Source organism: Xenorhabdus sp. IM139775 (assembly GCF_028598745.1).
GTDB lineage: Bacteria > Pseudomonadota > Gammaproteobacteria > Enterobacterales > Enterobacteriaceae > Xenorhabdus.
Window position 1 is genome coordinate 1 of the sequence record NZ_JAQRFK010000023.1, and the last position, 47609, is coordinate 47609.

The 47609-nt window shown below is 43.8% G+C and carries 38 protein-coding genes and 4 tRNA genes; 11 read left to right on the forward strand and 31 right to left on the reverse strand.

What is annotated here, in order from left to right:
* Positions 1–193 precede the first annotated feature (193 nt).
* From clpB to rluD, 3 genes are all read right to left on the reverse strand, one after another.
* Complete coding sequence (gene clpB, locus PSI17_RS07175) at positions 194–2767, reverse strand: ATP-dependent chaperone ClpB (RefSeq protein ID WP_273551323.1); 2574 nt, start codon at positions 2765–2767, stop codon at positions 194–196.
* A gap of 129 nt (positions 2768–2896) precedes the next feature.
* Positions 2897–3628, reverse strand: a complete 732-nt coding sequence (gene yfiH / locus PSI17_RS07180) for a purine nucleoside phosphorylase YfiH (protein ID WP_273551324.1) — start codon at positions 3626–3628, stop codon at positions 2897–2899.
* Positions 3629–3632: 4 nt separating this feature from the next.
* On the reverse strand, positions 3633–4610 hold the full coding sequence (gene rluD / locus PSI17_RS07185; protein ID WP_273551325.1) for a 23S rRNA pseudouridine(1911/1915/1917) synthase RluD: 978 nt from the start codon (positions 4608–4610) through the stop codon (positions 3633–3635).
* 147 nt (positions 4611–4757) lie between these two features.
* On the opposite strand from rluD, the gene bamD reads away from it, so the two are divergent.
* The 3 genes from bamD (at position 4758) to pheA (ending at position 7756) form a co-directional block, all read left to right on the forward strand.
* Positions 4758–5480: an outer membrane protein assembly factor BamD gene (gene bamD, locus PSI17_RS07190; RefSeq protein WP_273551357.1), complete on the forward strand. Its 723-nt coding sequence runs from the start codon at positions 4758–4760 to the stop codon at positions 5478–5480.
* A 437-nt stretch (positions 5481–5917) separates the two neighbouring features.
* Positions 5918–6250, forward strand: coding sequence for a ribosome-associated translation inhibitor RaiA (gene raiA, locus PSI17_RS07195; protein WP_273551326.1), 333 nt, complete (start codon positions 5918–5920; stop codon positions 6248–6250).
* 351 nt (positions 6251–6601) lie between these two features.
* Positions 6602–7756: a bifunctional chorismate mutase/prephenate dehydratase gene (gene pheA / locus PSI17_RS07200; RefSeq protein ID WP_273551327.1), complete on the forward strand. Its 1155-nt coding sequence runs from the start codon at positions 6602–6604 to the stop codon at positions 7754–7756.
* A 61-nt stretch (positions 7757–7817) separates the two neighbouring features.
* On the opposite strand, the gene tyrA is transcribed toward pheA, so the two are convergent.
* Complete coding sequence (gene tyrA, locus PSI17_RS07205) at positions 7818–8939, reverse strand: bifunctional chorismate mutase/prephenate dehydrogenase (protein ID WP_273551328.1); 1122 nt, start codon at positions 8937–8939, stop codon at positions 7818–7820.
* A 5-nt stretch (positions 8940–8944) separates the two neighbouring features.
* Complete coding sequence (locus tag PSI17_RS07210) at positions 8945–10039, reverse strand: 3-deoxy-7-phosphoheptulonate synthase (RefSeq protein ID WP_273551329.1); 1095 nt, start codon at positions 10037–10039, stop codon at positions 8945–8947.
* A gap of 546 nt (positions 10040–10585) precedes the next feature.
* Here PSI17_RS07210 and PSI17_RS07215 point away from each other — a divergent pair.
* The gene (locus PSI17_RS07215; RefSeq protein WP_273551358.1) at positions 10586–11929 is read left to right on the forward strand and encodes an anaerobic C4-dicarboxylate transporter; all 1344 of its coding nucleotides are present in this window, start codon (positions 10586–10588) and stop codon (positions 11927–11929) included.
* An 81-nt stretch (positions 11930–12010) separates the two neighbouring features.
* Here the strand turns inward: PSI17_RS07215 and rplS are convergent, their stop codons facing one another.
* The 5 genes from rplS to ffh form a co-directional block, all read right to left on the reverse strand.
* Complete coding sequence (rplS, locus tag PSI17_RS07220) at positions 12011–12364, reverse strand: 50S ribosomal protein L19 (RefSeq protein WP_273551330.1); 354 nt, start codon at positions 12362–12364, stop codon at positions 12011–12013.
* Between the two features lie 64 nt (positions 12365–12428).
* Positions 12429–13181, reverse strand: coding sequence for a tRNA (guanosine(37)-N1)-methyltransferase TrmD (trmD, locus tag PSI17_RS07225; RefSeq protein WP_273551331.1), 753 nt, complete (start codon positions 13179–13181; stop codon positions 12429–12431).
* 37 nt (positions 13182–13218) lie between these two features.
* On the reverse strand, positions 13219–13767 hold the full coding sequence (gene rimM / locus PSI17_RS07230; RefSeq protein WP_273551332.1) for a ribosome maturation factor RimM: 549 nt from the start codon (positions 13765–13767) through the stop codon (positions 13219–13221).
* An 18-nt stretch (positions 13768–13785) separates the two neighbouring features.
* The gene (gene rpsP / locus PSI17_RS07235) at positions 13786–14034 is read right to left on the reverse strand and encodes a 30S ribosomal protein S16 (protein WP_273551333.1); all 249 of its coding nucleotides are present in this window, start codon (positions 14032–14034) and stop codon (positions 13786–13788) included.
* 137 nt (positions 14035–14171) lie between these two features.
* Entirely contained in the window at positions 14172–15533 is a 1362-nt protein-coding gene (gene ffh / locus PSI17_RS07240; protein ID WP_273551334.1) for a signal recognition particle protein, read from the reverse strand.
* 199 nt (positions 15534–15732) lie between these two features.
* Here ffh and PSI17_RS07245 point away from each other — a divergent pair, with 199 nt between their 5' ends.
* Both PSI17_RS07245 and PSI17_RS07250 read left to right on the forward strand, forming a co-directional pair.
* Positions 15733–16524 carry a cytochrome C assembly family protein gene (locus PSI17_RS07245; protein WP_273551335.1) on the forward strand — a complete coding sequence of 264 codons (792 nt, stop codon included), beginning with the start codon at positions 15733–15735 and terminating at the stop codon, positions 16522–16524.
* A gap of 52 nt (positions 16525–16576) precedes the next feature.
* Entirely contained in the window at positions 16577–17851 is a 1275-nt protein-coding gene (locus PSI17_RS07250; RefSeq protein WP_273551336.1) for an HlyC/CorC family transporter, read from the forward strand.
* 302 nt (positions 17852–18153) lie between these two features.
* On the opposite strand, the gene luxS is transcribed toward PSI17_RS07250, so the two are convergent.
* The 18 genes from luxS to gpt all read right to left on the reverse strand — a co-directional run bounded on the left by luxS (position 18154) and on the right by gpt (position 35701).
* Positions 18154–18669 carry an S-ribosylhomocysteine lyase gene (luxS, locus tag PSI17_RS07255; protein WP_273551337.1) on the reverse strand — a complete coding sequence of 172 codons (516 nt, stop codon included), beginning with the start codon at positions 18667–18669 and terminating at the stop codon, positions 18154–18156.
* Positions 18670–18832: 163 nt separating this feature from the next.
* The gene (gene gshA / locus PSI17_RS07260) at positions 18833–20392 is read right to left on the reverse strand and encodes a glutamate--cysteine ligase (RefSeq protein ID WP_273551338.1); all 1560 of its coding nucleotides are present in this window, start codon (positions 20390–20392) and stop codon (positions 18833–18835) included.
* Between the two features lie 188 nt (positions 20393–20580).
* Positions 20581–20657 (reverse strand) — tRNA-Arg (locus tag PSI17_RS07265).
* Positions 20658–20743: 86 nt separating this feature from the next.
* Positions 20744–20820 (reverse strand) — tRNA-Arg (locus PSI17_RS07270).
* 86 nt (positions 20821–20906) lie between these two features.
* Positions 20907–20983 (reverse strand) — tRNA-Arg (locus PSI17_RS07275).
* An 8-nt stretch (positions 20984–20991) separates the two neighbouring features.
* Positions 20992–21084 (reverse strand) — tRNA-Ser (locus PSI17_RS07280).
* A 489-nt stretch (positions 21085–21573) separates the two neighbouring features.
* The gene (gene csrA, locus PSI17_RS07285) at positions 21574–21759 is read right to left on the reverse strand and encodes a carbon storage regulator CsrA (protein WP_010845367.1); all 186 of its coding nucleotides are present in this window, start codon (positions 21757–21759) and stop codon (positions 21574–21576) included.
* Positions 21760–22006: 247 nt separating this feature from the next.
* The gene (gene alaS, locus PSI17_RS07290; RefSeq protein ID WP_273551339.1) at positions 22007–24634 is read right to left on the reverse strand and encodes an alanine--tRNA ligase; all 2628 of its coding nucleotides are present in this window, start codon (positions 24632–24634) and stop codon (positions 22007–22009) included.
* 336 nt (positions 24635–24970) lie between these two features.
* Positions 24971–26047: a recombinase RecA gene (gene recA / locus PSI17_RS07295; RefSeq protein WP_273551340.1), complete on the reverse strand. Its 1077-nt coding sequence runs from the start codon at positions 26045–26047 to the stop codon at positions 24971–24973.
* A gap of 103 nt (positions 26048–26150) precedes the next feature.
* Positions 26151–26654 carry a nicotinamide-nucleotide amidase gene (gene pncC / locus PSI17_RS07300; RefSeq protein ID WP_273551341.1) on the reverse strand — a complete coding sequence of 168 codons (504 nt, stop codon included), beginning with the start codon at positions 26652–26654 and terminating at the stop codon, positions 26151–26153.
* 25 nt (positions 26655–26679) lie between these two features.
* Positions 26680–27876 (reverse strand): lysophospholipid transporter LplT, encoded by a 1197-nt coding sequence (lplT, locus tag PSI17_RS07305; protein WP_273551342.1) that lies wholly within the window; start codon positions 27874–27876, stop codon positions 26680–26682.
* Positions 27877–27880: 4 nt separating this feature from the next.
* A complete protein-coding gene (gene aas / locus PSI17_RS07310; protein WP_273551343.1) occupies positions 27881–30031 on the reverse strand; it encodes a bifunctional acyl-ACP--phospholipid O-acyltransferase/long-chain-fatty-acid--ACP ligase in 2151 nt (716 codons plus the stop codon).
* Positions 30032–30160: 129 nt separating this feature from the next.
* Positions 30161–30691 (reverse strand): shikimate kinase AroL, encoded by a 531-nt coding sequence (gene aroL, locus PSI17_RS07315; RefSeq protein WP_273551344.1) that lies wholly within the window; start codon positions 30689–30691, stop codon positions 30161–30163.
* A 302-nt stretch (positions 30692–30993) separates the two neighbouring features.
* Positions 30994–32247, reverse strand: a complete 1254-nt coding sequence (gene proA / locus PSI17_RS07320; RefSeq protein ID WP_273551345.1) for a glutamate-5-semialdehyde dehydrogenase — start codon at positions 32245–32247, stop codon at positions 30994–30996.
* Between the two features lie 29 nt (positions 32248–32276).
* Complete coding sequence (gene proB / locus PSI17_RS07325) at positions 32277–33380, reverse strand: glutamate 5-kinase (RefSeq protein WP_273551359.1); 1104 nt, start codon at positions 33378–33380, stop codon at positions 32277–32279.
* A gap of 123 nt (positions 33381–33503) precedes the next feature.
* On the reverse strand, positions 33504–33905 hold the full coding sequence (gene crl, locus PSI17_RS07330; RefSeq protein ID WP_273551346.1) for a sigma factor-binding protein Crl: 402 nt from the start codon (positions 33903–33905) through the stop codon (positions 33504–33506).
* Positions 33906–33976: 71 nt separating this feature from the next.
* Positions 33977–35224, reverse strand: a complete 1248-nt coding sequence (frsA, locus tag PSI17_RS07335; RefSeq protein WP_273551347.1) for an esterase FrsA — start codon at positions 35222–35224, stop codon at positions 33977–33979.
* A gap of 15 nt (positions 35225–35239) precedes the next feature.
* Positions 35240–35701, reverse strand: coding sequence for a xanthine phosphoribosyltransferase (gene gpt, locus PSI17_RS07340; protein ID WP_273551348.1), 462 nt, complete (start codon positions 35699–35701; stop codon positions 35240–35242).
* A gap of 266 nt (positions 35702–35967) precedes the next feature.
* Here gpt and pepD point away from each other — a divergent pair, with 266 nt between their 5' ends.
* A complete protein-coding gene (gene pepD / locus PSI17_RS07345) occupies positions 35968–37428 on the forward strand; it encodes a beta-Ala-His dipeptidase (RefSeq protein ID WP_273551349.1) in 1461 nt (486 codons plus the stop codon).
* Positions 37429–37506: 78 nt separating this feature from the next.
* On the opposite strand, the gene dinB is transcribed toward pepD, so the two are convergent.
* On the reverse strand, positions 37507–38562 hold the full coding sequence (gene dinB / locus PSI17_RS07350; RefSeq protein ID WP_273551350.1) for a DNA polymerase IV: 1056 nt from the start codon (positions 38560–38562) through the stop codon (positions 37507–37509).
* Positions 38563–38720: 158 nt separating this feature from the next.
* Between dinB and PSI17_RS07355 the strand changes: the two genes are divergently transcribed.
* Positions 38721–39968: an MFS transporter gene (locus tag PSI17_RS07355; protein WP_273551351.1), complete on the forward strand. Its 1248-nt coding sequence runs from the start codon at positions 38721–38723 to the stop codon at positions 39966–39968.
* A gap of 350 nt (positions 39969–40318) precedes the next feature.
* Here the strand turns inward: PSI17_RS07355 and PSI17_RS07360 are convergent, their stop codons facing one another.
* Complete coding sequence (locus PSI17_RS07360) at positions 40319–42355, reverse strand: choline transporter (RefSeq protein ID WP_273551352.1); 2037 nt, start codon at positions 42353–42355, stop codon at positions 40319–40321.
* Positions 42356–42564: 209 nt separating this feature from the next.
* Between PSI17_RS07360 and betI the strand changes: the two genes are divergently transcribed.
* Genes betI through betA form a run of 3 tightly spaced genes read left to right on the forward strand, consistent with a single transcriptional unit; the run spans position 42565 to position 46389 of the window.
* The gene (gene betI, locus PSI17_RS07365; protein ID WP_273551353.1) at positions 42565–43155 is read left to right on the forward strand and encodes a transcriptional regulator BetI; all 591 of its coding nucleotides are present in this window, start codon (positions 42565–42567) and stop codon (positions 43153–43155) included.
* A 48-nt stretch (positions 43156–43203) separates the two neighbouring features.
* Entirely contained in the window at positions 43204–44682 is a 1479-nt protein-coding gene (gene betB / locus PSI17_RS07370) for a betaine-aldehyde dehydrogenase (RefSeq protein WP_273551354.1), read from the forward strand.
* A 27-nt stretch (positions 44683–44709) separates the two neighbouring features.
* Complete coding sequence (gene betA / locus PSI17_RS07375) at positions 44710–46389, forward strand: choline dehydrogenase (protein WP_273551355.1); 1680 nt, start codon at positions 44710–44712, stop codon at positions 46387–46389.
* Positions 46390–46572: 183 nt separating this feature from the next.
* Here betA and PSI17_RS07380 read toward each other — a convergent pair.
* A partial coding sequence (locus PSI17_RS07380) for a hypothetical protein (RefSeq protein WP_273551356.1) occupies positions 46573–47609 on the reverse strand: 1037 nt, incomplete at its 5' end.

The following is a 47609-nucleotide window of genomic DNA, read 5'->3' on the forward strand; positions in this document are numbered from 1 at the left end:
GTTTTACGGCGCTGACAATAGTTTTTTTGAAAAAAAAGACTCAAGCGCCTATTTATCACTCAAAACACTCTGATTTGATGTTTTCCTAATCGATAAAAACAAAAAAGAGGCGCAAAAAACACCTCTTTTTATATTCACGTGACTCTGGTTTCTTATGCGTCTTTATATTTAAAAACTTCCCAAGCAATCAATATCATTGTTTTGCAACAATACGATTATCTTCTAGCGCCAATGTGACTAATTTACCCGGAATCAACTGACCAGAAAGAATTTGCTGGGCCAGCGGATTTTCAATCTCTTGCTGGATAGCCCGTTTCAATGGGCGCGCCCCATATACAGGATCAAAACCAGTTTCACTTAGTTTTTCCAATGCGGGAGATGTTATCTCCACCTGATAACCACGCTCTTCCAAACGCTGATATAAACGCTGCAATTGAATATTCGTAATCGATTTCAGATGTTCTTTTCCTAATGGATGGAACACAACCACTTCATCTACACGGTTGATAAACTCAGGTCTGAAATGATGACCAACCACCTCCATCACCATATCTTTCATCCCCATATAATCCAATGTACCAAAACGTTCTTGGATCATATCGGAGCCTAAGTTAGAGGTCATAATCACAACCGTGTTGCGAAAATCAACGGTTCTGCCCTGACCATCAGTTAAACGACCATCATCCAATACCTGTAGCAAGATATTGAAAACATCTGGGTGGGCTTTTTCAACTTCATCCAGCAAAATGACAGAATAAGGACGACGACGCACTGCTTCTGTCAGATATCCGCCTTCTTCGTATCCAACATATCCCGGAGGAGCACCCACCAGCCTTGAAACTGCATGTTTTTCCATAAACTCCGACATATCAATGCGCACCATAGCATCGTCACTGTCGAACAAGAAATTAGCCAGCGCCTTGCATAATTCTGTTTTACCCACCCCTGTCGGCCCCAAGAACATAAAAGAACCGATTGGGCGATTGGGATCAGATAACCCCGCTCTGCTACGACGAATTGCATTCGATACGGCACCAACGGCTTCATTCTGCCCTATCACGCGTTTATGTAATTCTTGCTCCATGCGCAGTAACTTATCTTTTTCACTTTCCAACATTCTGGAGACGGGAATTCCTGTCCAACGCGCAAGTATTTCAGCAATTTCAGCATCTGTGACTTTGTTACGCAGCAACTTCATATGACGATTTTCTGTTGTGGTTGCTGCTGCCAGACGTTTTTCCAACTCTGGGATTTTTCCGTACTGAATTTCAGACATTTTAGCTAAGTCACCGCTACGGCGAGCTCTTTCTAATTCAATACGGGTATTTTCTAATTCAGCCTTGATATTCTGAGTACCGCTAAGTTCAGCTTTCTCTGCTTTCCACTCTTCTTCCAATTCAGAATATTCACGTTCTTTTTCTGCCAATTCTTCGTTCAGCATCTCTAAACGTTTTTTACTGGCATCATCAGACTCTTTTTTCAATGCCTGTTGTTCAAGCTTTAATTGAATAACACGGCGCTCAAGGCGATCCAATGCTTCTGGTTTAGAGTCCATCTGCATACGCAGACTTGCCCCTGCTTCATCAATCAGGTCAATTGCCTTGTCAGGCAGCATACGATCTGAAATATAGCGATGAGATAAGGTTGCTGCCGCCACGATTGCCGGATCTGTAATTTGGACGTGATGATGCAATTCATATCGCTCTTTCAGTCCACGTAAAATAGCAATTGTGTCCTCAACAGTCGGTTCCGCCACATAAACTTTCTGGAAACGACGCTCCAGAGCTGCATCTTTTTCTATATACTGGCGATACTCATCAAGTGTTGTAGCCCCAACGCAATGCAATTCTCCACGAGCCAGAGCGGGTTTCAGCATATTGCCGGCATCCATTGCGCCTTCGGCTTTACCTGCCCCTACCATGGTATGCAATTCATCAATAAACAGAATGATAGAGCCTTCCTGTTTGGCAAGGTCGTTCAAAACACCTTTCAAACGCTCTTCAAATTCTCCACGATATTTAGCACCCGCTAATAACGACCCCATATCGAGAGACAGAACACGTTTGTTTTTCAGTCCTTCTGGAACTTCACCATTAACAATGCGTTGTGCCAAACCTTCAACAATAGCCGTTTTCCCAACCCCAGGTTCACCAATGAGGACCGGGTTATTTTTGGTTCTACGTTGCAATACCTGAATAGTTCGACGAATTTCTTCATCGCGCCCAATAACAGGGTCCAATTTACCTTGTTCAGCTCGTTCAGTCAGATCAACGGTATATTTTTTTAATGCTTGACGCTGGTCTTCTGCACCTTGATCATTCACTTTTTCACCACCACGCATTTGTTCTATTGCCTTAGTGATTTTATCTTTAGTTGCCCCCGCCGCTTTCAGCATGTCACTTAATGTTCCACGCTCTTCTATCGCTGCCAACACAAAGAGTTCAGAAGAGATAAAATTATCACCTGTTTTTTGCGCAAGTTTGTCACACAGGTTTAAATAACGTCCCAGTTCGTTGGATACCTGCACATCTCCCCCATTGCCCTCTATTTTCGGCAATCGGTTCAGAGCCTGATTCAGTTGATTATTGAAATTTCCCGTATCTACCCCTGCCGAGGCCAATAAAGGACGTATTGAACCACCTTCTTGATTAATTAATGCACACATTAAGTGAAGAGGTTCGATGAATTGATTATCACGCCCTAATGCGAGGGATTGGGCATCAGCGAGAGCAAGCTGGAATTTATTGGTAAGACGATCCAGACGCATAACACCTCCAATACTGGTCAGAATTTGCTACTGGAGACTAGATAAGGTCATTCCTTAAATATTCAAGGCCTTCTGAAAAGTTAATTGGAAACTTACCGCCATACGCCAAAGATCGTCCTGTGAAGTAGGTTATCGCAACCAGATTAAAGTTGCCATTCGCCCTGTATTCCCATCACGACGATAGGAGAAAAAGTTTTTTTCTTCCGTGACAGTACATGCGGTTCCACCAAAAATTCCTGTTATTCCTATTGACTGCAACTTTAATTTCGCCAGTAAATAAATATTTGCCAGAAACTTATCACCATAAGGTGTGAACGCTTGTGCCAGATCAGAATTGGAAGTGATGAAGGCGTCCCTAACCTCACTTCCCACCTCAAATTTCTCAGGGCCAATAGCAGGCCCCAACCACGCACGGATCGTGTCAGGTTTTGCACTAAATCGGGACACGGTATTTTCCAATACCCCTGCACATAACCCGCGCCATCCTGCATGAGCCGCTGCGACTTCATCACCAGAAATACTGCAAAAAAGCACTGGCAGGCAATCTGCTGTCATCACAGCACAAACCTGCCCTTGCTTATTCGTGTAAACGGCATCGGCCTGATTATTTACCCATGACTGGTCATCAAGTGTAATGACTCGCGTTCCGTGTACTTGTTCCAACCATGTAGGTTGCTGTGGCAATTGGGCATATTCAACCAACAACGCTCTATTTCGCTCCACGTATTCCGGAACGTCCCCAACATGACGACCTAGATTTAAACTGTCATATGGGGGCAGACTTACCCCACCCAAGCGGGTGGTACTGCAAGCACCAACATTATCAGGCTGCGGCCAATCAGGAAAAATCAGTGGTGTCATTTACCTACCAATCCATCTCATCTTTGAAAGTTTCAGCATCCGCTTTCATCACTGCAATCAATTTAACCATATCATCCGGTAATGGGGCATGCCATTCCATCTCAATTCCAGTGATAGGATGGTAAAGACGTAACATGGTTGCATGCAATGCCTGACGGTCAAAGTTGCGCATCACTTCGCGAAATTCCTCAGAAGCACCTTTTAAGGGACGAGGCCGGCCGCCATACAAAGGATCTCCCGCCAGCGGGTGTTTTATATGAGCCATATGCACACGAATTTGGTGTGTTCTGCCTGTCTCCAAACGCAGACGCAGACGAGTATGCGCCCGGAAATGCTCCATAACGCGATAATGGGTAACAGCAGGTTTTCCCATAGGATGCACGGCCATGTGGGTCCGTTTTGTCGGGTGGCGGGAAATAGGTTCTTCTACCATTCCCCCAGCCGTCATACATCCCAGCGCAACAGCCTCATATTCACGGGTTATTTCACGTAATTGCAAAGATTCTACCAGACGAGTCTGTGCCGGAACGCTTTTTGCCACAACCATTAGCCCTGTCGTATCTTTGTCAAGGCGATGAACAATGCCGGCGCGGGGAACATCTGCAATTTCAGGATAACGATATAACAAGGCGTTCAATATCGTACCGTCAGGATTGCCTGCTCCCGGATGAACGACCAAATCACGTGGTTTATTGATTACCAAAATATCGTCATCTTCATAGACAATATTCAGCTCGATATCCTGAGGCTCCCAACGTGCATCTTCTTCAATGATAGCATCAATGAAAATTTCTTCACCGCCCAGGACTTTTTCTTTTGGCTTGCTAATTAATTTGCCGTTAACTTGAACTTTATTATCCAAGATCCACTCTTTTATACGTGACCTCGAGTAATCAGGGAACAATTCAGCCAAAGCCTGATCTAAACGTTGACCAAGCTGAGATTCAGCGACTATTGCATTCAGTCGGATTTTTTGTGCCATATATAACTTCTATATTTTACGTTGAGTTTTGACGGCGAGGCCGTTTCATTTAAAATAATGTGCTATTGTAACCCCATATTTTGCCGGGAGCTTCACGGACAGTCTCCCAGAAAACACTCAGAGGATAATCAACACGTGATGATTCGCATGAAATATCTGGTGGCAGTGACCACATTGAGCCTGGTTCTATCTGGATGCTCCAGCAATAAGGATGCTGTTCCTGATATCCCGCCATCTCAAATTTATGCAATTGGGCAGGAAAAACTGCAAGAAGGTAACTATAAAATGGCTATCAAGCAATTGGAATCTCTTGATAACCGATATCCTTTTGGGCCGTATTCCCAACAAGTCCAGCTTGATTTGATCTATGCCTATTACAAATCAGCGGAATACCCTCTGGCTCTTGCATCCATTGATCGTTTCATGCGCCTGAACCCAACCCACCCTAATATTGACTATGTGCTATATATGCGTGGATTGATCTCGCAGGCTCTGGATGACAGTCCATTACAAGGCTTTTTCGGCGTTGACCGATCAAATCGTGATCCTGAACATGCCCGTGCCGCATTCCGTGATTTCAGCCAACTGGTACGTTACTATCCAAACAGTCAGTATTCGATCGATGCGACTAAGCGGTTAATATTTCTTAAAGAGCGTTTATCTAAATATGAACTTGCCGTTGTGCAATATTACACTAAACGCAGTGCTTACGTAGCGGTTGTTAATCGCGTAGAACAGATGCTACGAGACTATCCTGATACTAATGCCACTCAGGAAGCGCTCCCTTATATGAAGTTAGCTTATAAAGAACTAGGACTGACCGCTGAAGCCAATAAAGTGGTACAGTTGATTACTGCCAACCCCGCATGAATCTAATCTCATTAGATTTGAACAGGTGATCAAAAACAGTAGCTAAACGGCTACTGTTTTTTTATCTCTTGTTCTCTGTCTTGCAATCAACGAGTGAGCAATGAGTTATTGGGGGAGTTGTCAGGAATATCACTGCTGGGGGGTGATGGTACATTTCAGTGATGTTTGGTTACATCTATACTATTTTCACCCTGATTTCACCCTGAAAATAATTCACATTCCAGAACTATAACGTAATTTATAATTCCATAACTGACCGATAATGACGCATAATACTCTTCTTCGCAACAAATATTCTCCATATCTTCCTTGACCATCACAATTCTGTCACTCACTTCCGAAATCGCTCAATAAAAGTGACTTAGATCATTCTTTTTACACAAAATGACGCTATGCTGGATACATCAAAGACGGAGTAACATTAAAGAGGTAACTATATGTTAGTAAACATAACCAGCAAACAAATGGAAATTACCCCCGCAATTCGTAGCCATGTGGAAGACCGTCTAAATAAGTTGAGCAAATGGCAAGTCAATCTAATCAGTCCACATATCGTACTCTCAAAAGAACCGCAAGGATTCTTGGTTGATGCCACAATTGGCACACCAAATGGCACATTGGTGGCTAGTGCTAAGCATGAAGATATGTACGCTGCGATCAATGAACTGCTGACAAAATTAGAGCGCCAACTTAATAAAGTTCAGCACAAGGCAGAAGCCCGTCGTGCAGACAATAGTGTTAAAGAGTCTAATTTCAACTTAGAAGTATAAATATCATTTATCCTTTCCTGACGCGCTCAATGAGCGCGTTTCACTATCATTCACTATCATTTAACCCTCCAGCCTTCAAAAGCCTTTTGTTGACACTTCATGCTAAATAGGTTAATTAAAATAGAGTATTGAAACCATAAAGCAACGTGCTAACAGGCTAAATGATTATTAAACCGTCTTTCCTATTTTTCTTTTTTTTCGCCTTCTCATAAGGAGGTTGATTCGTTTCAAAGAAAATTTATGAAGACGAATAAAAACCTCCCATCAACAGGGAGGTTTTTTGTTTTACTGATCATCAACATATCCACAATGCACAGACTATGCTCAGAATAAAAATGTCAGGAACATATTATGGAACGAGATTTAGTTAGTTTACGAGAAGAAATTAGTCATATTGATGCAAATTTGCTAGATCTGCTTGCTAAGCGCCGACAATTAGCCAGTAACATCGCCCAGACAAAACTGCTCGATCATCGCCCTATCCGAGATAAAAATCGTGAACGAGAGTTATTAAACGTATTGATTGATAAAGGTAAAACTCGTGGATTAGATGGATTTTACATTACACGATTGTTTCAGATGATCATTGAGGATTCGGTTCTCACCCAACAGGCTTTATTACAGCAGCATCTGAATCAGACGCCTTACGATTCTGCCCGCATTACTTTTCTAGGGCCAAGAGGTTCATATTCTCATATTGCCGCTCGACAATTTGCTGCCCGCCACTTTAATCAGTTGGTTGAGTGCAGTTGTCATAAATTCTCAGATATTTTTTCATTGGTTGAGATTGGTCAGGCTGATTATGGCATCCTGCCACTGGAGAATACCAGCTCAGGAGCAATCAATGAGGTTTATGATTTATTGCAGCATACTCCCTTATCCCTTGTTGGGGAGATAACGCTGCCAATCAACCACTGTTTATTGATTGCCGGACAAACTGATATCTCAAGGATAAAAACTGTTTATAGCCATTCCCAGCCTTTTCAACAATGTAGCCAATATCTCAATAAATATCCTGATTGGAATATTATCTACTGTGAAAGCACGGCTGCTGCCATGCAAAAAGTGGCTGAACTCAACTCACCAGAAATAGCTGCATTAGGAAGTGAAGCCGGCGGCGCACTCTATGGATTGCATGTTTTGGAAAACCATCTGGCAAATCAGCATGAGAACAGTACTCGCTTCATTGTTGTTTCCCGCAAACCGATTGAAGTCTCCGATCAGGTTCCGGCCAAAACCACTTTTATCATGTCAACCGGACAACAAGCAGGATCGCTGGTTGATGCACTCATTATCTTAAAGAAACATGATATCCCCATGAGTAAATTAGAATCTCGCCCAATAAACGGCAAACCGTGGGAGGAGATGTTTTATATTGATGTGCAAGCCAATCTGCGTTCGATGAAAATGCAACTAGCATTAAAGGAACTAACGGAAATAACTCACTTTCTAAAAGTGTTAGGATCTTATCCCTCAGAAAATATCATTCCTATCGATCCTGTCTAACGTAAAAAACAAAACCGGATGTTCCCGTCCGGTTTTAATATTTTTTAATTACTTCAAAGTATTACACTCGGTTATCACTCGCCTGCTGCAACAGCACTCGGCTTTCTTTCATAAATCGAGAGGCTTCATCACCAAACCAATCACTCACTTGGTTAAAGCTTTCAATAAAAGCTGACTTATCTTGATGTTCCAATATTTCCAGAGCCTGCCCGAAACTCTGGTAATACCGGCGGATAAGTTCAATATTTTCAGGGCCTGACATAATAATATCAGCGTATAGTTGAGGATCTTGTGCGAACAATCGCCCTACCATCGCCAATTCTAACCGATATATCGGTGAAGATAGTGCAAGCAATTGCTGTAAATCGATACCTTCGTTTGCAAGATGCCGTCCGTAAGAAAAAGCCGTGAAATGACGCAACACCTGAATGAAGCCCATATTTTTATCATGATCCTCCGCGTTGATTTGATGCAATCTTGCTCCCCATACCGATATCTGTTCCAAAAGCCATTGATATGCTTCTGGATAACGCCCATCGCAATATACAACGACTTGTTTAGCAAAGCTGCCTACATCTGGCCCAAACATGGGGTGTAACCCTAAAACAGGCCCCTGATGTACATCAAGCATTGCATTTAACGGCCTTTGTTTAATTGAAGCTAAATCAACCAAAATGCATTGTTCTGGCAAAGGAGGTAACCGACGGATAATCTTCTCTGTCAAATGAATGGGAACACTGACGATCACCATTCCTGCTCCAGCTAATATTTGTTCGGCGTTCACCCAGTCATCAGCTTCGAGTACCCTGACTTCATAGCCAGACAGCGTTAACAATTGACCGAATAATCGCCCCATTTTGCCTGCCCCACCTACGATGACCACCGGCCCCAAGTGAGTACCGAGCTTTTTAAAGCCTTTGTTATTTTCACTGACATAAGACTCTCGCATAATTCGGCGCAAGATATCCTCAATCAAATCAGGCGAAACTCCCATCTCTTCCGCCTCCTGACGGCGGGAAGCCAGCATTGCCGCCTCCCTATCAGGCGCATAAATCGGTAAACCAAGCTGGCTTTTAACTTCACCAACTTGTGCGACCAGACTCATTCTTTTTACCAGCAAAGATAATAAGGTCTTATCCACCTCATCAATTTGCGCCCTCAACGGTGACAATTCTGTTGTCATATTGATTATCCTGCTTTTTCCATCGTCATATTTCGATTAGCCAAATGTGGAGCGATTTGTTGATGCAGTCTTCTCAATATTTGCGCCGTCGTTGGCCAATTAATACAGGCGTCGGTTACCGAAACACCATATTTCATCTGAGCATGGGGCTGTTCGGAGGATTGATTGCCCTCATTGATATGGCTTTCCAACATAATACCTGTGATAGATTGATTTCCGGACATTACCTGTTCAGCAACAGAATCCACCACGATACTCTGACGACGAAAATCTTTATTGGAATTACCATGGCTACAATCAATCATCAGTGATGGTATCAGCCCTGCTTTCGTCATTTGGCGTTCACAATCGGCGACATGTTCTGCACTGTAATTTGGCTCAGCGCCGCCACGCAATATCACATGCCCATTTGGATTGCCCTGAGTTTGTAGCAAACAAACTTGACCTGACTGATTTATTCCCATAAATCGATGAGGCATTGCGGCTGCTTTCATGGCATTAATTGCGGTATTCAGGTTACCATCAGTGCCATTTTTAAAACCGACTGGCACAGATAATCCCGATGCCATTTCGCGGTGAGTTTGAGATTCGGTCGTTCTGGCACCAATAGCTGACCAGCTAAAGAGATCCCCCAAATATTGGGGATTATTAGGATCAAGGGCTTCATTAGCCAAAGGCAATCCCATTTCCACCAAGTTCAACAACAGCCGACGGGCAATATGCAATCCCGCATCCATATCAAATGAACCATCCATATAGGGATCACTAATTAAACCTTTCCAGCCCACTGTTGTACGGGGTTTTTCAAAATAGACACGCATAACAATATACAGACAATCACTCAGTTCAGCAGAGAGTGCTTTCAAACGGCGGGCATAATCCAAGGCAGCATCCACATCATGAATTGAACATGGACCACATACCACTAATAAACGAGGGTCACGATGCTGAATAATATCAGCAATCGTATTACGCGCGTTTGTGATGGCATGCAGATCATTGCTACTCAGCGGATATTTCTGTTTCAATTCTTCGGGAGTGATGAGTACCTGTTCACCAAGGATATGAATGTTATTAAGAGCGTCTTTTTGCATGATCATTTCTACCTGCCTTGCTTTGTTTTGTCTGTTTAATGCTTTTTTAAGTGTCTGATGAATAACATACCATGAGTCGTAAAGAATACAATCCAAAAATGTAAATACCACCCATTAATCGTAAATATTACTTTACACTTAACGGCTATTGATACTATAAATACGCCAATAAATCATTGAGTATTAATTTCACTATAAAATATATAAAATTTTCTTAAAGTTAAATATATGTAAAAGGATATTTCACAACCATACAGAAATTGAAATATTTTATTAAATTATTGAAAATAATTTATTACATAAAAAATATCTTTAAAATCAAATAATAAAAATAAGATCTCAATCCCATTTTTATATAAACATTCTAATAATATTAATGTGTACTTTTAGTGTTGTTATAAAACCATAAAACAATATTTATAAAGGATAGCTGTATTCAATAGATTTCAAACTACAGCTAACCGCTTGGATGATGAAGAAATAATTTATGCAGATACAAGAGCCTGTATTACCAATTTTTATTTATTTTTTAATCACTTATTAAGGACAGATATGATAACGCTGCAATTCGCCATAATAATCATATGCTTATTGATCGGTACGCGTTATGCAGGAATGGGATTGGGACTGATCAGTGGTATTGGGCTTTTCATACTGACATTTGTTTTTGGCCTGGAACCAGGTAAGCCCCCTGTTGACGTGATGCTCACCATTCTTGCCGTGATCGGTTGTGCATCGGTATTACAAACAGCCGGAGGGTTAAATGTGATGATGCAATTTGCAGAACGCCTGCTGCGCCGTCACCCGAAACACATCACCATTTTGGCACCATTGACCACTTGGATGCTCACTTTTCTTTGCGGCACTGGTCATGTGGTTTATACCATGTTTCCAATCATTGGGGATATTGCCTTAAAAAAAGGTATTCGCCCTGAGCGGCCAATGGCTGTTGCTTCTGTGGCTTCCCAAATGGCGATAACAGCTTCTCCTGTATCTGTTGCCGTTGTTTCTTTGGTGTCAATTATTGCTGCCAGTCATGGTATCGGCCAAGTGTACGGGATCTTAGAAATTTTAGCTGTTTCAATACCGGCATCACTCACTGGCGTCATACTTGCTGCATTATGGAGTTTACATCGAGGAAAAGATCTTGATCAGGACGAAGAATTTCAAACGAAAATCAAAGATCCAAAGCAACGTGAGTTTATTTATGGCGGTGATGACACACTATTGGATCAAGTCTTTCCTAAACAGGCTTATTGGGCAATGTGGATTTTCTTTGCCGCAATTGCAGCCGTCGTTTTATTCGGTGTATTCACAGAATTACGCCCTTCTTTTGAAATAAGAGGCACATTAAAACCACTGTCCATGAATCTGGTGATCCAGATGGTGATGTTAATTGCAGGCGCCATCATATTGATGACCTGTAAGGTCAAAACCAATGAAATCGCCAATGGTGCCGTGTTCAAAGCGGGCATGGTTGCGATTTTTTCAGTCTTTGGTGTGGCATGGATGAGCGATACCTTCTTCCACTCACATTTAGGTGAATTAAAGTTAGTCTTAGAGGATATTGTCCAAGCACAGCCATGGACTTATGCGCTAGTGCTATTTTTGGTTTCAAAACTGGTTAACAGTCAGGCCGCTGCCTTAACAGCTATCGCACCAATGGGATTGCAGCTTGGGGTTGATCCTAAGCTTTTGGTTGCTTTCTTCCCTGCTGCCTATGGATATTTTGTTTTGCCCACTTATCCAAGCGATCTGGCTTGTATTGGTTTTGACCGCTCAGGTACAACAAAAATCGGAAAATTCATTATTAACCATAGCTTTCTCTTACCAGGATTAATTGGCGTTAGCTGTGCTTGTACAGTAGGCTATATTTCAGTCAGAATTTTTATGTAACTTACTGGTGTAACCCTAACTAAATAAAAAGGCCAGCAAATGCTGGCCTTCAACGATAACTTTCGGATGTAGCAAAGCGTATTATCTTGCGTTCAGACGCTCTTTAATACGAGCAGCCTTACCAGAACGCTCACGCAGGTAGTACAGTTTAGCTCTGCGAACAGCACCACGACGTTTAACGTTGATGCTGTCTACGACTGGGGAGTGAGTCTGGAATACACGCTCAACGCCTTCGCCGTTAGAAATTTTGCGAACAGTGAATGCAGAGTGCAGACCGCGGTTACGAATCGCAATAACCACGCCCTCGAATGTCTGCAGACGCTTTTTAGAACCTTCAACGACCCATACCTTAACTTCCACGGTGTCACCCGGACGGAATGAAGGTACGTCTTGCTTCATCTGCTCTTGTTCAAGTTGTTTAATAATGTTGCTCATAATAACTCTCTTACCCTAGGTAAACTGATATATCAAAGACATTCCTTCATGGGACATGTCTGGATTAATTCGTTGCCTGATCTTGATATTCCCGTTGGAATTCAGACAGCAACATCCTTTGCTCGTCAGTCAGAGCTAGGCTTTCTAGAAGTTCGGGCCTTCTTAACCAAGTTCGGCCAAGCGACTGTTTCATTCGCCAGCGATTAATTTCAGCATGGTTTCCCGACAGCAAAACCGGGGGAACTTCCATGCTATCCAACACTTCAGGGCGGGTATAATGCGGACAATCCAACAAGCCATCAGCGAATGAGTCTTCTTCTGCCGATGCTTGACGTCCCAATACTCCCGGAATAAACCGTGATATCGAGTCAATCATCGTCATTGCAGGAAGCTCCCCTCCGCTAAGAACGTAATCACCGATAGACCATTCTTCGTCAATTTCGGTTTGGATGACACGCTCATCAATACCTTCATAACGACCGCAAACCAGAATTAATTTCTCATTTGCTGCCAGCTCACAAACTCCTTGTTGATCGAGTTTGCGTCCCTGAGGTGAAAGATAAATCACCTTTGCACCATCACCCGCCGAAACTTTAGCTGCATGAATGGCTTCCCGTAATGGTTGCACCATCATCAGCATGCCTGGACCACCGCCATAAGGACGGTCATCTACAGTACGATGCCGGTCATAGGTAAAATCCCGTGGATTCCAGCATTCGATACTTAACAGGCCATTTTTTACAGCCCGACCAGTTACCCCGTAATCGGTTATTGCGCGGAACATTTCAGGAAACAGGCTAACAACCCCAATCCACATATTGTGTCCCACTCATTTAAACCGTCTTTATCGGAGATTAAAAACTAGGATCCCAATCTACCTCAATAGTTTTGGTAGCGAGATCGACTTTCTTGATAACCTGCCCATCAAGAAACGGAACCAACCGCTCCTTGATACCGAATGCATCTTTCAGGTTTGCTTTTATTACCATCACATCGTTAGAACCCGTTTCCATCATGTCATGGATGGTGCCAAAGTTATAACCTGTTGTGTTTATTACCTGACAACCAATAAGGTCTTTCCAGTAATAATCACCCTTTTCCAGATCTGGTAATAGGCCGGAATCCACCACAACTTCGCAGTTAGTCAGTAAATTCGCCGCATCCCGATCGTCAATATCTTTGATTTTGACGATAATATCCTGATTGTGGTGTTTCCACGCTTCCAGTTCAACGTGTTGCCACTGGCCTGCGCGTTGAATAAACCACGGTTGATATTCAAAAATGTCTTCGCTGTGTTCGGTGGAAGAAAAAACTTTGAGCCAACCACGAATGCCATACGCAGACCCCAATTTCCCCAACACGATTGGCTCAACCGGGTGCTTAAGGCCAGATTGTTTGCTCATTGTTGTCACCGTGACAGATTAAGCTGCTTTCTTAGCGTCTTTGATCAGTGCAGCAACACGATCAGACACAGTTGCACCCAGACCAACCCAGTGTTCGATACGGTCTAGATCTAAACGCAGAGCTTCTGCATTTCCTGAAGCGATTGGGTTGAAGAAACCAACACGCTCAATAAAACGACCGTCACGCGCATTGCGGCTATCGGTCACGACTACTTGATAGAACGGACGCTTTTTTGCGCCGCCACGAGCTAAACGAATTGTTACCATAACATCCTCATTAGTTAGCAAAACAACCAGACTCCATCGAGGAACGGAGTCCGGCTGTCCATTAAAAAGCCCGAAAATTTTACTCACTTTGGCGCAAAAAGCAATCCAAAGAACGTTTTCTTTCGCAACTTTGTTGATTATCGACCCATAAATCCTGGTGGCAGCATGCCTTTCATGCCCCGCATCATTTTTGCCAAACCACCTTTTTTCATCTTTTTCATCATTCGCTGCATTTCATCAAACTGTTTCAGCAAGCGATTGACATCCTGTACCTGTGTGCCCGATCCCGTCGCAATACGGCGCTTACGGGAACCTTTGATGATTTCTGGCTTTTCACGCTCTCTGCGGGTCATGGAATTAATGATGGCTTCCATTTTAACCAGAACTTTGTCATCCATTTGGGATTTGACCGCGTCAGGCATCTGCGACATTCCCGGCATTTTGCTCAACATGCTGGTCATTCCACCCATGTTACGCATTTGTTTAAGCTGTTCAAGAAAATCGCTTAAATCAAAGCCGTCACCTTTTTTCAGTTTAGATGCCAACTTTTCCGCTTGGGTACGGTCAACTTTGCTTTCAATTTCTTCGATCAATGAAAGCATGTCTCCCATGCCCAAAATGCGGGATGCAATGCGATCAGGGTAGAAAGGCTCCAACGCATCCGTTTTTTCACCAACACCGAGGAATTTGATGGGCTTACCCGTGATATGGCGGATGGAAAGTGCCGCACCACCACGCGCATCACCATCGACTTTGGTCAGAACAACGCCGGTTAATGGCAACGCTTCGTTGAAGGCTTTTGCGGTATTTGCCGCATCTTGCCCGGTCATCGCATCAACAACAAACAGGGTTTCAACAGGATTGATAGCTGCATGAACCGCTTTGATTTCATCCATCATCGCTTCATCAACATGCAGACGACCTGCGGTATCGACTAACAGCACATCATAGAATTTTAATTTAGCATGTTGGATCGCTTTATTGACAATATCAACGGGCTTTTCCTGTGGATCTGAAGGGAAGAAGTCAATTCCAACCGTTTCAGACAAAGTTTCAAGCTGTTTGATTGCCGCAGGTCGGTATACGTCAGCAGAAACAACCAAGACTTTTTTCTTATTTTTCTCTTTTAGCAACTTACCTAATTTAGCAACGCTGGTCGTTTTGCCGGCACCTTGCAAACCCGCCATGAGAACCACTGCGGGAGGCTGTGCGGAGAGGTTCAGTTCACTATTGACCTCTCCCATCGCCTTAACCAATTCATTCTGAACGATTTTGACGAATTCCTGACCGGGTGTCAGGCTTTTGTTAACCTCATGCCCCACTGCGCTCTCTTTGACTCGTGCAATAAAATCACGCACGACAGGCAATGCAACATCCGCTTCGAGCAAAGCCATACGAACTTCGCGCAGCGTATCTTTAATATTATCTTCAGTCAGCCGTCCGCGACCACTGATATTGCGCAATGTGCGCGATAGTCTGTCAGTTAAATTATCAAACATTGTCTCAGCTCAGATATCTACAAGTGGGTCTACCTGTAAGGCAAATTTCGCGAATTATAGCACGATGATGATGTGATCTCTGCAAAGAGATTCCCAAGTATAATTAACAACGGTTGGAGGCTACTCCTGCTAGCGGTATACTTAATTTTCAGGTTTAATTCATACCCAACGGATTTCAATTGCGAAAACGATAAACGTTATGCTGATATTCTCAATTATTGCCTTACTTGCCTATCTCATTAGCCTGATGCTCATCGTGCCAGGTTTACTGCGCCAACAAAACAGTTACCAGAGACTGGCTCTTTCTTTTGCAATTATAGCGTTAGTCACTCACGCAATTGCATTGAAATACCAAGTTTTTCATGTCAGTAGTGGGCAAAATCTGACGTTATTGAATTTAGGCTCAATTGTCAGTTGGCTTATGTGCATCATCATGACGGTTGTCGCTTTCCGTGGTCGTGCATGGTTTTTACTGCCGATTGTTTACAGCTTCGCCATGATTAATCTGATTCTGGCCAGCATGATGCCGGGAGAATTCATTACTCATCTTGAAGGTAGTGTCGAATTATTTATTCATATTGGGCTGGCATTACTTGGCTATGCCACCTTACTCATCGCAGCTCTTTATGCATTGCAACTGGGTTGGTTGGATTATCAGCTTAAAAATAAAAAACTCACATTCACGTCTGGAATCCCTCCATTGATGACAATTGAGCGAAAAATGTTTCACATTACCCAAGTTGGTGTAATTTTACTAACATTGACGCTATGTACTGGCATCATGTACATGGATGATGTTTTCAATAAAGAAAATATCCATAAATCTGTTTTATCTATTGTTGCATGGTTTGTTTACGTTATTTTGCTTTGGGGGCATTATCATGAAGGGTGGCGTGGCAAGCGCGTTATTTGGTTCAATCTGATTGGCGCATTTATTCTGACACTGGCTTTTTTCGGTAGCCGGCTATTACAGGAAATGATGGTTTATTAATAGGTTAAATTATCATTGCTGATTTGTATAAATATTAGGAAGGAATTCTGTTTTGGAGCATGTCTCAACAAGCACACTAATTATCATTCTTGTTGTTATGGTTATTGTTTCCGCTTATTTCTCTGCCTCAGAAACAAGCATGATGACAATCAACCGATACCGCTTGCGTCATTTGGCTAAACAAGGAAGTAATTCCGCACGCAGGGTTGAATCTCTACTGCGTCATCCGGACAGACTCATCAGCCTGATCCTTATCGGTAATAATCTGGTCAATATTTTGGCGTCCTCTCTTGCTACTATCGTTGGTATGCGGCTCTACGGCAATGCCGGTGTTGCTATTGCAACAGGTATACTCACGTTTGTTATTCTCATTTTTTCGGAAGTGATGCCCAAAACTATCGCAGCGCTTTACCCTGAAAGAGTGGCATTCCCAAGTAGCTTTCTGCTACGCCCGCTAGAAAAAATTATGCTGCCCCTTGTTTGGTCATTTAATAGGATCAGCTTACTATTTATGCGTTTCTTAGGCCTCAAAACCGCTGATATCCGCAATGATGCGGTCAGTAAAGACGAGCTACGCACAATTGTAAATGACTCAAACAGCAATCTATCACGCCGCAATCAGGACATGCTGATCTCTATATTGGATCTTGAGAAAGTCACCGTTGGTGACATTATGATCCCACGTAATGAAATTGTTGGTATTGATATTAACGATGATTGGAAATCTGTTATCAGACAACTGACACACTCTCCACATGGGCGCATTGTGTTATATCGGGATTCCCTTGATGACGCTATCGGTATGCTCCGAGTGCGTGAAGCCTATCGGCTGATGATGGAGAAAAAAGAATTTACAAAAAGAAATTTGATTAAAGCCGCAGATAAAATCTACTTCATCCCCGTTAGTACCCCATTGAATATCCAACTTATTAACTTCCAACGCAACAAACAAAAAGCGGGTTTGATTGTTGATGAATATGGCGATATTCAAGGACTAGTGACTGTCGAGGATATTTTAGAAGAAATTGTCGGCGATTTTACCACCTCCATGTCTCCGACTCTGGCAGAAGAAGTTCTCCCACAAAGTGACGGCACCGTTCTGATTGGTGGTACAACCAATATCCGTGAATTAAATAAGGCTTTCGGTTGGGCACTTCCTGAAAATGGGCCAAGAACAATGAATGGAATGATTCTGGAAGAATTGGGGGAAATCCCTGAATTGAACGCTCAAATACAGATTAGTGAATATAAATTTGAGGTACTTGCAGTACACGATAATGTTATCAAGCAAGTTCGTGTAACACCGATGAACAAAAGTGCAAAATAAAACATAAAATAGAGTGAATAAGTTAATTAAGCCGAATTAATAAACCTGATAATTGTCCATTAACTCTTCTAATAAAAGAAAACAGAGTTAACTTATTAATATAACTTATAACTTTATCATGCTAATACATTTTCAGTAAAATCGTTTAGACAGCAAAGAACAACGATGCAGGGCTAGCTTACTGCCAGCCCTGCAATGATATAAAACCGGTCTGACTGCTTAACGAGAACTTCACAGCCGAATAGGATGATCGTCGAGATACCGTATTTTATACAATATTTAACGAACTAAAATCTAACAAACTAAACCTGAAGCTCCACAAGCTTTTCTTCAGGTAATGCCAACTCATCGTTATAATTGACACGAACACCAGCATCAAGAATGCGTTGAGCAATACCCTGAGCTTCTTGCAATGAGTGCATTTCATATGTGCCGCATTGATAAATGTTCAATTCTGGGATCTGGCTCTGATTTTGAACTTTTAGCACGTCTTCCATTGCAGCTTTCCAAGCTTCAGCCACCCTCAATTCTTCTGGAGCACCAATCAAGCTCATATAAAAACCAGTACGGCATCCCATTGGGGAGATATCAATAATTTCAACACCATCGCCATTCAAATGATCGCGCATAAAGCCGGCAAACAAATGCTCAAGTGTGTGAATACCTCTTTCTGGCATCACTGCTTCATTAGGAACACAAAAACGCAAATCAAATACTGTGATAGTATCACCATGAGGCGTTTTCATCGTTTTGGCAACTCTAACAGCAGGAGCAGCCATGCGAGTATGGTCAACTGTAAAACTATCCAACAAAGGCATAATACTACCTCCTAAGGCATCAGATTTTTTACGAAAATTTTTTCAGATAGATGAAACCTTTCCATTTGCGGCTGGTCATAAGATATGAAGACGCGCAAAATTGTTATCATCCCTATTCTCTAAGATATCTTATTCGGCCACCACTGGTGGCCATTTTTCTTTTTTAACGCCCCGCATGAAGTTTTAAATACGCTTCAAAACTGATGCTATCTTGCTGCTCAAGACTATGCTGACGCGATACAGACACTTCACGCTCAACAGAAAAATTTTCATCACTCAAAATTGAATAATGTTCTTCAATCAATTTGTTATGATACTGGTCTGCGAGTTCCAATCCATAGCCAACTATCCCCTGAGATTTCATCTTCTCCAAGACACGGGCTGAAAACGTTAATGATGGATCTTCAAACATACTCACCAATTCTTTACAGACTGATTGATATTGAGTTCCTGAACAGGCATCCAGAACTTCAGCAACTCGCTCTAAATCCTTGAATAACTTCTGTCCCACGACCTTAAGCGGCTGTTGTTCAATCCCATGACCAATCCCAATAGACAGATCTGGCTTGCGCCCTTCTAAGATGACCTTATTCCAGTTTCCACGACAACAGGCAAGCTCTTCACTTCCCATTTCAGGCGCATCAGCCAGAGCACACCATATCAAAAATAAATCAAGAAAACGAATTTGAGTCTCATCAACGCCAATGGAAGAGAAAGGGTTAATATCCAAAGAGCGCACTTCAATATATTCTATACCCCCTCTCAACAAGGCATCTGAAGGAGACTCTCCTTTCCTCGTGACTCGTTTTGGACGTATCTGTGCGTACAACTCATTTTCAATTTGAAGGACATTCGTGTTGAGCTGTAAGTATTTATCTTCTTTCTTGATACCGATTGCCGCAAACTCTTCAGATGGCTTATGAATGGCTTTCTTAAGCCCTTCTACATAGGTATGAAGATGATTAAAAGTGATATTCAGATCACTTTGTGATTTGTTGGTATACCCTAGGTCACTCATCCTCAACGAAGTCGCATAAGGCAGGTAACAAGTCCCTCTTTCGGTTTCCTCAAAAGATAATGCTGTGTCTCGCCCACGTAAAAATGAAGAACAAATTGCCGGTGATGCACCAAATAAATAAGGGATCACCCAACCAAAGCGGTAATAATTGCGGATCAAACGCAGGTAACCATCTGAAATCTGCTCTTTTCCCGTTTCAGCATCTTTAATACCTAACCAAGCCTGCCAGAAACTTATTGGCAAAGAAAAGTTATAATGCACACCAGAAATTATTTGCATGAGTGCGCCATAACGATTCTTTAATCCTTCACGGTATAAGGTTTTAAAGCGGCCTAGATTAGACGTCCCATATTGAGCCAGAGTGATATTTTCTTCATCATCAATAAAACATGGCATACTTAAAGGCCACATTTTTTCATTACCCAGATTCTGAGCCGTATAGATATGCAAATCTTTAAGGAAAGCAATGGTTCTATCTATGTTGCTATCAACAGGGGTAATAAACTCCAATAGAGATTCAGCAAAATCAGTTGTAATCCATTTATGCGTTAAAGAAGCACCAAGTGATTTTGGATGCTCCGTCTTAGCTAAATGACCGTCTGGAGTAACACGCAATGTTTCACGTTCAATGCCACGACAAATCCCGTTTAATACGGTAGGGTTTGCCTCTAGCCATGACAATGCTTTTGATACGTCCGGGATCAATTTGTCCTCCCGTGGAGTTTAAAAGATTATTACTAAAAGTTTACTTTATATGAAACAAGACAAGTTGTCGCTGATTACATGGAGGTGGAAACACGCCAATGATTAAATTATAATCAAAAATAATAAAGCAAATGTTATATTTTAATGAAAACAAAAAACCCCCGCCTTGATAAGGCAGGGGTTTAAAATGGTGCATCCAGGAGGATTCGAACCTCCGACCGCTCGGTTCGTAGCCGAGTACTCTATCCAGCTGAGCTATGGATGCGTTGTCAGTTTTCTATTTCTGCTCAGGCACTATTGACTGCCTGAATTTACAAAATCGATATCCCGAAAAATCAGGGTATCTAAGTATGGTGCATCCAGGAGGATTCGAACCTCCGACCGCTCGGTTCGTAGCCGAGTACTCTATCCAGCTGAGCTATGGATGCATTGTCGGTTTTCTATTTCTGTTCAGACACTGATGATTGCCTGACTAGACAGAATTGAGATACCTAAAAAATCGCGGTGTTTAAAATGGTGCATCCAGGAGGATTCGAACCTCCGACCGCTCGGTTCGTAGCCGAGTACTCTATCCAGCTGAGCTATGGATGCATTTTAAATGGCGGTGAGGGAGGGATTCGAACCCTCGATGCAGCTCTTAACCACATACTCCCTTAGCAGGGGAGCGCCTTCAGCCTCTCGGCCACCTCACCATTACTTTAAAATCGTAAAGAAAATTCACGCTTTAAAACCTGCTACTCAGAAGTTTTCACTTCATCACTTTCAGAACCTTTACTTCTGATGCTTACTCAGAAGCCTTTCTTCAAGCTCTTCGTCGCTGCGATGGCGCACATAATACTTTCCCTGCCTGATAAGTCAAACAATTTTTCGCAACTTTTTTTTGTTTGAACACTTAACATTCAAAGTGCTGGGTTTAACATCTAAAGGGCTGTTTTATCAGCAGTGAAATCATCTAAGAACCGTTAAAATTTACGGAAATGATTATTCCTCTCTATGGACTCATGAACGATGCTTTTTCGACAGATAGAAAATAAGAAGACGTGAGAAAATAGAATCAAGATCTTAAAAAGAGATAAACATGATAGGTTGACAAAATAGGGAATAAGCAGAAAGTAGCAAAAAGAAGGCAAAAAAACAGAGTAGCGCCCAAGTTTTAAAAAAGCGTGGACGCCATTCTTGAATTAAAAAGTTGTAGGCTGAGACTTCTCTGCCTGAATCCGTTGATAAATTTCTTCACGGTGAACAGAAACTTCCTTGGGCGCATTTACACCAATGCGAACTTGGTTGCCTTTAACTCCCAGTACTGTGACTGTTACCTCATCGCCTATCATGAGTGTTTCACCAACTCGACGAGTCAGAATAAGCATTCTTTGCTCCTTGAAAATTTAAAAGAGTCGGGTCTCTAGGTTTCCCCGCTATTATCCATCAAACACCGTGAAAACGTAAAGCAATGATATCTACTTAAAGTATAAGCAGTTTTGAACACATTTACTATATCTATAGGATAGCTAAAATATAAGCACGTGCCCAACATTTTAACAATTTCACAACCAAAACCATCTGGCACCATAAAAAAACGCTTTCATGGTGCCACTGCTGTCACGGCAATACCAACTATAACCGCGATGCTACCCACTCTTCTACACTAGCTAATGCGGAAGTAAGAGCTGCTACATCCGACCCACCAGCCTGAGCCAGATCAGGACGTCCCCCTCCTTTACCTCCAACTTGTTGGGCAACAAAAGAGATTAAATCGCCTGCTTTTATTTTAGCAGTCAAATCCTTCGTTATACCAACAATTAGGCTGACTTTATCACCAGTCACTGTGGAAAGCACAATAATTGCTGATCCTAATTGATTTTTGAGATCATCAACCATCGTTCTGAGCATTTTCGGTTCTATATCACCTAATTGTGTCACCAGTAGACGGACACCTTGGATTTCCTTGGCTTGATTCGCCAAAGAGGAGCTTTCCTGAGCCGCTTGCTGAGATTTCAACTGTTGCAACTCTTTTTCCAATTGTTTCGTTCTGTCCAGTGTCGTTTTCACTTTCTCATTCAGGCTACTGATATCACCTTTCACCAGATGAGCAATGTCTTGCAGTAAATCAGCTTGCTGATAGACAGAGTTTAGCGCAGTTTGCCCCGTAATGGCTTCAATACGGCGGATCCCTGCTGCTGTACCTGATTCACTGGATATACGGAACAACCCTATATCACCTGTGCGACTCGCATGAGTGCCACCACATAGTTCGGTAGAAAAGCCGCCCATGCTAAGTACACGCACTTTTTCGTCATATTTCTCGCCAAACAGTGCCATAGCACCTTTGGCTTTTGCTTCTTCCAGCCCCATTAATTCTGTAACAATAAGTGAATTTTTGCGAACTTCTTCATTCACTAAGTTTTCGACTTGACGGATCTGCTTTGGTTTCATGGCCTCAAAGTGAGAGAAATCAAAGCGCAAATATTTATCATTGACCAAAGAACCTTTTTGGGCAACGTGTTCTCCCAAAATTTGACGTAATGCCGCATGTAACAAATGGGTCGCCGAGTGATTCAAACGGATCGCATCTCTGCGCATCCCATCAATTTCAGCATTAACGGTACCATTAACGCTCAAACTACCGCTTATCAACTTACCGCTGTGACCAATTGCCTGAGCATATTTTTGTGTATCGAGGACTTCAAATACGCCATCGCCATTCGACAATTTACCCGTATCACCAACCTGTCCACCAGATTCAGCGTAGAAAGCGGTTTTATCAAGTATAACGATCGCTTCTTCACCCGCGTGAATTTGCTCAACAGACTGACCATTACGGAAAATAGCGATAACAGCAGCTTGCTGTGAATGATGGTCATAACCACAAAAATCACTGCGTTCATCAACTTTGATTAATTCATTGTAATCTGTACCAAAGCCGCTGAATTCACGGGCACGACGACGCTGATTTTCCATCGCTGCATCAAAACCGACTTCATCGACTTTGATATTACGTTCGCGGCAAACATCCGCAGTCAGGTCAACAGGGAAACCATAGGTGTCATACAAACGGAAAGCAGTCTCACCATCGAGGGTATCGCCAGATAATTTAGCCAGCTCTTCATCCAGAAGCTGCAAACCACGTTCCAAAGTACGAGCGAACTGTTCTTCTTCCGTTTTCAATACCTGCTCAACCAAAGCCTGCTGCTGTTTCAGCGCCTCACCAGCCGCGCCCATGAATTTGATGAGCGGTGCAACCAGTTTGTAGAAGAAGGCTTCTTTTGCCCCCAGCATATTGCCATGACGAACAGCACGACGAATGATACGGCGAAGCACATATCCACGGTTTTCATTGGATGGAATAACCCCGTCGCAAATCAAGAACGCACATGCGCGGATATGGTCGGCAACAACACGCAGTGATTTATTGGTAAGATCGGTTGCCCCAGTTACTTCTGCAACCGAAGCAATTAAACTTTGGAACAGGTCAATCTCGTAGTTGGAATTAACATGTTGCAAGACTGCGGTGACACGCTCCAGCCCCATGCCGGTATCCACTGAAGGTTTTGGTAACGGTTCCATGGTGCCATCAGCATGGCGGTTGAATTGCATGAAAACGATGTTCCAAATTTCGATATATCTGTCACCGTCTTCTTCTGGGCTGCCTGGAGGACCTCCCCAAATATGTTCACCGTGGTCGTAAAAAATTTCCGTACAAGGGCCGCATGGACCGGTATCCCCCATTTGCCAGAAATTATCTGACGCATAAGGAGCACCTTTGTTATCACCGATACGAATAATCCTTTCTGCTGGAACGCCGACTTCTTTATGCCAAATGTCATAAGCCTCGTCGTCTGTCTCATAGACAGTCACCCACAGTTTTTCTTTTGGCAGACTAAACCACGCTTCGCTGGTCAGCAACTCCCATGCGTATTTAATGGCATCCTGTTTAAAATAATCGCCAAAACTGAAGTTACCCAACATTTCGAAGAAAGTGTGGTGACGGGCTGTATAACCCACATTTTCTAAATCATTATGCTTACCGCCAGCACGAACACAACGCTGAGCCGTTGTTGCCCTAGAATAAGGTCTATTATCCAATCCCAGAAAAACATCTTTGAACTGGTTCATCCCTGCGTTGGTGAACAACAATGTTGGATCATTAGTCGGCACCAATGAACTACTTGGTACTATCTGGTGCCCTTTAGTATGAAAAAAGTCAAGAAACGCTTGACGGATCTCAGCGGTGCTTTTGCTCATAATTGTCCCGAAATCAAGCTGAAAAAACAGATTTATGAATGGTTGAGGTGGTATACCGCATCACCTGTCAACTCACGAATAAATTAAAGTAGGGTTAAGATAGAATGTCTTCCATAAGAAGTAAAATCCCATATAAATCCATTCGCTTTTCAGCATTGTAATTCGTCTGGGGATTTTCTGAAAGTCTGTTCGTGACACCTGTTTCAATACGCCTATTTCAAGGATGTTTATTTCTGCCATAAAAACAAAAACCACACCCAATATGAGTGTGGTTTTTAAAAGCCAGATTAGTGCTGTATTACGGCTGGATATGGACGTTAATGAATGAAATAAAAATTAAAACTCTTCGTTATTTACTTCTTCGCCGTTGTTTTCATAATCAGTCACATAATCCGTAGCCGCACTATTGAACTCCCCTGTATTATTCAACAGTAAATCGCGTAGTTTCTTATCCAACTCGGACGCAATTTCTGGATGTTCTTTCAGATAGTTAGTGGCATTGGCTTTACCTTGTCCAATTTTGTCGCTGTTGTAGCTATACCATGCACCAGCTTTTTCCACCATTTTGTGCTTAACACCCAGATCGACTAACTCACCAAAGGTGTTAATGCCTTCACCATAAAGAATTTGGAATTCGGCTTGTTTAAATGGCGCAGCAACCTTGTTCTTGACCACTTTCACACGTGTTTCACTACCAACAACTTCTTCGCCATTTTTCACCGAACCGGTACGGCGGATATCCAAGCGGACAGAGGCGTAGAATTTCAGCGCATTACCCCCTGTGGTGGTTTCAGGGTTACCAAACATCACCCCAATTTTCATGCGGATTTGGTTGATGAAGATCAACAGGGTATTCGAGTTTTTCAGATTCCCCGCCAGCTTACGCATCGCTTGGCTCATCATACGCGCAGCCAAGCCCATATGAGAGTCGCCGATTTCACCTTCAATTTCTGCTTTTGGTGTTAATGCGGCAACAGAGTCAACAATAATCACATCGACAGCACCAGAACGTGATAAGGCATCACAAATTTCCAATGCCTGTTCACCCGTATCAGGCTGGGAACACAACAGATTATCAATATCTACACCCAGTTTTTTCGCATAAACCGGATCAAGGGCATGTTCGGCATCAATAAACGCACAAGTTCTGCCCTCGCGCTGGGCTGCGGCAATAACTTGCAATGTCAGCGTTGTTTTACCGGAAGATTCTGGTCCATATATCTCAACGATACGGCCCATTGGTAAGCCACCTGCGCCCAGTGCAATATCCAGTGACAGGGAACCGGTAGAGATCGTTTCAACATCCATTGAGCGGTTTTCACCCAAACGCATGATGGAACCTTTACCAAATTGTTTCTCAATTTGGCCCAGCGCCGCTGCCAGAGCCTTTTGTTTGTTTTCATCGTTAGCCATATTTACTCCTTCGCAAGCAATGAAGGGGCTGCCCCACTGCTGATAAACTGTTTCTGATACCAAAGTGCCGTATGATTATACTGTATAATCATACAGCATCAAGCTAATTTTTTATGATTTCTGCCAACAAGGTTTTTAAAGAAAAAATGACGGCTTGCAGACGCACAGCATGACGATCCCCCGAAAAATGCTGACGGTAGGTCACAGTATGGATATTTTCATCAAGGTAAAAAGCAAACCCAATCCAAACCGTGCCAGTCGGTTTTTCCTCACTTCCCCCTTCTGGCCCAGCAATACCGCTGACAGCAACAGAAACGTCTGCATTCGCGGCAATTAATGCCCCGGCTGCCATTTCTTTTACGACCGGCTCACTGACCGCACCAAATTGTGCCAACGACGCCGGAGAAACCCCCAGCATTTCATGTTTGGCGTCATTACTGTAAGTCACGAAACCGCGATTAAAATAGGCCGAACTCCCCGCAATATCTGTAATCACTTTAGCGATCCAACCGCCGGTGCAAGATTCTGCACAGGTTACGGATAATTTTTTCTGTTTTAATCTCTTTCCAAGTTCAATACTAAGCTGATTCAGGATTTTTTCATCCATAACCGACCTTCAATTCTATAAGAAATTAATTTTTCCGAAGCAGATCCCAAATCCACAGACCGCCAATGGCCAAAGAAAGCAAAAGGCCAAAACCAATGCCAACCGCAACGACCGAAGCGCCCAACATGATGGAAACCGAATACAACCCCAGCATGACTAACATGGCACTGTTTTCACCTAGGTTTTGTACAGCAACAGCTTTACCTGCGCCCATTGCATGCTTTCCATGTTCTTGCAGCAGTGCATTTAATGGAACGATGAAAAGTCCACCAAATACGCCGAGGACAATCAAAATTAAGTAGGAAAATACGATGGATTGCTGAGTCGCAAAAAGAATGACCATCAGTCCAATTAAGATCCCCGCCGGCATACAGCGACGAACCGTTTTCAATGTAATAAACCGCGCAGCCATGCCTGCCCCAGCAATGATACCAATAGCAACGACGGCATTCATCAATGTCGGGGTCGTATTGCCATCAATGCCCAGAACAATCGGAACCCATGCAACCAACAAGAAGCGCAGCGTGATACCTGCTCCCCAAAATAAGCTGGTTCCCACCAATGAAAAGCGCGTTTCCTGATTACGCCAAAGTGAAGCGCAAACCGCCATAAAATCCACCAGCATTTTTTTGGGATTCCAGCCTCTGCCTTCACGAGCCGCAGCCAGACGGGGAATATAGAAATTAGACACGACGGCGACACCATACAACAAGGCACAAAGCCCCAATGCCAGTATCAGGCTGATATCAGAAAGGAAACCACCAGCAACTGAACCAATCAGAATAGCGGCGATGGTCGAAGCCTCCATCATGCCATTGGCTTTGACCAAACGTCCGCCATCCGTCAATTCACCCAAAATCCCATACTTAGCAGGAGAATAAGCCGCAGCCCCAATTCCGACTAAGGTATATCCCAGAAAAGGGTTCATATCGATACAGATGCTGATGGCCCCAAGCAATTTGATGACATTAGAAAAGAGCATGACACGCCCTTTTGAAAACCGATCAGCAATTTGCCCCACAAAGGGGGCAAATACGATATAAGTCAGGACAAAAACAATTTGCAGGACTGGCCAACTCCATTCAGGATAAAACTCCATCTTTAATTGGGCTAAGATCGCAAAGAACAGTGCATTGTCAGCAAACGCAGAGAAAAATTGCGACAACAATACGGCTTTCATTCCACGACTTAACAGGGGTCGTGTCTCCACAGTGGCATCCATTTCTTTACTCCTGTTCAGCCATTGTTCTGAGTGTGACAAAATCCGGTTTACCACTGCCAAGCAAAGGCAGGTGCTTCACATAACGGATGTCTCGTGGAACCGACAGCTCAGGCATTCCCATTTCACGGGCAATGCCCAGCATGGCATTTCTATTGAGTTTCGCATCGGTTGTGAACAATACCAGTGCTTCACCTTTACTGCGGTCACGCTTGGCGGTAGCCGCATGCAGTGCATCAGTCGAAATGCGCGAGGCTATTTGTTCTACCGCTTCGAGAGAAACCATTTCCCCCGCAAGTTTGGCAAAACGTTTCACCCGCCCTTTGATCATGCAAAAACCCTCTTTATCAATAGCAACGATATCCCCGGTATCATACCAGCCGACTTGATTATTCCCTTCGGCATCTTCTGCGGACGGTGGTTCCAGATGCTCAGGCGCTTCAACTCGCAGATATCCTTTCATGACATTTGGCCCGCGTAGCTGTAAGCGGCCTCCTCCTCCTTCAATTCCCTGTACAGGCAGTAAACGGGCTTCCATGCCGGGCAAAATCCGCCCGGCGGTTCCCGTTTTTGCCGCCATCGGGACATTGATTGCCACTACCGGCGCACATTCCGTCACCCCATATCCCTCAAGGATACGGATACCAAATTTCTCCTGCCAAATGCGTTGGGTGTTTTCTGACAGTTTTTCTGCGCCGGCCACCACATAACGCAGACGGGAAAAATCATAAGGATGGGCAAAACGGGCATAATTGCCCAAGAAAGTTGAGGTTCCGAACAGTACGGTACAATTGCAATCATAGACCAGTTCAGGCACCACACGATAATGTAACGGGCTTGGATAAAGGAATACGCGACTGCCTGTCATTAATGGTGTAAATAGACCCACGGTCAGACCGAAGGCATGAAACAGGGGTAAAGAAGACATAAAGCGATCCAGCGGGGTAAAATCAGCCACTGTTTTTATCTGCTCAACATTTGCCAACAGACTGGCATGACTGTGAACAACACCTTTTGGTGCACCTTCGGAGCCTGATGTAAACAGGATCAAGGCATCATCATCCGGCTTTTGCGAAGTCAACATGGCTTTGGCAGGGAAAACCAAATGCCACAATATCCAAAGTTTATCTTCCTGCGTGATGGTGTCTTTTAAATCTTCCAGATAGACCCAATTGGCTTCGGTTACCTGTTCTGGCAGATGAGTCAATTGCCCTTTTTCCAGAAATTGGCGGGATGTTACGATGGTTTTGATGGTTGCCGCCTGCATGGCATTCTTAATGCCATTGCTTCCTGCTGTATAGTTCAGAAGCGCCGGCACTCGCCCTTTTAATGAAGCGCCATATATGGCAGCCGCCATCACCGTCGCATTTGGCAACAACAGGCCAATGCGTTCACCTTTTTGTGTAAAGCGCCCTAAGATCCGGCTGGTGGCCAATATTTTTTTCAGTAATGAGTGATAACTGTTTTCTGTAAAATTCACATCCTCAATGCAGGGTTTGAAACGGCCAAAGCGTTTTTGCGCAGTAAGGTAAGCGCCGAACAGCGTCTCCTTGTGACACGTCTGCATCCTCACTTCCATCATAATGGCATGGAGATGCTCCCCGGCTAAACGGCGGCGTGCTGTTGAATCAGGGGCATCCGGCATCGGCAGATCAACGGCAGGCAAAATCTTGAGGGTGATTTTCGGGAACCAATGCCGCTTCACGATCCCTTTTAACCGGCCAAAAACCGTTAGCTCCGCCCCCTCAATTCGGATAGGGACGACTTTTGCGCCTGATTTCGCGGCAATAAAAGCGGCACCATCATAAATTTTCATCAGAGAGCCGGTCACGGTGATCCTTCCTTCGGGGAAAATCACTATCGGACGCCCTTTATCCACCTCTTTAACCAATGTCCTGACGGCCATTGGATTAGTCGGGTCCAGCGGGACAACATCTGCATAAGGCTTGATAAATTTGAGAAAGCCACGGGTCGCAATATTAGAATAGACAGCGAATACCGGCTTTACCGGCAAGAATAGCCCAATTAACAGGCCATCCAGAAACGAAACATGATTGGGCGTAATAATACATTTGGGGTGTTGTAGCTGTTTGCTATCACCTTCGACTGTCACCCTGAAGAGAATACGAACAAGTAATCGAATAAAATTTAAGAGCATATCCATATCTCAAATATAATTAAATAAAATTAAAGTGAGTAAGTAGAGTGATACTATAAGTTGTATAAGCCATCTGTTATATAAGATTTCCTTGCCAGACAGAAAATAAACTTAAACGCCCTTAATATATTAAATTAGTTTGTTTTTTCGGCTTAAAATATAAGATCTAACGCGAGAGACGATATCTTCTGTTGCGAGATTGGCATCGACAATAAAACTGGCACACTCTCGGTATAAGGGTTCCCTTTCTACCAATATACCTTCCATTTCTTCTATGATGGACTTCCCTGTTAAGCTGGGACGTTGTGAATTCTCTGGATTAAGGGACAACCGTTTACTCAACACGTCTGCGGATGCTTGTAAATAAATCACAACGCCATTTTGTTGCATATATTGGCGATTCTCAAGCGATAACACCATTCCCCCTCCGGTTGAAATAACACGTTCACTCTGGCTAACCGCTTTTAACGTTTGGCTTTCCAATGTCCTGAAATGCCCCCAGCCATGTCGCTCAACCAAATCAGCTATCGTCATTTTAGACGTAGACTGAATACTTTCATCGGTGTCAACAAATTGATACGACAGTGCTTCAGACAACAACTTACCTATTGTCGTCTTCCCTGCACCTCGTGCACCTACGATGAATAGAGTTTGTTTCATTTGATTATTTTCCTGAAGAATCGTTTTGCCGAAGAGTCTATAAAATTAAGCCTAAACATAAAGTATATACCCGATAAACTTCAAGTTGCCGCTCGCAAGGCGAAAGCAATTGATTATCTCACCTGCATCGCGCGGAGCTAATCAATACATCTTGAAACATGACGAGTATGGTAACTAAATATTTACACTCGTGTAAAAGCGTATTGTTAATGGTGCAAAAAAGTTCATGGTGCAAAAAGTCACACTTAATATTCAGTGTGACTGAGCATAGTTCAACAAAATTCTAATTAAAGTCAGATTGGTTAACGGCGAGGTAAATAATCCCCATACCCAATCCACTTATAGGTTGTCAGTGCATCAAGCCCCATCGGGCCTCTGGAGTGTAATTTCTGGGTACTGACAGCCACTTCAGCCCCCAAACCAAATTGTCCTCCATCAGTAAAACGCGTGCTTGCATTCACATATACCGCGGCTGAATCCACATGACGCACAAAATAATCAGCCTGCTGTAAAGATTCCGTCAGAATTGCATCAGAGTGAGCTGTACCATAAGTACGGATGTGTTCAATCGCTTGGTCAATATCGCTGACAATGTCCACATTCATATCCAAAGATAGCCATTCATCACAATAATCTGCTTCTGCCACTGCCACGACGGTGGCAGGGCCATCTTTCAGCAAGACCAGCGCTGATTTGCTGGCGTGCAGTGTCACCCCCTGCTCTTTCATTTTAATACTCAAGACTGGCAGGAAATCGGCGGCTATTTTTTCATGGACTAATAACGTTTCCAGTGAATTACAGGCACTTGGGCGTTGAACTTTCGCATTGGTAATGATTTCCAGCGCTTTTTCAATATAGATGGTTTCATCCACAAATGTGTGACAAACGCCAATCCCGCCCGTGATCACGGGAATCGTTGATTGTTCCCGGCACAATTTATGTAACCCCGCCCCGCCCCGCGGGATCAGCATATCGACATAACGATCCATTTTCAGCAATTCAGCGACCCATTCACGATCGGGTTTATTGATCGCCTGAACCGCAGCAGCCGGTAAACCACTTTGCCCCAGAGCCTGCTGTATAACGCTAACCATCGCTTGATTAGTATGGTGAGTCTCTTTGCCACCCCGCAATATCACGGCATTACCGGTTTTCAGGCATAACGATGCCACATCGATGGTCACATTAGGCCGGGCTTCATAAATGACCCCAATCACGCCCAAAGGAACCCGGCGTCGGCTCAATTGCAATCCATTATCCAATAATTGCCCATCAATGACTTGCCCTACCGGATCAGCCAAACGGCAGACCTGACGCACATCATTGGCGATAGCATTCAGTCGTTCAGGCGTCAGTAACAACCGATCGAGCAGTGCCTCACTCATCCCCTGCTCACGGGCTTGCTGCATATCTTGCTGGTTAGCAGCCAGAATCACTGCCATTTCGCTCTCCAGCAAATCAGCAATATGATTCAACGCTTGATTTTTCTGGCTGGTGCTTAATTGCGCCAACTGCCACGATGCGGCTTTGGCCGCTTTTCCCATCTGCTCTAGCATGGTGAAATCCTTAACTCACGATCAATTCATTAAATGACAATCAAATCGTCACGGTGAACCGCCACAGCGCCATATTCATAACCCAGTATCTGGCTAATTTGCTGTGAATGATGGCCGGCAATCAGACGTAAAGCATCACTGTTGTAACGGCATACGCCATGAGCCAAATCTTTGCCCGATAAGCTACGGATGCAAATGACTTCACCGCGGGAAAAATCACCTTTAACGTTTTTGATCCCTTTGGGCAACAGTGAACTGCCTTTCCCAATAATCGCCGCTTCTGCACCATGATCGACAATAATTTCCCCTGCCGGCGGTGCACCAAAGATCCAACGCTTACGATTTTCCATCGGGCTAGCCAGACCATGAAAACGTGTTCCAACTGGTTTTCCGTCAATAACATCAGCAATAACGCCCGACCGGTTACCCGCGGCAATGATCACATCAATGCCGGCACGCCCAGCCACGCCTGCCGCCTGAAGTTTTGTGGCCATACCTCCCGTCCCTAAGCCCGAAACACTATCCCCAGCCATCATTTTCAGCTCATCATTGATGTCATGAACTTCCGCGATCAATCTGGCATCCGGGTTGTTACGGGGATCGGCGGTATAAAGCCCTTCTATGTCGGTCAGAAGCAATAACTTATCTGCACTGCCCAGAATGGCGGCCAGCGCAGAAAGATTATCATTGTCACCCACTTTAATCTCTGCTGTCGCCACGGCATCGTTTTCATTAATGATGGGGACAATGTGATTATCAAGCAAAGCCTGAAGGGTATCCCTCGCATTCAGGAAGCGTTCACGATCTTCCAAATCCGCACGGGTCAGGAGCATTTGCCCGACATGGATACCATAAATCGAAAAAAGCTGTTCCCACAGTTGGATCAAACGACTTTGCCCAACCGCGGCCAACAACTGTTTTGAAGCAATGGTTGCCGGAAGATCAGGATAGCCTAAATGTTCGCGTCCAGCGGCAATCGCCCCGGAAGTCACAATAATAATACGGTGGCCTTTTTCATGCTGTTGAGCACATTGACGAACCAATTCCACAATGTGGGCACGATTCAAACGACGAGAGCCACCGGTCAATACACTCGTCCCCAGTTTCACAACCAATGTTTGGCTGCCATTCATCATATTTCTACCGTTAATTTGAAAAAATAATTTGAAAAAAAATAATATTCAGTTTTAACAGGAGAGAGGCGTTATGCCAACTGACATAACGCAATATTTAAAAAAAACAGGTTAAAAACAAAATCATGCCATAGCTTGTGTTTGAAGGGTGACCGTGTTTTCGGAGGGGATTAATCTCAGTTTAAGCGTGTTAAGGGAGTCAGCCAGACGTTTGTGGAATGCCTGCAACGTTGATTCAAGGTGCTCAAGATCAGCTCTTTTTTTAATACTCATGGCACACCATTCACCTTTTTTATCAAATAAGCCTATCTGATAATGGTAAACAAATCCCTGATCATGCTCTTGTAACTCTAACCACCATCCCCAAAATTCACGTTTATCTGGCACCACGTTTGCACTGACGCAAACGGCTAAACAGTCAAAGAAAAAATAACCATTTTGGCATTTTAATTCACGTACATACGGCCCTAATGCAGAAAAACTCTTCAACAACCTATTTTTAGAATAACTTGCAGGTAAAGTCATACAAAGGTCTCCTTATATACAGAACACCTTTGTATCAAACGATTAAAAAATATCAAGTAATAAATTTTGTTTTATAAAACTTTATCTTTCAACCATACACTTATTTCGTGTAATGCCTTATTGAAACCACTATAAACTGATGTCGCAGGGATCGCCCGCAATGTACCGTCCATTGAGGACATGGCGATTAACTTCGAGTCTTTCCGCGGACTGAAAATATCATCTTCCCAATACACCGAAAGCATGGGCACAGTACAACGACGACCCAACAATCCTTGTTTTTTCAAGGAATAACAATTCAGCTCTGCACGCAATCTCTCTTCATCCACGTGATAAATACCCAAGCGACTGGCCAAGACGTCGATATACATTGACGGAATTTTCTGCTGCAATTTTTCATCATGCAGCAATTCATGAACAATCGGGCCAACGACCGAGACGCCTTTAATCAGTTTCGGCTCCAAATAGGCAAGACGAACCGCGATATTCGCGCCAAAACGAAAACCGAATACCCCTACACGGGTATGATCAATCCACGGCACGCTACGTAGTTGTTGCAAAACTTGTTGATGAAGGGCACATGTATCCTGCGTCAAGGTAAACTTGGCGGAATATCCGACAGAAGGCATATCCACGGTTAACATGGCAAAGCCAAGAGGCGAGAAGTGTTCACGGAATAACCGCCAGCAATCACTCTGTACATTATCAAGGCTGGCACAAACTAATATTGTTGGACAAGGCTCCTGTACGTGGGCAGGCAAGTGCAATAACCCCGTAACACTTTTGCCGCCTTCCAGCGGGAATTCCAATTTTTTCAATTCATAGTCAGAAAAACATGCCGCATTTTCATAGGCTTTATTCGCCAGCACAATCGCCTGATCAGCCAGTTCATCACCGCGCAAATGAGGATAAGCCGCAATGCTGTATAGCGTTGCGGCCTTTAACCAGCATGAACCGGCTTTTTCTGTATCTTCAGTCTGCAATGCTTCCTGTTGCCAGAACATTGCCTGCTGGGACCATTCAAATGCCCAATTTCCTTTACGATAACCGACCACAGTATCCAACAAATGCTCAGTACTGCGTTCAGCATCTGTCACGGCAATCCGACTGAGAACATCTTGAATTTCCAGCGGATTGACGCCCCTCCAGATCCAGGCGAGCCAATTAATCATTCGATACCAACGCTCGCGGCGCTCCCCACCAAGCTGACTATCACTGGCAGTTATAGATTGTGGGTGAGTATATTTCACCAGTGTAGAGGTTTCCCGATGCTTAAGCCGAGGTTTAAACAACGATTCTGAAAGGTTTTTTTTAGTCATGGCAAAAGAAAAATCTTACTGCTGATCACAAATAGGTGGAACGAACATGACGCCCATATCCCATGGTTGCTCAATCCAAGTGTTTTGCGCGATATCAACAACATAATCATCCACAAGCGGACGACCTGCGGGTTTGGCAAAAATCGTGACAAAGTGAGCTTTCGGGTACATGTCGCGGATGGCCCGAGCAGTGCCTCCGGTATCAACCAGATCATCGACAACAATGAAACCTTCACCGTCACCTTCCGCTTTTTTCAATATGTTCAACTCGCGCTGATTATCGTGATCGTAGCTGGCAATACAGACAGTATCAACATGACGAATGCCCAATTCACGAGCCAGTAACGCCCCCGGAACAAGACCACCACGGCTAACGGCAATAATGCCTTTCCACTGTTCTACGGGAAGTAAACGATGCGCCAATTGACGGGTATGTATTTGCAACATATCCCACGTTACAACATATTTTTCACTCATAAAATTAAATCCTGGAAACTAAAAAATATTTCAGAAAAGTGTGTGTGTTTTTTTGCAGAAAAAAGTTGCGCGAGATTATAGTGATTTGAACAGACAAAAACCAGTAAAAACAAGGTAAGGCTTCATTGTGACTGCCCATTGCCGACAATAAAATGATATTCTCAAGCATGGCATGGACATTAGGACAACGCAAATGACAGAAACGCCCTAATGTGTCAAACATTACCATTTTCTTCTCACCAAAATGCTGTTACAGGAGATCCGCCGTGTCCGAATTATCAACATTATCCCCCCAACCACTATGGGATATTTTTGCCCAAATCTGCTCCATTCCTCACCCTTCCTACCATGAAGAAGCCCTCGCATCCCATATCATTGAGTGGGCAAAAAGCAAAGAGCTTCATGTAGAACGGGATGAAGTGGGCAATATTTTGATCAGAAAGCCTGCGTCAAAAGGCATGGAAAATCGCAAGGCTGTTGTACTTCAAGCGCACCTTGATATGGTTCCACAGAAAAATAACGATACTCAACACGATTTCACCCAAGATCCTATCCGCCCTTATATTGATGATGACTGGGTTACGGCTGATGGGACAACATTGGGCGCTGATAACGGTATCGGCATGGCTTCCGCCCTGGCGGTATTGGCGGACGAATCCGTCAAGCACGGGCCACTGGAAGTTTTACTGACCATGACCGAAGAGGCGGGTATGGATGGTGCGTTCGGCCTGAAATCTGGCTGGCTGCAAGCTGATATTCTGATCAATACCGATTCAGAAGAAGAAGGCGAAATTTACATGGGCTGTGCGGGTGGCATTGATTTTGTCACAACCTTACCACTGTCCCGTGAAGCCCTGCCGGCTGGCTACAAGACTTTGCAACTGACGATTAAGGGATTAAAAGGGGGTCACTCCGGTGGCGATATCCATCTGGGATTGGGCAATGCCAACAAATTACTGGCCCGTTTCCTGGCGATGTATGCCGATGAGTTGGCATTGAAACTGATTCACCTGCAAGGTGGAACCCTGCGCAATGCCATCCCTCGTGAAGGTTCTGCCGTCATTGCGGTGCCTGTCGATAAAGTTGAAAAGTTGTACCAATTGCAAGAACACTATCTGGAAACATTGAAAAACGAATACGCGGTCGTTGAAAATCATCTCACCCTCCTGTTGGATGAAACCGAAGCCTCATTACCCCCATTAACAACGGATTGCCAGACTCGCTTCGTCTCCCTGCTCAATAGTATGCTTAATGGTGTTATTCGGATGAGTGATGTCGCCAAAGGTGTGGTAGAAACGTCACTGAACGTGGGGATTGTGACGATGGATGAAGAGAAAACTGAGGTTATTTGCCTGATCCGTTCACTGATCGAAAGTGGCAAGGATTATGTTGTTGAAATGCTGCATTCTCTGGCAAACCTGGCTGGCGCAGAAACCGTCGCCAGCGGCAGCTATCCCGGCTGGCAGCCTGATGCCGATTCTCCCATCATGCACGTCGTCCGTGAAACTTATCACCAGCTCTTCGATAAAACACCGAATATCATGGTGATTCACGCCGGATTGGAGTGTGGCCTGTTCAAAAAACCCTATCCTGATATGGACATGGTTTCTATCGGCCCAACGATCCGGAGGGCTCACTCTCCTGATGAAAAAGTCCACATTAAAAGCGTCGGCCAATATTGGCAGCTACTCACTGCCATTCTGAAAGCGATTCCGGCCAAGGAATAAAAAAATAATCGAAATAAATTGTCTCTCCCCTGCTATCTGCTTGTGGGGGAGATTCCGCGCCTTACCATCCCAATAACCTTACCACTCCAATAAAAGCTGACGTTCCAGTTGTGGATTTTGTAATGTCACATGCAGCCCAACCAGCCTGACGCCTCGCCCTTCCCTGCGTGTTTCCCAAGCCTGTTTTGCAACCTGAATCAGATCGGGTTTATCCAATATGGGATGGACGTGTTCCTGTGTCGTCAATTGAAAATCGTCAAACTTTAATTTGATCCCTTGACGGGCAATACGAAGATCGGGTTTTACCTTTCCCAGCCGTTTTTCCAACTCAGGGTAAAGTTTTTCAATCAGTTCAACACACTCGTTCCACTCATAAATATCCTGCGCCAAGGTTTTTTCTACCCCGACAGATTTGCGCAAGCGTTCAGGTGTAATTTGTCTCTCATCAATGCCGTGGCAACGCTCCCAAAGCACCAGACCAAACTTACCCAAACTTTTTATTAATGCCAACTTATCGTATCGCTGAACATCAGAGCAGGTTTCCAACCCCATGTCTGACAGACGTTTCGCCGTGACTTTGCCGACACCGGGAATTTTGCGTAATGGCAGCGAATGAATAAAAGCTTCAACCTGATCGGGAGAGATAACACATTGCCCATTGGGTTTATTGATATCAGAGGCTATCTTGGCTAAAAACCTGACCGGCGCCACACCCGCGGAGGCCGTTAACTGCAATTCATCAAAAATAACCTGACGGATTTCTTGGGCAATCAACGTGGCAGAACCGTGGCAATAATGGCAATCGGTCACATCCAGATAGGCTTCATCCACAGAAAGAGGTTCAATCAATTCAGTGTAGCGGGAAAAAATTTGGCGGATATGTTGAGAGACTGCTTTATACAGCGCCATTCTGCCGGGGATCACTTTCAATTGGGGACAACGTTTTAATGCCATCGCAGTGGACATCGCACTGTGCACCCCAAAACGGCGGGCGGGATAATTTGCCGTACTAATGACGCCCCTTCGATCAGCGCTTCCGCCTACAGCAATCGGAATGTTGCGCAGTGATGGATTATCCCGCATTTCAATGGCAGCAAAAAAACAATCCATATCAATATGAATAATTTTGCGCATTTGATCTCCCCATGCCAGATTACTGTATAAATATACACGCAGGGATAATAAAACTCCAGCTAATTAGCTCGGTGATACAAGTGACATAAATACATTTTACCTGTACCATTTCTGAAATTTATAAGTCAACATGGTTATCAATAAAGATAAGGGTAATAATGAAAAATAATATTTCATTTTTTCTATATCAAATATCTGATATTTTATTCACCTCCTCGACAAGAGCATTTAGTATGCTGTTTTCCTGGTGGATGATTGAAGGGCTAAATCTGGATTTTCAACTTGGATGGTTTATTTTCTCATCCTGGTTTTTTCAAGTATTATTTCTCCTCTTCATGAGTAATCTTGGCGACAGGTTTAATAAAAAAAATGTGGTATTGCTCTGTATCATCCCGACTACTTTGCTTTTTATCCTTGCTAACTTTATAGATAAAAATTTGTATATTCCATTGGGGATTATATCTATTTTCGCTTCTATTTCAGCCATACTGATTCAACCCATTGGCACAAGTATTCTGCCAGAAATCAGTGATAAAAATAAATTAGAACCTGCATTCAAATATCGAGGCATTGTTAACTCGGTTAACATCATACTTGGCCCTGCCATATCTGGCATTGTCATTCACTATTTAAATATCAACGGCGCGTTGATATTTATTGCTTTAATGTCGCTTTCATCAATTATTGGCTTTTACTTTATCAACAACCAACAACAAGAAAAGCCATTACAACAACATAAAAGTCATATAGGAAGCATTAAAATCATTACTAAAAACCCGACAGAAGCCAGTTTAGTGATTGTTGCTGCCTTTTTTAATTTTACGGTCGTACCATTAGTCACCTATATTGCCCCACTGATTATCATCAATGAATTTAAACTCAGTGCGTTACAAGTAGGGATTGCCGAAGCCACATTTGGGCTAGGCATGATGATTGGCAGTACCATGATTATTCGATATATGAATAAAATTTTCTGCAAAGCACACAGTGCTTTTATTTCAGCACTCACAATCTCGGTATGTATAACCGGAATATCGACGGCGACGTCATTAATTGGGTTATGCAGTTATATGCTAATCTGCGGCATCGGTGTGGTTATCTATAATATCAATACCACCTCAATTCGCTGCCTGGCAACACCAGAATCTCACCGTAATACGATGGAATCTAAATTCCTTGCCATTTGCATTATTTCAATACCCTTGGGAATGATATCTGCAACCTATATGGTAGAAAGCTATGATATAAGAGTTTTATTAATCATTTTTTCGGCTTTAATGGGATTAATCTCATTCCTTGTGTTATTTTCACCCAAATATGTGGAAATATCAAAAATGTCAGCATCTCAATTAAATGGTTACTACGAAAAAATCTATCCTGAGGCTTATCAGGCTAAAAATGGCTAACAACCTTATATACTCACCGAACTTCAAATTCATTGATTATCTCCCCGCGCTGCCAGGGCGCGAGCACACTATTTTAGCTGCGTTTTGAAGATGATTATCTCTTAATATTCGGTTTTAATAGTGTTTTTATCGAGTGAAATTTAATCACACAGGCAATTCTTTAGACTTTTATAGAAAACTAAAGAATTAAAGAACAAGAGTGACATTTTAAGTTCAAATATTAATCAAAGTATGCTCGCGCCCTGCCCGCGCTGCGGGGAGATAATCAGCAGCTTGCGAATTACAACTTGCTGTTTTGATAAAAATTGCCTGTGGGCAATACAGGCAATTTTTATCATGCGATTTCCCCCTCAATTCGGAAAAATCAAGGTTTGTCCCGGTGCTTCACGATTAAGATGGATAAAGTTAAGATGTTTTTCATAATGGTCAAGAATATCGCTAATGATTTGCTCTTTCGTATAATCCATTAAATCATTACCCTGTGTTCCTTCTATCAAGAACGTTTCCAACCGATAATAGTAAGATTTACCCGCTCTTGCCCGATAAGTAAACCCGGGTACAGAATAGCGTTGTGGCCAAATCTGATAGACAAAATTCTGTTCATCACCCAAATCAACAATCAGCTCAAGCGGATTCAGCCGTCGGTCTTCTTCCGGTGGCAGTGCATTAAACTGAACTTTCGCCCCCCGCACCACCAGCTCCTTAGCAACGTCCAACATGGCCGGACGGCATACACTATCCAGCATTCGTTGCGCATTTTTCGTGCCCGGAAAATGCATCATACGGCTTAAACGTTGTTTCCAGTTCAAGGAACCATTGTCATGAACGAGAGTAGGAGAAGAATTGTGCAGTGCACTGGCCTTACGAAAATCTTCTACCCGCAAAGATTTGTACAGCCCTGCCATCACAAAGAACATCACGAAACTAAAAGGCAATCCCATGATGACCGTGGTATTTTGTAAAGCAGAAATGCCATCCGTCATCAGAATACCCAATGTTAATACCCCGATCGCCACAGACCAGAAAATGCGTAACCAGTTTGGCGCGTCATTATTGATATCACTCAGGTTCGAGGTGAAATTACCCAATACCAATGAACCAGAATCCGCCGAAGTGACATAAAACAGCAATCCCGTAATGGTGGCAACCGAAGCACTGAACGTGAATGCCGGATAAAATGACAGCAGACGATAAAAACCTTGCTCTGGATGTTGCAGCACAGTTTCAGCCAATTGGTGATTGCCATGAAGAATTTCATACAATGCGCTGTTTCCAAAAATCGATAGCCACAGCAACGTAAAAACAAATGGAATGACTAATGTTCCTGTCACAAACTGGCGGATGGTTCTGCCACGGGAAATACGTGCCAAAAATAATCCCACAAATGGCGACCAGGCTACCCACCACGCCCAGAAAAACAGTGTCCAGTTGTTCATCCACTCCGTGGGGCGCTCAAAGGCAAAACTGTTCAGCGTCATCCCCATGAAACGGCTGATATAATCCCCGACGTTCTGCACTAATCCGTTCAGCAAAAATTCCGTATCGCCCATAAACAACAGAAACAAAACCAGACCAAGGGCCAGCAGTACATTCAATTCGGACAAAATCCGAATACCTTTGTTGACACCGGAAGTGACCGAAATGATGGCTATCACGACAGACAAGAGTATCAGTCCTCCCTGAACCCCCAATCCTTGCGGTAATCCGAAAAGGACTTTCAGGCCATAATTCAACTGCACGACGCCAATGCCCAGCGTCGTGGCAATGCCAAATATTGTCCCTATCACTGCCGCAATATCCACCGTATGGCCGATGAAGCCTTTAATGCGGTGACCAAAAATAGGATAAAGTGCCGAGCGGATCGTCAGCGGCAAATTATAACGATAGCTAAAATATCCCAGTGCAATGCCCATCAAGGCGTACATAGCCCAGCCCGTCAGGCCATAGTGGAACAGCGTCCACACCATCGCCTGACGAGCTGCTTCAATGGTTTCCCCCTGACCGGTTGGCGGCCGCATATATTGCGTGACAGGTTCGACTACCGAGAAAAACATCAAGTCAATGCCTATCCCTGCGGCAAACAGCATCGCCGCCCAACTCAGTAAACTGAATTCCGGCTTAGATTGCTCTGGGCCCAGTTTGATTGAACCAAAACGGGAAGACGCCACAAAAACAACAAAGACAATGTAAAGCGTCGCAGCCAGTAAATAGTACCAACCAAAAGTTTTAGATACCCAATTCAGGGTGTTTTTTATCCAACTACTTGTTGCCTCTGTGAAAAAAATAGTGAATAGAGAAAATGCAATAATCAGTCCAGCAGAGGTGAAAAAAACAACAGAATTCAGGGTGTCCTTCTGAGTATTTTTTGGACTGTCTTGTGTATTCATAGGCAGTTCCTGAAATGAATAGAATTAAAACGCGCGAAAAGCATAACGCACATAACATGTTGAATTAAAAATAAATTTAAAGTAATTTAAAATAAACACGCCCCTTTTTTGTAAAAATATTGTAATAAAACATATTTAATTTTGATTGAACATTCAATTAAAAAAAAGTTTAATACTCTCCGAATGATTGATCTTCTGAGCATAAAATCATGCCAAAAATTGGAATACAGTCGATAAGAAAACAACAACTCATTGATGCAACATTAATCGTTGTTAATGAAGTTGGTATGCAAGAAGCAACGATTGCGCAAATCGCCCGCAAAGCCGGGGTTTCCAACGGCATTATCAGCCACTATTTCAAGGATAAGAACGGGCTATTGGAAGCCACCATGCGTTATCTGTTGCAGCAGCTAGGAATGGCAGTCGCACGCCGATTACGCCTGCTTGATAATGCAACGCCTACGCAAAGATTGAAAGCCATTGTCAAAGGGAATTTTGACCCCAGTCAGACCAGCAGTGCAGCCATGAAAACCTGGTTGGCATTCTGGGCCAGCAGTATGCATCAACCCAATCTCTATCGGTTACAACAAGTCAATGAACGCCGTTTGTATTCCAATCTTTGTGTTGAATTTAAGCGTGCCATGCCAAAAGCAGAAGCACGCTTGGCTGCGCAGGGTCTTGCCGCATTGATTGACGGCATTTGGCTGCGAAGTGCATTAAGCCGGCAGCCTTTTGACCTCGAAGGGACATTCAAAATTACCATTGATTACATCGAACAGAAACTCAGGGCATCGCTATGACCTGAGTTCCGGCTTATAGCCTGATAAACAGGCTGCTAAGGAGAATCTATGACCCATTTTGGATTACAAAAACTTTATATCCACGGTGCCCATGTGGATAGCACCCATCCTGACAGTACCATTTTTGATGCCATTAACCCAGCCAATGGAGAGGTGATTGCCCAATTTCAATCCGCCACAGCACAAGATGTTGACCTGGCTGTCGAAAGTGCCCGGCAGGGACAGAAAATCTGGGCAGCGATGACTGCGGTAGAACGTTCACGGATCTTACACAAGGCCGTAAATATCCTGCGTGAACGTAACGATGAACTGGCTGAACTGGAGACACTGGATACCGGCAAACCCCTGGCTGAAACCCGGCTGGTTGATATCGTTTCTGGTGCTGATGCACTGGAATATTATGCGGGTTTAATCCCCGCCCTTGAAGGACAGCAAATTCCACTGCGTGAATCTTCTTTCTTCTATACACGCCGTGAACCACTGGGCGTCGTAGCCGGTATCGGCGCATGGAACTACCCTATCCAAATCGCCCTCTGGAAATCCGCCCCGGCCCTGGCTGCCGGCAATGCCATGATTTTCAAACCCAGCGAAGTCACTTCTCTCACCGCGTTGAAGTTAGCTGAAATCTATACCGAAGCCGGTTTGCCTGATGGTGTGTTCAATGTCTTGACCGGCACCGGCCATGAAGTCGGCCATTATCTGGCTGTTCACCCTGAGATCGCCAAAATATCTTTTACCGGCGGGATTGCGACAGGCAAAAAAGTCATGGCAGATGCGTCGGGTTCATCCCTAAAAGAGGTCACGATGGAATTGGGCGGCAAATCCCCGCTGATCATTTTTGATGATGCCGATCTGGATCGTGCTGCGGATATTGCCATGATGGCCAACTTTTTCAGTTCAGGTCAGGTTTGTACCAACGGCACCCGCGTTTTTGTCCCCAAGTCACTGCTCCCACCATTTGAAACAAAAATTCTTGAGCGCGTTAAGCGTATTCGTATTGGTTCTCCCCTCGATCCCAACACTAACTTTGGGCCGTTGGTGAGCTTCCCACACATGGAATCGGTTTTACGCTACATCGAAAGCGGCAAGAACAGCAATGCCCGCCTGCTTTGTGGTGGGAAGCGCCTGCTTGAAGGCGAATTGGCACAAGGGGCATTTGTTGCACCGACCGTGTTCAGTGACTGTACCGATGAGATGTTAATCACACGGGAAGAAATTTTCGGGCCAGTGATGTCTATCCTGACTTATGAAACAGAAGATGAAGTCATTGCCCGCGCCAATAACACCAATTATGGTCTGGCTGCCGGGTTAGTCACCCAAGATATTTCCCGCGCACATCGCGTGATCCACCAGCTAGAAGCGGGGATCTGCTGGATCAATACTTGGGGAGACTCTCCGGTGGCTGTCCCTGTCGGGGGTTATAAACATTCTGGTGTTGGCCGCGAAAATGGGCTGGTCACACTACAACATTACACGCAAATCAAATCAATACAGGTGGAACTGGGCAATTTTGAATCCCTATTTTAATCCATGCCTGAAACAGAGGAGATACTAATGGTTTTTGATTACATTATTATCGGTGCTGGGTCAGCGGGTAATGTGCTTGCAACGCGTTTAACAGAAGATCCCAATATCACCGTCCTGCTGCTGGAAGCTGGCGGGCCGGATTACCGATTTGACTTCCGTACTCAAATGCCAGCAGCGCTGGCATTTCCCTTGCAGGGAACCCGCTATAACTGGGCGTATGAAACCGATCCTGAACCTCATATGAATCATCGCCGCATGGAATGCGGACGGGGTAAAGGGCTCGGTGGCTCTTCGCTCATCAACGGTATGTGCTATATCCGTGGCAATGCACTGGATTTTGATCATTGGGCAACCCAGCCGGGGCTGGAAGAGTGGGCTTATCTTGATTGCCTGCCCTATTTTCGTAAAGCGGAGTCAAGGGATATTGGCGGAAATGACTATCACGGCGCAGATGGGCCGGTCAGTGTCACAACCCCCAAGGCGGGAAATAATGAACTCTTTCATGCGATGGTAGAAGCGGGGATTCAGGCGGGTTATCCACGTACTGATGATTTGAATGGCTATCAGCAAGAAGGCTTTGGGCCAATGGATCGCACCGTTACCCCGCAAGGGCGCCGAGCCAGTACAGCCCGTGGTTATTTGGATCAAGCCCGTTCGCGTGCCAATCTCACGATTATGACGCATGCTTTGACTGATACCCTTGAATTTGACGGCAAGACAGCCGTTGGCGTCAATTTTTATCAAGGCAATAGCTCAACCTTAACTTACGCAAAAGCCCGTAAAGAAGTTTTGCTCTGTGCGGGAGCAATCGCCTCTCCACAGATTTTGCAGCGTTCGGGCATTGGCCCCGCAGACGTCTTGGACGAGCTTGCGATCCCTGCCGTGCAGGTATTGCCCGGTGTCGGGCAAAACTTACAAGATCACCTTGAAATGTACTTGCAGTATGAATGCCTCAAGCCCATTTCCCTCTATCCGGCGTTGAAATGGTATAACCAACCGCAAATTGGCGCTGAATGGTTATTCAAAGGCACTGGCATTGGTGCCAGCAATCAATTTGAAGCGGGGGGCTTTATTCGTACCCATGAAAAATTTGCCTGGCCAAATATCCAGTTTCACTTCCTGCCGGTTGCGATTAATTACAATGGCAGCAATGCCGTCAATCAACATGGTTTTCAGGCTCATGTTGGCTCTATGCGTTCTCCAAGCCGGGGTTGGGTGAAAATTAAATCGCGAGATCCACGCCAGCACCCAAGTATTTTATTCAACTATATGTCAACCGAACAGGATTGGCAGGAGTTCCGCGCGGCGATCCGCATTACGCGGGAAATTATGGCACAACCGGCACTGGCTCCCTATTGTGGCCGTGAAATCAGCCCCGGGGTTGAGATCCAGTCCGATGAACAGTTAAATGCTTTTATTCGTGAACATGCCGAAACCGCCTTTCACCCATCATGCAGTTGCAAAATGGGGACAGGCGACATGGCTGTGGTGGATAGTCAAGGACGCGTGCATGGCATTGACAATCTGCGTATTATTGATGCTTCTATTATGCCAACCATCATTACCGGTAATTTAAATGCCACCGTGATCATGATGGCGGAAAAAATTGCTGATAAAATCAGGGGAATTTCCCCCCTGCCACGCAGTCAGGCAACATATTATGTCGCCAATGATGCACCGGTTCGTCAATTAGCGAAAAACCATTGATTGATAAATTTACTCTCGTGAAAACGGGATAAACACCAATACGGGAAATTGAGATATTCAAGTCGTATTATTTGAATGCTCATTTTTCCCGTATTTATTAGCACTCCATCCTCTATCAAATAAATCTCATCCTTGACAATCGTTTTTCGATTACGTTGTTGTTAGACTACCCATAAAAAATTATTACGTAGTATAAAGTTGATGTTCAGTCATTGCCATCGCAAGACTATATTCAATATCTGCTTCTTGAATCTGGAGTAATGTTTTCTGTTTAGGAGAATAAGGTAACAAATATTCTTGACGTTGAGGAAAAACAATACATTGTGGTATCGGACACGGAATTGTCATTCTTCCATTAATACTTATGACATTATCGACAATATATGACCAATATTGTTGCATCTTTACACCACCGACAATTGCGGTGGGTGCTAACGGAAACAATAGTGATATATTGGTATAATTATCATAAACATAAGCATTTTCCCACTGATGAATATATTCCAGTTGATGATCCCTAAATGCTCGACTTTGTGCATATATCAATAAATTCAATAGCCAAGGATGCTCTTTAGGTTGTTGTTTAGCAAGTGTTTGCATAAGTAAAATAAGTGTATCGAAAGGAATATAAAGCGTTCTGTTAGCAAGGGAAAAATTAGATAATTTCTCCTGCCAAGCTTGTAAAACAATATAAGAAAGTGCTAAGTTGTTAGTATGTTGTGCTAATTGTATCCCTTTCTCAAGAAAATGTGGATAAGGTTGTTTATTCAAAAATAAGGGAGGTTGACTGGAAATAATGTAATGTTTTTTCTTTTTATTTCGGCTGAATAGAGATTGTTTTGTTAATATTCCTTCTTCATTAAGATACCACCAAGCATAAGGTCGCCAACCAAGATCACTAAAATTGGTATGGGTAAGTACGACTCTAAGATGAAAATAATCATCATCTTCTTTTTGTTTTTCAGTAACAAACTTACTGACACCAGCACGTGGAAAGAAAATATTAGGGCTGGCATGAGGTAAGGTAACGAGGATTTTTTTTGCATGAAGAAAATTATTCAATGTTATCGTATTCCATCCCAATAAAGACCATACACAAGGTGCGAATATATCAGGTAGAGTTGGAAAAAAATCTCGCTTTTGAATATTAATCTGTGAAACCATTAATTGGCGATAAATCATATTATTCATATTTATTTTTCTCCTTATCAAATACGCAA

What these genes read in the sequence shown, in the direction of transcription:
- clpB (WP_273551323.1), bottom strand. Translation starts at nt 2,767, where the DNA reads ATGCGTCTGGATCGTCTTACCAATAAATTCCAGCTTGCTCTCGCTGAT.
- yfiH (WP_273551324.1), bottom strand. Translation starts at nt 3,628, where the DNA reads ATGACACCACTGATTTTTCCTGATTGGCCGCAGCCTGATAATGTTGGT.
- rluD (WP_273551325.1), bottom strand. Translation starts at nt 4,610, where the DNA reads ATGGCACAAAAAATCCGACTGAATGCAATAGTCGCTGAATCTCAGCTT.
- bamD (WP_273551357.1), top strand. Translation starts at nt 4,758, where the DNA reads ATGAAATATCTGGTGGCAGTGACCACATTGAGCCTGGTTCTATCTGGA.
- raiA (WP_273551326.1), top strand. Translation starts at nt 5,918, where the DNA reads ATGTTAGTAAACATAACCAGCAAACAAATGGAAATTACCCCCGCAATT.
- pheA (WP_273551327.1), top strand. Translation starts at nt 6,602, where the DNA reads ATGGAACGAGATTTAGTTAGTTTACGAGAAGAAATTAGTCATATTGAT.
- tyrA (WP_273551328.1), bottom strand. Translation starts at nt 8,939, where the DNA reads ATGACAACAGAATTGTCACCGTTGAGGGCGCAAATTGATGAGGTGGAT.
- PSI17_RS07210 (WP_273551329.1), bottom strand. Translation starts at nt 10,039, where the DNA reads ATGATCATGCAAAAAGACGCTCTTAATAACATTCATATCCTTGGTGAA.
- PSI17_RS07215 (WP_273551358.1), top strand. Translation starts at nt 10,586, where the DNA reads ATGATAACGCTGCAATTCGCCATAATAATCATATGCTTATTGATCGGT.
- rplS (WP_273551330.1), bottom strand. Translation starts at nt 12,364, where the DNA reads ATGAGCAACATTATTAAACAACTTGAACAAGAGCAGATGAAGCAAGAC.
- trmD (WP_273551331.1), bottom strand. Translation starts at nt 13,181, where the DNA reads ATGTGGATTGGGGTTGTTAGCCTGTTTCCTGAAATGTTCCGCGCAATA.
- rimM (WP_273551332.1), bottom strand. Translation starts at nt 13,767, where the DNA reads ATGAGCAAACAATCTGGCCTTAAGCACCCGGTTGAGCCAATCGTGTTG.
- rpsP (WP_273551333.1), bottom strand. Translation starts at nt 14,034, where the DNA reads ATGGTAACAATTCGTTTAGCTCGTGGCGGCGCAAAAAAGCGTCCGTTC.
- ffh (WP_273551334.1), bottom strand. Translation starts at nt 15,533, where the DNA reads ATGTTTGATAATTTAACTGACAGACTATCGCGCACATTGCGCAATATC.
- PSI17_RS07245 (WP_273551335.1), top strand. Translation starts at nt 15,733, where the DNA reads ATGCTGATATTCTCAATTATTGCCTTACTTGCCTATCTCATTAGCCTG.
- luxS (WP_273551337.1), bottom strand. Translation starts at nt 18,669, where the DNA reads ATGCCTTTGTTGGATAGTTTTACAGTTGACCATACTCGCATGGCTGCT.
- csrA (WP_010845367.1), bottom strand. Translation starts at nt 21,759, where the DNA reads ATGCTTATTCTGACTCGTCGAGTTGGTGAAACACTCATGATAGGCGAT.
- alaS (WP_273551339.1), bottom strand. Translation starts at nt 24,634, where the DNA reads ATGAGCAAAAGCACCGCTGAGATCCGTCAAGCGTTTCTTGACTTTTTT.
- recA (WP_273551340.1), bottom strand. Translation starts at nt 26,047, where the DNA reads ATGGCTAACGATGAAAACAAACAAAAGGCTCTGGCAGCGGCGCTGGGC.
- pncC (WP_273551341.1), bottom strand. Translation starts at nt 26,654, where the DNA reads ATGGATGAAAAAATCCTGAATCAGCTTAGTATTGAACTTGGAAAGAGA.
- lplT (WP_273551342.1), bottom strand. Translation starts at nt 27,876, where the DNA reads ATGGATGCCACTGTGGAGACACGACCCCTGTTAAGTCGTGGAATGAAA.
- aas (WP_273551343.1), bottom strand. Translation starts at nt 30,031, where the DNA reads ATGCTCTTAAATTTTATTCGATTACTTGTTCGTATTCTCTTCAGGGTG.
- aroL (WP_273551344.1), bottom strand. Translation starts at nt 30,691, where the DNA reads ATGAAACAAACTCTATTCATCGTAGGTGCACGAGGTGCAGGGAAGACG.
- proA (WP_273551345.1), bottom strand. Translation starts at nt 32,247, where the DNA reads ATGCTAGAGCAGATGGGAAAAGCGGCCAAAGCCGCATCGTGGCAGTTG.
- proB (WP_273551359.1), bottom strand. Translation starts at nt 33,380, where the DNA reads ATGAATGGCAGCCAAACATTGGTTGTGAAACTGGGGACGAGTGTATTG.
- crl (WP_273551346.1), bottom strand. Translation starts at nt 33,905, where the DNA reads ATGACTTTACCTGCAAGTTATTCTAAAAATAGGTTGTTGAAGAGTTTT.
- frsA (WP_273551347.1), bottom strand. Translation starts at nt 35,224, where the DNA reads ATGACTAAAAAAAACCTTTCAGAATCGTTGTTTAAACCTCGGCTTAAG.
- gpt (WP_273551348.1), bottom strand. Translation starts at nt 35,701, where the DNA reads ATGAGTGAAAAATATGTTGTAACGTGGGATATGTTGCAAATACATACC.
- dinB (WP_273551350.1), bottom strand. Translation starts at nt 38,562, where the DNA reads ATGCGCAAAATTATTCATATTGATATGGATTGTTTTTTTGCTGCCATT.
- PSI17_RS07355 (WP_273551351.1), top strand. Translation starts at nt 38,721, where the DNA reads ATGAAAAATAATATTTCATTTTTTCTATATCAAATATCTGATATTTTA.
- PSI17_RS07360 (WP_273551352.1), bottom strand. Translation starts at nt 42,355, where the DNA reads ATGAATACACAAGACAGTCCAAAAAATACTCAGAAGGACACCCTGAAT.
- betI (WP_273551353.1), top strand. Translation starts at nt 42,565, where the DNA reads ATGCCAAAAATTGGAATACAGTCGATAAGAAAACAACAACTCATTGAT.
- betB (WP_273551354.1), top strand. Translation starts at nt 43,204, where the DNA reads ATGACCCATTTTGGATTACAAAAACTTTATATCCACGGTGCCCATGTG.
- betA (WP_273551355.1), top strand. Translation starts at nt 44,710, where the DNA reads ATGGTTTTTGATTACATTATTATCGGTGCTGGGTCAGCGGGTAATGTG.